54 protein-coding genes and 1 tRNA gene (1 of these 55 running past the window's edge) are annotated in these 56,629 nt (G+C 65.6%); 28 read left to right on the top strand and 27 right to left on the bottom strand.

Annotated elements, in window-relative coordinates; translation table 11 throughout:
* A protein-coding gene (gene cyoA / locus RTX79_RS05875) for a ubiquinol oxidase subunit II (protein WP_057509190.1) crosses the window boundary here: on the bottom strand, nt 1-1,005 show its 5' portion. 45 nt of this gene lie to the left of the window's left edge; 1,005 of the gene's 1,050 nt are visible here — the first part of the coding sequence; its start codon is at nt 1,003-1,005; its stop codon lies beyond the left edge, outside the window.
* A 365-nt stretch (nt 1,006-1,370) separates the two neighbouring features.
* On the opposite strand from cyoA, the gene RTX79_RS18285 reads away from it, so the two are divergent.
* Together RTX79_RS18285 and RTX79_RS05870 are read left to right on the top strand one after the other, a co-directional pair.
* The gene (locus RTX79_RS18285; protein WP_428695961.1) at nt 1,371-1,943 is read left to right on the top strand and encodes a DUF4160 domain-containing protein; all 573 of its coding nucleotides are present in this window, start codon (nt 1,371-1,373) and stop codon (nt 1,941-1,943) included.
* Nucleotides 1,940-2,416 (top strand): DUF2442 domain-containing protein, encoded by a 477-nt coding sequence (locus RTX79_RS05870; RefSeq protein ID WP_312682613.1) that lies wholly within the window; start codon nt 1,940-1,942, stop codon nt 2,414-2,416. Before RTX79_RS18285 ends, RTX79_RS05870 begins: the two co-directional genes overlap by 4 nt.
* Nucleotides 2,417-2,429: 13 nt before the next feature.
* On the opposite strand, the gene RTX79_RS05865 is transcribed toward RTX79_RS05870, so the two are convergent.
* Complete coding sequence (locus tag RTX79_RS05865; protein ID WP_312682611.1) at nt 2,430-4,052, bottom strand: L-lactate permease; 1,623 nt, start codon at nt 4,050-4,052, stop codon at nt 2,430-2,432.
* Nucleotides 4,053-4,112: 60 nt separating this feature from the next.
* On the bottom strand, nt 4,113-5,117 hold the full coding sequence (locus RTX79_RS05860; RefSeq protein WP_312682609.1) for a 2-hydroxyacid dehydrogenase: 1,005 nt from the start codon (nt 5,115-5,117) through the stop codon (nt 4,113-4,115).
* A 148-nt stretch (nt 5,118-5,265) separates the two neighbouring features.
* On the opposite strand from RTX79_RS05860, the gene RTX79_RS05855 reads away from it, so the two are divergent.
* The 5 genes from RTX79_RS05855 to RTX79_RS05835 all read left to right on the top strand — a co-directional run bounded on the left by RTX79_RS05855 (nt 5,266) and on the right by RTX79_RS05835 (nt 9,540).
* Nucleotides 5,266-5,613 (top strand): hypothetical protein, encoded by a 348-nt coding sequence (locus RTX79_RS05855; protein WP_312682608.1) that lies wholly within the window; start codon nt 5,266-5,268, stop codon nt 5,611-5,613.
* A gap of 326 nt (nt 5,614-5,939) precedes the next feature.
* The gene (locus RTX79_RS05850) at nt 5,940-6,356 is read left to right on the top strand and encodes a hypothetical protein (RefSeq protein WP_312682605.1); all 417 of its coding nucleotides are present in this window, start codon (nt 5,940-5,942) and stop codon (nt 6,354-6,356) included.
* Between the two features lie 194 nt (nt 6,357-6,550).
* Nucleotides 6,551-7,366, top strand: coding sequence for an alpha/beta fold hydrolase (locus tag RTX79_RS05845; RefSeq protein WP_312682603.1), 816 nt, complete (start codon nt 6,551-6,553; stop codon nt 7,364-7,366).
* Nucleotides 7,363-8,682: a GGDEF domain-containing protein gene (locus RTX79_RS05840; RefSeq protein WP_312682601.1), complete on the top strand. Its 1,320-nt coding sequence runs from the start codon at nt 7,363-7,365 to the stop codon at nt 8,680-8,682. Before RTX79_RS05845 ends, RTX79_RS05840 begins: the two co-directional genes overlap by 4 nt.
* Nucleotides 8,683-8,727: 45 nt before the next feature.
* A complete protein-coding gene (locus RTX79_RS05835) occupies nt 8,728-9,540 on the top strand; it encodes a hypothetical protein (RefSeq protein WP_312682599.1) in 813 nt (270 codons plus the stop codon).
* Nucleotides 9,541-9,781: 241 nt separating this feature from the next.
* Here the strand turns inward: RTX79_RS05835 and RTX79_RS05830 are convergent, their stop codons facing one another.
* The 8 genes from RTX79_RS05830 to RTX79_RS05795 form a co-directional block, all read right to left on the bottom strand.
* Nucleotides 9,782-10,612: a DUF1684 domain-containing protein gene (locus RTX79_RS05830; protein WP_312682597.1), complete on the bottom strand. Its 831-nt coding sequence runs from the start codon at nt 10,610-10,612 to the stop codon at nt 9,782-9,784.
* Between the two features lie 143 nt (nt 10,613-10,755).
* Complete coding sequence (locus tag RTX79_RS05825; protein WP_312682595.1) at nt 10,756-13,770, bottom strand: TonB-dependent receptor domain-containing protein; 3,015 nt, start codon at nt 13,768-13,770, stop codon at nt 10,756-10,758.
* Between the two features lie 54 nt (nt 13,771-13,824).
* Nucleotides 13,825-14,967 (bottom strand): OsmC family protein, encoded by a 1,143-nt coding sequence (locus RTX79_RS05820; protein ID WP_312682748.1) that lies wholly within the window; start codon nt 14,965-14,967, stop codon nt 13,825-13,827.
* A 446-nt stretch (nt 14,968-15,413) separates the two neighbouring features.
* Entirely contained in the window at nt 15,414-15,785 is a 372-nt protein-coding gene (locus RTX79_RS05815) for a DUF7668 domain-containing protein (RefSeq protein ID WP_312682593.1), read from the bottom strand.
* 68 nt (nt 15,786-15,853) lie between these two features.
* Nucleotides 15,854-16,219: a hypothetical protein gene (locus RTX79_RS05810; RefSeq protein WP_312682591.1), complete on the bottom strand. Its 366-nt coding sequence runs from the start codon at nt 16,217-16,219 to the stop codon at nt 15,854-15,856.
* 80 nt (nt 16,220-16,299) lie between these two features.
* Nucleotides 16,300-17,028: an RHS repeat-associated core domain-containing protein gene (locus RTX79_RS05805; protein WP_312682745.1), complete on the bottom strand. Its 729-nt coding sequence runs from the start codon at nt 17,026-17,028 to the stop codon at nt 16,300-16,302.
* A 429-nt stretch (nt 17,029-17,457) separates the two neighbouring features.
* Nucleotides 17,458-17,533, bottom strand: a tRNA-Thr gene (locus RTX79_RS05800).
* Between the two features lie 35 nt (nt 17,534-17,568).
* Nucleotides 17,569-18,471, bottom strand: coding sequence for a hypothetical protein (locus RTX79_RS05795; RefSeq protein ID WP_312682589.1), 903 nt, complete (start codon nt 18,469-18,471; stop codon nt 17,569-17,571).
* Between the two features lie 162 nt (nt 18,472-18,633).
* Here RTX79_RS05795 and RTX79_RS05790 point away from each other — a divergent pair, with 162 nt between their 5' ends.
* Nucleotides 18,634-19,641: a hypothetical protein gene (locus tag RTX79_RS05790; RefSeq protein WP_312682587.1), complete on the top strand. Its 1,008-nt coding sequence runs from the start codon at nt 18,634-18,636 to the stop codon at nt 19,639-19,641.
* A 78-nt stretch (nt 19,642-19,719) separates the two neighbouring features.
* Here RTX79_RS05790 and RTX79_RS05785 read toward each other — a convergent pair whose 3' ends face one another.
* Nucleotides 19,720-21,603, bottom strand: coding sequence for a M61 family metallopeptidase (locus RTX79_RS05785; RefSeq protein ID WP_312682585.1), 1,884 nt, complete (start codon nt 21,601-21,603; stop codon nt 19,720-19,722).
* A 294-nt stretch (nt 21,604-21,897) separates the two neighbouring features.
* Here RTX79_RS05785 and RTX79_RS05780 point away from each other — a divergent pair, with 294 nt between their 5' ends.
* On the top strand, nt 21,898-23,244 hold the full coding sequence (locus RTX79_RS05780; RefSeq protein WP_312682583.1) for a beta/gamma crystallin domain-containing protein: 1,347 nt from the start codon (nt 21,898-21,900) through the stop codon (nt 23,242-23,244).
* Nucleotides 23,245-23,402: 158 nt separating this feature from the next.
* Here the strand turns inward: RTX79_RS05780 and ispH are convergent, their stop codons facing one another.
* The 5 genes from ispH to murJ all read right to left on the bottom strand — a co-directional run bounded on the left by ispH (nt 23,403) and on the right by murJ (nt 30,350).
* Nucleotides 23,403-24,353, bottom strand: a complete 951-nt coding sequence (gene ispH / locus RTX79_RS05775; RefSeq protein ID WP_312682581.1) for a 4-hydroxy-3-methylbut-2-enyl diphosphate reductase — start codon at nt 24,351-24,353, stop codon at nt 23,403-23,405.
* Nucleotides 24,354-24,389: 36 nt separating this feature from the next.
* Entirely contained in the window at nt 24,390-24,908 is a 519-nt protein-coding gene (gene lspA / locus RTX79_RS05770; protein WP_312682579.1) for a signal peptidase II, read from the bottom strand.
* Complete coding sequence (gene ileS / locus RTX79_RS05765) at nt 24,908-27,739, bottom strand: isoleucine--tRNA ligase (RefSeq protein ID WP_312682578.1); 2,832 nt, start codon at nt 27,737-27,739, stop codon at nt 24,908-24,910. The genes lspA and ileS overlap by 1 nt, the downstream gene beginning before the upstream one ends.
* A complete protein-coding gene (locus RTX79_RS05760; RefSeq protein ID WP_057509278.1) occupies nt 27,736-28,683 on the bottom strand; it encodes a bifunctional riboflavin kinase/FAD synthetase in 948 nt (315 codons plus the stop codon). Before RTX79_RS05760 ends, ileS begins: the two co-directional genes overlap by 4 nt.
* A 74-nt stretch (nt 28,684-28,757) precedes the next feature.
* Nucleotides 28,758-30,350 carry a murein biosynthesis integral membrane protein MurJ gene (gene murJ / locus RTX79_RS05755; protein WP_312682744.1) on the bottom strand — a complete coding sequence of 531 codons (1,593 nt, stop codon included), beginning with the start codon at nt 30,348-30,350 and terminating at the stop codon, nt 28,758-28,760.
* A 116-nt stretch (nt 30,351-30,466) separates the two neighbouring features.
* On the opposite strand from murJ, the gene rpsT reads away from it, so the two are divergent.
* Nucleotides 30,467-30,736 (top strand): 30S ribosomal protein S20, encoded by a 270-nt coding sequence (gene rpsT / locus RTX79_RS05750; protein WP_042614258.1) that lies wholly within the window; start codon nt 30,467-30,469, stop codon nt 30,734-30,736.
* Nucleotides 30,737-31,410: 674 nt separating this feature from the next.
* Here the strand turns inward: rpsT and cgtA are convergent.
* The 3 genes from cgtA to rplU all read right to left on the bottom strand — a co-directional run bounded on the left by cgtA (nt 31,411) and on the right by rplU (nt 33,257).
* The gene (cgtA, locus tag RTX79_RS05745) at nt 31,411-32,466 is read right to left on the bottom strand and encodes an Obg family GTPase CgtA (RefSeq protein ID WP_057508871.1); all 1,056 of its coding nucleotides are present in this window, start codon (nt 32,464-32,466) and stop codon (nt 31,411-31,413) included.
* Between the two features lie 198 nt (nt 32,467-32,664).
* Nucleotides 32,665-32,928 (bottom strand): 50S ribosomal protein L27, encoded by a 264-nt coding sequence (gene rpmA, locus RTX79_RS05740; protein ID WP_042615145.1) that lies wholly within the window; start codon nt 32,926-32,928, stop codon nt 32,665-32,667.
* Between the two features lie 11 nt (nt 32,929-32,939).
* Nucleotides 32,940-33,257 (bottom strand): 50S ribosomal protein L21, encoded by a 318-nt coding sequence (gene rplU, locus RTX79_RS05735; RefSeq protein ID WP_042615146.1) that lies wholly within the window; start codon nt 33,255-33,257, stop codon nt 32,940-32,942.
* 292 nt (nt 33,258-33,549) lie between these two features.
* Here rplU and uvrA point away from each other — a divergent pair, with 292 nt between their 5' ends.
* Together uvrA and RTX79_RS05725 are read left to right on the top strand one after the other, a co-directional pair.
* Entirely contained in the window at nt 33,550-36,552 is a 3,003-nt protein-coding gene (gene uvrA, locus RTX79_RS05730) for an excinuclease ABC subunit UvrA (RefSeq protein ID WP_057508869.1), read from the top strand.
* Nucleotides 36,552-36,959, top strand: a complete 408-nt coding sequence (locus RTX79_RS05725) for an acyl-CoA thioesterase (RefSeq protein WP_042615149.1) — start codon at nt 36,552-36,554, stop codon at nt 36,957-36,959. The genes uvrA and RTX79_RS05725 overlap by 1 nt, the downstream gene beginning before the upstream one ends.
* A 221-nt stretch (nt 36,960-37,180) precedes the next feature.
* Here RTX79_RS05725 and RTX79_RS05720 read toward each other — a convergent pair whose 3' ends face one another.
* On the bottom strand, nt 37,181-37,633 hold the full coding sequence (locus RTX79_RS05720) for a copper chaperone PCu(A)C (protein WP_312682569.1): 453 nt from the start codon (nt 37,631-37,633) through the stop codon (nt 37,181-37,183).
* A 34-nt stretch (nt 37,634-37,667) separates the two neighbouring features.
* Here RTX79_RS05720 and RTX79_RS05715 point away from each other — a divergent pair, with 34 nt between their 5' ends.
* The 4 genes from RTX79_RS05715 to RTX79_RS05700 all read left to right on the top strand — a co-directional run bounded on the left by RTX79_RS05715 (nt 37,668) and on the right by RTX79_RS05700 (nt 41,417).
* Nucleotides 37,668-38,447, top strand: coding sequence for an enoyl-CoA hydratase/isomerase family protein (locus tag RTX79_RS05715; protein ID WP_309684153.1), 780 nt, complete (start codon nt 37,668-37,670; stop codon nt 38,445-38,447).
* A 90-nt stretch (nt 38,448-38,537) separates the two neighbouring features.
* Nucleotides 38,538-39,446, top strand: coding sequence for an acyl-CoA thioesterase II (gene tesB, locus RTX79_RS05710; RefSeq protein ID WP_123700422.1), 909 nt, complete (start codon nt 38,538-38,540; stop codon nt 39,444-39,446).
* Nucleotides 39,447-39,456: 10 nt separating this feature from the next.
* Complete coding sequence (locus tag RTX79_RS05705; RefSeq protein ID WP_123700423.1) at nt 39,457-39,966, top strand: pathogenicity-like protein; 510 nt, start codon at nt 39,457-39,459, stop codon at nt 39,964-39,966.
* 224 nt (nt 39,967-40,190) lie between these two features.
* Nucleotides 40,191-41,417, top strand: coding sequence for an RNA polymerase sigma factor (locus RTX79_RS05700; protein WP_312682566.1), 1,227 nt, complete (start codon nt 40,191-40,193; stop codon nt 41,415-41,417).
* Between the two features lie 150 nt (nt 41,418-41,567).
* Here RTX79_RS05700 and RTX79_RS05695 read toward each other — a convergent pair whose 3' ends face one another.
* Nucleotides 41,568-42,137 carry an EF-hand domain-containing protein gene (locus tag RTX79_RS05695; RefSeq protein WP_312682565.1) on the bottom strand — a complete coding sequence of 190 codons (570 nt, stop codon included), beginning with the start codon at nt 42,135-42,137 and terminating at the stop codon, nt 41,568-41,570.
* A 152-nt stretch (nt 42,138-42,289) separates the two neighbouring features.
* Between RTX79_RS05695 and RTX79_RS05690 the strand changes: the two genes are divergently transcribed.
* Nucleotides 42,290-43,045 (top strand): arginyltransferase, encoded by a 756-nt coding sequence (locus RTX79_RS05690; RefSeq protein WP_057508861.1) that lies wholly within the window; start codon nt 42,290-42,292, stop codon nt 43,043-43,045.
* Nucleotides 43,046-43,083: 38 nt separating this feature from the next.
* Nucleotides 43,084-44,301, top strand: coding sequence for an endonuclease/exonuclease/phosphatase family protein (locus RTX79_RS05685; RefSeq protein ID WP_309684146.1), 1,218 nt, complete (start codon nt 43,084-43,086; stop codon nt 44,299-44,301).
* 1 nt (nt 44,302) lies between these two features.
* On the opposite strand, the gene purT is transcribed toward RTX79_RS05685, so the two are convergent.
* A complete protein-coding gene (gene purT / locus RTX79_RS05680) occupies nt 44,303-45,490 on the bottom strand; it encodes a formate-dependent phosphoribosylglycinamide formyltransferase (RefSeq protein WP_312682564.1) in 1,188 nt (395 codons plus the stop codon).
* Between the two features lie 132 nt (nt 45,491-45,622).
* Between purT and RTX79_RS05675 the strand changes: the two genes are divergently transcribed.
* The 5 genes from RTX79_RS05675 to RTX79_RS05655 all read left to right on the top strand — a co-directional run bounded on the left by RTX79_RS05675 (nt 45,623) and on the right by RTX79_RS05655 (nt 49,452).
* Nucleotides 45,623-46,501 (top strand): SPFH domain-containing protein, encoded by an 879-nt coding sequence (locus RTX79_RS05675; RefSeq protein ID WP_312682563.1) that lies wholly within the window; start codon nt 45,623-45,625, stop codon nt 46,499-46,501.
* Nucleotides 46,502-46,562: 61 nt separating this feature from the next.
* Nucleotides 46,563-46,742 carry a hypothetical protein gene (locus tag RTX79_RS05670; RefSeq protein ID WP_057508857.1) on the top strand — a complete coding sequence of 60 codons (180 nt, stop codon included), beginning with the start codon at nt 46,563-46,565 and terminating at the stop codon, nt 46,740-46,742.
* Nucleotides 46,739-48,043, top strand: coding sequence for an alpha/beta hydrolase family protein (locus RTX79_RS05665; protein ID WP_312682561.1), 1,305 nt, complete (start codon nt 46,739-46,741; stop codon nt 48,041-48,043). Before RTX79_RS05670 ends, RTX79_RS05665 begins: the two co-directional genes overlap by 4 nt.
* Nucleotides 48,040-48,639: a hypothetical protein gene (locus RTX79_RS05660; protein ID WP_057508856.1), complete on the top strand. Its 600-nt coding sequence runs from the start codon at nt 48,040-48,042 to the stop codon at nt 48,637-48,639. The genes RTX79_RS05665 and RTX79_RS05660 overlap by 4 nt, the downstream gene beginning before the upstream one ends.
* 9 nt (nt 48,640-48,648) lie before the next feature.
* The gene (locus tag RTX79_RS05655; protein WP_312682559.1) at nt 48,649-49,452 is read left to right on the top strand and encodes a M15 family metallopeptidase; all 804 of its coding nucleotides are present in this window, start codon (nt 48,649-48,651) and stop codon (nt 49,450-49,452) included.
* 44 nt (nt 49,453-49,496) lie between these two features.
* Here RTX79_RS05655 and RTX79_RS05650 read toward each other — a convergent pair whose 3' ends face one another.
* The 4 genes from RTX79_RS05650 to RTX79_RS05635 all read right to left on the bottom strand — a co-directional run bounded on the left by RTX79_RS05650 (nt 49,497) and on the right by RTX79_RS05635 (nt 53,092).
* Nucleotides 49,497-49,868: a DUF423 domain-containing protein gene (locus RTX79_RS05650; protein WP_312682557.1), complete on the bottom strand. Its 372-nt coding sequence runs from the start codon at nt 49,866-49,868 to the stop codon at nt 49,497-49,499.
* 90 nt (nt 49,869-49,958) lie between these two features.
* Nucleotides 49,959-51,032 carry a polyketide cyclase gene (locus tag RTX79_RS05645; RefSeq protein WP_057508853.1) on the bottom strand — a complete coding sequence of 358 codons (1,074 nt, stop codon included), beginning with the start codon at nt 51,030-51,032 and terminating at the stop codon, nt 49,959-49,961.
* A gap of 228 nt (nt 51,033-51,260) precedes the next feature.
* Nucleotides 51,261-51,902 (bottom strand): response regulator, encoded by a 642-nt coding sequence (locus RTX79_RS05640; protein ID WP_057508852.1) that lies wholly within the window; start codon nt 51,900-51,902, stop codon nt 51,261-51,263.
* Nucleotides 51,902-53,092, bottom strand: coding sequence for a sensor histidine kinase (locus RTX79_RS05635; RefSeq protein WP_312682556.1), 1,191 nt, complete (start codon nt 53,090-53,092; stop codon nt 51,902-51,904). Before RTX79_RS05635 ends, RTX79_RS05640 begins: the two co-directional genes overlap by 1 nt.
* 140 nt (nt 53,093-53,232) lie before the next feature.
* On the opposite strand from RTX79_RS05635, the gene RTX79_RS05630 reads away from it, so the two are divergent.
* The 5 genes from RTX79_RS05630 to RTX79_RS05610 are packed head-to-tail and all read left to right on the top strand — an operon-like array spanning nt 53,233 to nt 56,266.
* Nucleotides 53,233-53,829: a GNAT family N-acetyltransferase gene (locus tag RTX79_RS05630; RefSeq protein WP_057508850.1), complete on the top strand. Its 597-nt coding sequence runs from the start codon at nt 53,233-53,235 to the stop codon at nt 53,827-53,829.
* A gap of 13 nt (nt 53,830-53,842) precedes the next feature.
* Nucleotides 53,843-54,622 (top strand): septum site-determining protein MinC, encoded by a 780-nt coding sequence (gene minC, locus RTX79_RS05625; protein ID WP_057508849.1) that lies wholly within the window; start codon nt 53,843-53,845, stop codon nt 54,620-54,622.
* Between the two features lie 42 nt (nt 54,623-54,664).
* Nucleotides 54,665-55,474, top strand: a complete 810-nt coding sequence (gene minD / locus RTX79_RS05620; protein WP_042615169.1) for a septum site-determining protein MinD — start codon at nt 54,665-54,667, stop codon at nt 55,472-55,474.
* 2 nt (nt 55,475-55,476) lie between these two features.
* Complete coding sequence (gene minE / locus RTX79_RS05615; RefSeq protein WP_042615170.1) at nt 55,477-55,737, top strand: cell division topological specificity factor MinE; 261 nt, start codon at nt 55,477-55,479, stop codon at nt 55,735-55,737.
* A gap of 49 nt (nt 55,738-55,786) precedes the next feature.
* On the top strand, nt 55,787-56,266 hold the full coding sequence (locus RTX79_RS05610; protein WP_312682549.1) for a hypothetical protein: 480 nt from the start codon (nt 55,787-55,789) through the stop codon (nt 56,264-56,266).
* Nucleotides 56,267-56,629: the final 363 nt, after the last annotated feature.

Raw genomic sequence — 56,629 nt, 5'->3', positions numbered from 1 at the left:
GTTGGGGGTTTCATCGGCATCCAGGTTCACGCCGGAAGCCTTGGACTCGTGGTCATCCATCGGGCCGTGGCCTTCGTGGCTTTCCATCGTGCCCGCGTCAGCCGCAGCGGCACCGGGGTGCTTGTGCTTCATGCCGTAGTGCTGGTTGTCACCCATGTGCTTGGCGATGACCCAGTCGAACAGGCCGTCTTCCACCTGGCCGTAGTAGGTCACCGGGTGCCAATCAGAGTTGCGGTCAGCGCCCAGCGCGTTGAACACGGTCTTGTCCAGGCGACTGCCCTGCTCGGCACGCACCTGGTCGACCCATGCGCGGTATTCCGGTTCGGTAACCGAATGGGCCGTGAAATGCATCTTGGCGAAGCCGGCACCGCTGTAGTGCGAGGACATGCCCGGGAATTCACCGGTCTCGTTGGCGATCAGGTGGAGTTTGGTCTCCATCGCGGCCATCGAGTAGATCATGCTGCCCAGATGCGGGATGAAGAACGCATTCATCACGGTATCGGAGGTGATCTTGAAGTTCAGCGGGGTGTTCACCGGGAACTTGATCTCGTTGACCACGGCGATCTTTTCTTCCGGATAGACGAACAGCCACTTCCAGTCGAGCGAGATGGCCTCGATCACGACCGGCTTGACGTCCGATTCAATCGGGCGATACGGGTCCAGCGCGTGGGAAGACCGCCAGGTCAGCACGGCCAGTACCAGCACGATCATGCAGGGGATCGACCAGACCACCACTTCGATCGCGGTGGAATGCGACCAGTTCGGCTCGTAGCGAGCCTTGGTGTTGGAAGCGCGGTACTTCCAGGCGAACGTCAGGGTCATGATGATGACCGGGACGACGACCAGCAGCATCAACACGACAGCCGTGATCAGCAGGGTCTTCTCATCCTGGCCGATCTGGCCCTTCGGATTCAGGATGGCCGTGTTGCAGCCGGTGAGAAACACCGCCAGTGCGAACAGCAGGCCCGGACGCAGCATGCGTCCAAGGGTTTTCAACGGAATCATCGGTCGATCCAATTGCGAGGGAATGCCACCCCGCCCTGCCCAGTCCGGCAAAAGCCGGCCCGACCTGCCAAGGATCGACGGGTTCGGAGAACGGGGGAAGAGTCAGCCTTTCAAGTTTAGGCCGTCACCGCCCATTTAAGAAAGCCATTGACATTGATCTGACGCAGTTTTCGACGTTTTCGGCCTGCGACACGTTGTCGCAGCCGCCTGTCGCAGGGCGCATGTGGCCCGAAAAGCGCACCCGGTGTGTGACGACCTGCCCCGGCCCCGGTGGGTGACGACCGTTGGTCGTCACAGTCCCACCCTACCCACCCACCCCTGCAAGGGCAACCCGCGGGAAAAATACGGCGGATGGGCATGACCCCATGCAGACGCCCCCCTGTGAGGACGAGGACGCCGCACTTCCGCCGTTGCCCAATGACAGGCTGAAACGGTGGCGACCCCGCGAGACGGAGCCGCCACCGGCCGGAGGAGCTGCTTCCAGCACGTTCATCGTGTGGCCTGACGCCAACGCCGTACATGAGAAAAGTTGTGAAATGCGTGCGCCGCGTGCTCGACCGGCGTTTCCCTATAAACCCAGGCAGCCTCGTCCTTCAGGCTCTGGGAAAGCCCGATGGACGCACTCCTGGCTGGTTGATGAAGCGCTGGACCGCCACCTCATACAGTGCAATAGTTGCACTATCCGGCAAGCCTGCCAGACCGTGCCGATGCCTGTAATCGCGCGCTTGGGCGGCTGCACCATCACCATGTATGCCGGTGACCACCCTCCACCGCATTTCCACGTTCGAACGCGGGATGGGCGCGAGGCACTGATAGTAATAGCTGGATTGGGCGTGCTCTCGGGCTGCCTGGCGAGGCGCGAACTGATCGAGGCGCTCAGATGGGCGCAAGCGAACATCCCACTGCTTGCATTCCGTTGGGGGGAACTGAATCCATGAGGCAGAAGCACTTCACTCTCACCGAAGTAAAAGCACGGGACGGCAGCGTTCTGCGCCTTCGTTTCGCTGATGGCTTCAGCGCTGATGTAAGCCTGGCCGAGGTCATCGAGCGCCACCCGACGTTGCACCCCCTGCGCGAGGCATCGGTTTTTCATCGCGTTCAATCCGATGAGTGGCGCCTGGGTGTCGTTTTCGGCGGCAACGACGACCTCAGCCTGGCCAGCGACACACTTCGTGCGATGGCCACGGAACAAGCCGGCGGATTTTCCCACCATCAGTTGATTACGTGGATGGCTCACCACGGCATGTCGCTCGATGCGGGAGCTGAAGCGCTCGGCATCAGCCGGCGCATGCTTGCCTACTATAGAAGTGGCCAGAAACAGATTCCCCGCCCCATCGGCTTGGCCATGGTGGGCTGGAATGTGGTGCAGGCACGCGGCACGCAGGCCGTACTCCACTACAACGCCGCTTGAAGCCCCGCCCGCCCTACCCCAGCAGCACCGACAACCCCCAGGTGCACAGGCATACATACGCCAGCAGGCCCAGGCTGATGCCCAGCGTGGTGCGCATGATCGCCGACTCCTGCCCCACCAGCTTGACCGCCGCGGCAGCGATCGCGATCGACTGCGGTGATACCAGCTTGGCCATCACCCCGCCGGCCGTGTTGGCGGCCACCAGCAGCGCTTCGGGCACTCCGATCTGGGCGGCGGTGACCGCCTGCAGATGGGCGAACAGGGTATTGCTGTTGACCACCGATCCGGTGATGAACACGCCCATCCAGCCGATCACCGGCGACAGCAGCGGGAACACACCGCCGGTCTGCGCCAGCGCCAGCCCGATGGTGGATGAGGCCCCGGAATAATTGGTGATGTAGGCCACCGCCATCACCAGCGACACCGTGGCCAACGGCTTCCACATCTCCCGGCCGGTCTGCGCCAGCTCCTCGCCGGCCATGCGCAGGTTGAGCCGGGGCGACAACACCACGGTCAGCACCGCGGCCACCAGGATGGCGGTACCTGAAGCATTCAACCAGCCGACATTCCACACCGCCGGCAGCGTATGCACGTTGGCCACCAGCGGCGGCAGTTCCTGCACGCGCCCATCCAGCAGGCCGATCGGCAGGTGCAGCACGGTGCTGGCCAGCGCCCCGCCGGCGGCGAACAGCGCCTTGAAGGCCGGCAGGCTCCACAGCAGGATGGCCCCGGTGAGGATGTAGAACGGCGACCACGCCAACAGCACCTTCTTCAGGGTGTAGCGCTGCGCCGGCCCGGGGGGTGTATCGGCTTCGCGGTAAATGCGCCGGGGCCGCCAGACCTGCATGAAGCCGGCCAGCGCGGCCATCGCCGCCAGCGGTCCGATGATGTCCACCAGTTCCGGCCCCAGCAGGTACAGCACCGCCGTCTGCACGCCGCTGAACACCCCGCCCACCGCCAGCAGCACCGGCCAGGTTTCACGCACACCGCGCCAGCCATCCAGCATCAGCACCAGGATGGCCGGCGACAACAGCGCGATCACCTGCACCAGTGCCATCAGCATCAGCGACATCGCCTCCAGGCTGACCCCGCCCTGCTGCGCGCCCACCAATACCGGAATACCGATGGCCCCGTACGCACCGGCCGCGCCATTGGCCAGCAGGCACAGCATGGCCGCCTTCAGCGGGCGGAAACCCAGCTCCACCAGCAATGCGGCGCAGATGGCGATCGGCACGCCGAAGCCGGCCGCGCCCTCCAGGAATCCACCAAAGCAGAACGCGATCAGCAGCACCTGGATGCGCTGGTCTTCGGAAATGGTCGCGATGCTGCCGCGGATCACGTCGAACTTGCCGCTGCGGATGGCGAGTTTGTACAGCCACACCGCCATCAGCACGATGAAACTGATCGGAAACACACCGTTGGCGATGCCCAGCAGTCCCGCGCCCGCGATGGTGCCGGCCGGCATGCCGAACACCAGCGCGGAAACCAGCACGGACACCACGACCGCCAGCAGCGCGGCGGTCAATCCTTTCAGCCGCAGCACGGTCAATGCCAGCAGGAATACCAGCACCGGCAACGCGGCCAGCAGCGCCGACAGGTTGGGGTTACCCAGCGGATCGTAATTCTGTTGCCACATGGCCAGCCTTCCTTCGGTGGCGCCGGGCATGCCCGGCAGGTACGCGTAGGGGAACCCTTGTCAGCCTCTGATTACCTTGTTGGGACATTCGGTACCGGCAGCAAAATGACCGAGATTCCCCAGCGTGGTCTCCGCGATCTCCTGCAGCGCCTCGGCGGTGAAAAACCCCTGGTGGCCGGTGACCAGCACATTGGGGAACGTCATCAGGCGCTGGAATACGTCGTCGTCGATGATCTGCCCGGAGCGGTCCTGGAAGAACAGCGCACTTTCCTGTTCGTAGACATCGATCGCCAGGTGGCCCAACTGCCGCGACTTCAGCGCGCGGATCACCGCATCGGTATCCACCAGTCCGCCACGCGAGGTATTGACCAGCATCGCGCCGGGCTTCATCAGGGCCAGCGAATCATCGTTGATCAGGTGCCGGGTCTGCGGGGTCAGCGGGCAGTGCAGCGAGACGATATCCGAACGCGCCAACAGGTCCTGCAGCGGCACGAACTCACCCAGCCCGGCGAAATCCGGCGAAGGATACGGATCGTGTCCGAGCACGGTGCAGCCCATGCCGTGCAGGATGCGCGCGGTCGCCAGGCCGATCTTGCCGGTGCCGACGATGCCCGCGGTCTTTCCGTGCAGGGTGCGACCGAGCAGGCCTTCGAGCATGAAGTTTCCTTCGCGCACCCGGTTGAATGCCCGATGGGTCTGGCGGTTGAGCGTCATGATCAACGCCAGCGTGTGTTCGGCGACGGCCTCGGGCGAATACGCCGGGACCCGCGCGACGAAGAAGCCCAACCGTTCGGCAGCGGCGAGGTCGACATTGTTGAAACCTGCGCAGCGCAGCAGCACCGCACGCACCCCCATACCGTGCAGCGCCTGCAGTACCGGGGCGTCCAGACGGTCGTTGACGAAAACACAGACCGCATCGCAGCCCTGCGCCAGGGCAGCCGTGTGGACGTCCAGGGTGGCGTCGTAATACAGGAACTCGACCCCGTGGGCCGCCCCTGACTGCTGATTGGCCTCGTCCAACGAACGGCTGTCGTAGGGGCGTGCGCTGAAAACGGCGACTTTCATACAGGACTTCCTTCCCCGTGACGTTTTGCGGACTGTAACAGGCGCAAGGGGACCAAAGGGGTCAGCACCCTTTTCCTGCGGGAAAGGACGCTGACCCCGGCGCAACCCCGGCGCTACACTACGGGCCACCGTGCAACCGGCCCACGCCATGTCGCCCCTGTCACGCATCCTCCGCTGGACGGCCTGCCCTGCGGGCAAGCGCACGCTGTTCCTGCTGACCACGGTGTTCGCGCTGCTGATGGCCTGTAGCCCGGAGCTGCTGCCGCTGCTGCCGGTGGTCGATGCGCTGGGCCTGGACGCGCTGGCGATGCTGTTGGGGGCGCAGATGCTGGCCACCCTGCCGTGGCTGCGCAGCCAGGCCGGACCGGCCACTGGCGTGGCACGACGCGCACTGCTGGGCATCGCGGCGGGCGCGATGGGCGGCTACCTGCGGCAGCTGGTGTTCGGAGTGGGCCGGCTGGGATGTGTTGCACTTTCCCCGGCACGCGCACGCTGAGAGCGGCGCAGCGGACGACGCACGCCGCCTGCTTTTGAAGATCCGCCCATGTACGGATCGGACGCCGGCTGGTGGTATGGCCGTGCTGATGACGAAGAGCATCAGTCGGGATTGCCATCCTGTTTGATTAATTACCAAGTTAGCTCTGTTTTGCCCCTTTGGGCACGGCGGAGAATGCACTGCATTGCCCGTGGACTCCATGGTGGGCGATGTGGGGGATCCCTGATCCGCCGGCTTTTTGGTAATTATTCACCGGTATGGCAACCCGCATCGCCTGCCACCTTGCGCCCCGCGCAGGTGGCCTCACGCCTTGCGAAGGACGACCGATGGATCCGAAGCATCCTCTCAGTGCCAAACGCCTCTACGCCCTGCTGGGCGAAAAAATGCACGATCTCCCGCCTTATTTCATCGAACGACTCGAGCAAAGGCTGGAGGAGTACGACGCCACGCGGGACCACAGCGAAAACGTGGTGCAGCTGCACATGGTTTCCGATACTACCGTCGATGTGCCGTGCGCCAGTCCCGACTGCCCGGCAGGCTCGGCATGCGGGGCGAGCGTGGCCGTGCCGATGCGCACCCTGCACGGCCTCGCCGTCCTGTTCGACCTGCTGCACGCGGCCCATCTTTCACGACTGGGCGCCACCGCGGAAGGCGGCATCAGCGAACAGCACGTCGGCGGACTGATCCTGACCGGCCAGGCACTGCTCAGCGCGACGACGCAGGCCAAATGGAGCGAGCGATGAACGCGACCGGCAAGGCAGGCACCGGTCCCGTGCCCGCCCGCACCGGCGATCTGGGAGCCTGATGCAACGCGCATGAAGCGGCCGTTCATCCAGAGCACCCGAGCGGGATGCAAGCGCGGAACCGCCAGGAACGATACCGACGTGTAATAGACCCTTGCGACCATCTGGCCTACTATCGCGAGTTGCGAAACGCCATGGGTACACCGTTCGTGGATAGTTTTGAAAGATTCAATGGCCGTCGCAGCGGCGCAGGCAAGCCCATCGCCGTGCTTGCCCACGGCTTCGGCACCGACCAGACCGCCTGGTCTGCGTTGCGTCCGTGGTTCGAACAACGGTTCGAGCTCATCTCGTTCGATCTTGCGGGCTGTGGTCCGCGCGGCGCGGAAACCTATGACTTCGACCGGCACGCGTCGCTGTTTGGTTATTCCGACGACCTGCTGGATATCCTCGACGAACTCGAGGTTGAACGCTGCACCTATATCGGTCATTCCATGAGTGCGATGATCGGAGCGCTGGCATCCATTGCGCGGCCGGAGCTGTTCGAGCGCATGGTGATGATCGGGGCATCGCCGCGTTACCTCGACGATGACGGATACACCGGCGGATTCAGACCCGAGGATCTGGAAAACCTGTTCGACAGCATGAGCGCGAACTACCAGGCGTGGGTGGCGGGCTTCGCTCCGATGGTGGTCGGCGTGGAGGACAGCGAGGTCATCGCCGATTTCTCCAATACCCTGTTCCAGATGCGCCCGGATATCGCCCTCAATACATCGCGGACCATTTTCAATTCCGACGTCCGCGCACTGGCTGCGCAGGTCTCCCGGCCGGTACATGTCATCCAGACCTCGGTCGATGTCGCCGTGCCGGTGGCCGTGGGTCACTGGCTGGCAGAGGCGATCGACGGGGCGACGCTCGACATCATCGATGCCTCCGGCCACCTGCCCCACATGACCGCCTCCGGTGAAGTGATCCGCATCCTGGACCAGCGCCTGCGCGGGCCGGCACGTTGAATACGCCAGACAGCAATGCCCTCGTCAGCCTGAGCCAGTTCGCCCATGGCGCCTCCGGTGCCGATCTGGTGATGGTGCTCGAGGCGGACCCGGACGGCCGCGTGACATGGTCGACCGGCTTCCCCAATGCCTCTTTTTCCGGCTTCAACCTGGCACGCAGCGGCGTGCTGGCCCACGCGTGGACGGGTCAGCCGGTCGAGGCGAACGCGTTCCGGCTGCCGACGGCGATCATCCAGGCATTGGGCGGCCCGGCCGCACGGTTGTTGTTCATCCCCGCCCCTTCCGAAGATGCGCCATCAAGCGGCATGTTGCTGCTGTGGAAACACGATGTCGGCGCCGGGCAGCCACCGCAGACGCTCGCGTTGCTGGCACCCAGCGTCGCCCAGTTGCTTTCGGCGCGACGCGGCGCGGTGCATGACATCGTGGTCCGCAACCAGTTCATCGACCTGGTGGAAAGCGTTCCGGCGGGCATCGTGCTGATCGACGGCGATGGACTGGGCACGGTGATCAACCAGCGCGCGGCCGAGCTGCTGGGACAGAAGCCCGGCAAGCACCGCGCCGCCGACCTTGTCGCCCCGATGCGGGCGTTGCGGCAACGCTGCGACAATCATGCCGAACTGGAGCAGGCCTACGCCGCCCAGGTGGGAAATCTCAATTTTGCGACGACGCTGCACTGGGTGATGGGGGAGCGCACCTTCGAGGTGGATACGCATCCGGTGCGCGGCGATGGCGAGCAGGGCCGCATCTGGCTGTTCACCGACATCACTGCGGACCTGCTGATGGCCGCCGAACTGCGGCGCCTGGCCTCGTCGGACCCGTTGACCGGCGTACCCAACCGACGACATTTCGAAGAGCGCTCCGCGCAGATCATCGCCGCCCGCGAGGCAACCGGTCGCTCGGTCGCGGTGCTGATGCTGGACGTCGACCATTTCAAGAAGATCAACGACACCCACGGCCACCCGATCGGCGATGAAGTATTGAAAGTGGTCGCCCGCCGCTGCCGCGAGGCCCTGCGTGATCGTGACCTGTTCGCGCGCTTTGGCGGGGAGGAGTTCATCGCGCTGCTGGCCGCGCCGACCGCCGACGAAGTGCCCGCCACCGCCGAACGCCTGCGCAACGCGATTTCCGGCGCACCGGTGAACGTGGGCGGCCTGCGCATCGATGTAACCGTCAGCGTGGGCGGCGCCATGGGCGAGGCACTGCCGGGCTGCGATGCGACGCTGCTGGAACAGCTGGTGGCGCGCGCGGATGAGGCGCTGTATGAGGCGAAGGCCGACGGGCGCAATCGGGTCCGGATGAGCGCTTCCAATCTTTAGACTACTTGGACGGAATACGCAGATAGCCAGTATGGGAGTCAGTTTTTGAACGTCTTTAATACTCCGAACAGCGAGCTAGTTGACCTGATCACGGCGGTGAGCACCGCCCTCGCCGTAGTTTTTGCCGCGCTCAGTGCTTGGACGTCCATGCAAAGTGCAAAAGCCGCGAGGGGTGCGGTAGAGGAAGCCCGTCTCGCTCGGCGTTCAGAGCTGGCTCCAAGACTTGTTCTCGAAAGAGATTTTGTCAACCTTCAATTTCACTGGCCGCACGCCGGAAGCCTAAACGGCGAGCCAGTATTCCTGTCAAAAAAACATTGGAAGGACAACTCACCAAGCCCCCCAATTTTTAACCTGCAGAACTTCGGCCAGAGCCCAGCCCTCGAAGTAACCATCATATGGGAGCTGACTGACCCTCACGGAGATCTAACCGTCCCGGACAAGTACGTGCAAGTCGGCATCACGCATGAAACCGACGGCTCAAATGAAAGTCAGCCGGTTCAGCTTATCTATTATGTGGCGCCGGATGGACGTGGCGCCGGCCTCCCCCTTTACACCAAGTTTACCGTTGATGTTACCAGTTGCTCCCCCGGACAGATCCGGACTATAGAGTTCCCAACGCCGCTGCTCAACCTCTTATTCCTCAGAGGATTGCAGTATGGCTCCTCCGTTAGCGAGAGCGAAGAAATAACAGTCTCGGCGCATGTTAGCTCTTACTCCGATGATGGGGAACGCTACGAGCGGACGTTCAAGTGGATTGCCACTCCGTTTTCATACGGCAGCATGAATCCTGTGGAGGCAAGCTGCCACTTCCGCGAGCTCGCTGTGCATCCGAAGCCAGCCGGACCCAGATTTGAGTAGAGCGACGCACGACTGGAATAGTGTCGTGGGCGCCTCAATTATCATTCCATCAGAAAAGTATAATTTCTGTTTTTAACTGAACTTGGCACTCGTCCTAAACCAACATCCGAGCTGCCAGCAACTCCCGTGCCTCAAGCTTCGTTGATAAGCCTGTCAGCCTGCCTTGGCTGAGATACGTAAGTGATATCGGCAGCGTAGCTGATCAACCCCATGTCGCCGACCATGGGTCGGCGCTACCGTATCAGTGCTGCGCCAGTGCGTATTTCTTTTCCCCTGCCACCACCGCCAGCCGCACGAGCTGGCGGTCGTCATCCTGCTGGGCCAAGCGGTTTTCCGGCGGTGGCAGCGGGCAGGTGGCGAAGTCCGTGTAGGCGCACGGCGGATTGTAGGCGCGATTGAAATCCAGCATGACCGTGCCGTCTGCCGCGACCGCGTCGGTGCGCAGGTAGCGACCGACCCCGTAGGTCTGGCGGCTGGTGGTCTGGTCCTGGAACATCAGATTCAAGCTTTTCGTCGGGTCCCCGAGGGCTTCCAGTCGCCACTCACGTCCTTCTTTTTCGAACACCACGTAACCCGGGTTCGGCGTATCGGCGACCTCGCCGAGCACGTTCACGATCGGCAGCGTCCTGCCGGCCGGGTGCGGCACGAAGCGCGCCTGCACGCGCCAGCTTTCTTCGGCCGGGAAGAAGTCCAGGCCACCGAAATGCAGGCGCGCCGGCGCATCGGCATGGCGCACCCGTAATGCCAGCCGCTGCCCGCGCTTGATCGCGGTGATCTGCCCCTTGCCCTCGTCATAGGACAGCTTGGTGCCACCGCCCTTCCCTTCTGGTTCCAGCCGCACCTCCCCCTGCACCGGCGTGCCATCGGCGCTGATCTGCGCCCCATCGACCGGCCTGAGGTACAGACCGTCGGCGCGCTGCTCCAGCTGGGCCAACCGGTCCGGTGCAATCGACAGGCGGATGGTATTGCCTTCAGCACCGCCCACGCTCTGCGGTCCGGCGTTGATCCAATGCAGCCCGATCAGGCTGGTCCAGCCATCGGGCTTGCCCAGGTCCGCGGCACGTTCGTGCACCCACTCAGCGTGTTGGCGCTTGAAATCCTGCGCTGCAGTCGCCGCTTTGGGGCTCTCCGGCGCAGGTTGCTCCTGCCGGCTGCACGCCCCCGCGAGCAAGGTGACAACCAGGACAGAGGCAAGCGTGTACGTCTTCATGCAGGTCACCAGTTTTTGGAAATACCGAGGTGGACGTAGCGTCCATAGGTTTCGTGCAGCGCGCTCAGGTAGCTGCCGGTGGCATTCAGCGGCGGCTCTTCGTTGAACAGGTTCCTGGCCCCCACTTCGACGGCCGTTCCCTTCAGGCGTCCTGTGTTGAACTCCTTCTTGACCGACAACGCCCAGCGCTGGGTGGAACCCACCACGAACGGCGTGCGATCGGAAAAGGCGCCGGCCGTCACGCTGTCGATGTAGTCGTCGCGCAGGCGCACGGTCCAGTCCTGCAGGTTCCAGATCAGCGTCGCGCTGGCCCGCCATTCCGGCTTGGCCCCATTGATGCCGACCTCGTTGGCCGCGCCCAGGTCGGGCGCGATGATGTTCAACTGGCCATTGGCAATCGCGGCAGCCACCTGCTGCACCTCGGCAGGCTTCTGCTGGGTGTATTCCTTGAGCTGGCTGACACTCAGCAGTAACGCGAAGTTGCCCCAGGCCGTTTCGCGCAGCCGCCAGGTGAAGTTGTAGTCCACGCCCGATGCGGTGAGTGGCCGGCGATTCTGGTAGCGGTTGTAGATGTGCGTCACCACGCCCGCAGGCGCCAGGCCGGAGCCTGCAAACAGCGCGGCATCCTCCGCCGTCACCGCCGCACGCACCACGTTCGGGTTGCTGCTGCCTTCCACCACGCGCAGATAAGCGTCGTACAGCAGCTCCTCTCCCAAGGTATTGATGGGGTTCTCCACCTGCACCCGCCAGGCATCCACGCTCAGGCTCATCGAGCCCAGCGAGTCCGGTAGGAACTGTGGCTCGAACACCGCGCCCCATGACGACTGCCGGGTGGTTTCCGGCTTCACGTCGTCGCCGTAGGAGGTCACCGCGCTCACCGACGGCTTGACCGCCGAGCCACTGCTGTAGGCATTCAAGCAGGCGCTGTAGTCGGGCTGCGCGCCCTTGCTGATCAGCGCGTGGCAGCGGATGGCATCGTTGTTGAAGCCAAACCCGTAGGTCGGCGGGGAGTTCACCAGTTCCAGCCCCGGTGCGCGGAAGCCGCCGCTGACCGAGCCGCGCAGCAACAAGTTGTCATTTACCTTCCACGCCGCGGCCAGCTTCGGCTTGGCCACCTTGCCGGCATCGCTGTAGTCCTCCCAGCGGCCGGCAAGCTGCAGGTCCAGCGACTGCACCAGCGGTATGCCCTGGGCGGGCGAGATCAGCGGTACGGCGAGTTCGATCAGCGCCGACTTTACGTTGCGGCTGCCGCGGACATCGGGCCGGGGGCTGTGGGTGAAGAAGTTGCTGGCCGCGACCGTGCCGGTATACCAGTCCGTGTAGGGGCGGCTGCCATCGATGTTTTCGTCGCGGTCATCCTCACGGCTCTCATACCGGTACTCAACGCCCGCTGCCAGGCCGATGTCACCGGCGTACCAGGTAAACAGGTCGGACCGGTTGATCTTGAAATCCCACAGCGCCAGCTCCGTGGTGCCTTCGCGGGTGGCCTCGCCAATGAACGCTGAGGTGTCATAGGGCGTGGCGTCGCCCAGCCGGATGCTGGCCGGATCGCCGCCACTGAAGGGGTTGTAGGCACCGGCATCGGTACGGTTCACCGCGGCGATGAAGGCATCAGTCAGCCCGCCCTGCTGTGTGTCGGTACTGCGTGCGCGCGAATACAGCAGCGCGGTTTCCCAGTTCCAGCCGCCGTCGGTCCAGCCGCGCACGCCGAGCAGCACGCGCGACTGATCGTTATCCACCTTGACCCGGCGGATACCCGAATCGGCGAACTGGTAGTTCAACAGCCGGATGGCATCGGCGCCGCGCAAGGCATCCGGTACCCAATAAGCGTCCGGTCGGATATGCAGCAGGAAGCCGTCACCGCCGAAGCCCGACTCGCTGCTCACCCAGGATTCGGACGTGGCCCGGTAATAGCCCAGCTCACCGAACACCTGCAGGTTGTCGGTGGCATCGAAGCGTCCACTGGCGAAGACATTTCCCTTGTTGATGGCAGGTGCCGAGGTGATGCCCGGCTCCGCCGCGGAATCATAGTGATAGCGCGTCGGTACCGCGCCGGACACCAGCGCACCGCTGGCCGGATCGACGTGCCAGCTGCCTGTGCGCCGGCTGCCGGCGTAGGTATCAAAATGACCCCAGGGCGTGCGCGTACTGAAGCCTGAGGTGCCGTTCGGATCCGGTACGCTGGTGCCATCGCCGAGAGGACGGCGACCATCGGTGGCGGTGAACCAGGCATCCGAATTGCGCTGCGCCGTGCGCTTGGAAACGCCATACAGCACCGAGATGTTGCCGCGGCCCTGCGCGAAATCACTGCCGAAGTAGCCGTCCAGCGAGATGTCTTCGCGATGGCCATCGGCCACCTTGCCGTAGTTCAGCTTGATGCCACCGCCATTGGGCAGGTTGCTCGGCGTCACCAGGTCGACCACGCCCGCCACGGCATCGGACCCGTAGATGGACGCCGCGCCATCCAGCAGCAGGTTGACCCGCTCCAGGCCGAAGGTAGGGATGGCATTGGCGTTGTAGGTCGTATCGTCGCCGCTGTTGCTGATCGGGTGCTGCACCGTGCGCCGGCCGTTGACCAGCAGCAGGGTGTACTTGGCGCCCAGGTTGCGCAGGTTGATGGAACCCACGTCACCGCGCGCGACATTGGAGTTTCGCCCTGCGTTGGTGGTGCCTTTCTCGGTGACGGCGACATCGCCGAACTGCGGCAGGCTGCGGAACAGCTCGTTGCCGTTGGTCGCTCCCGTGGCATCGATCTGTTCCCGGTCCACCGCGACCACCGGCAGCGCGGCCTGCGCGCCCCCTCCGGCGATCTGCGAACCCAGCACCGATACCTTGTCCAGCAGGCGGGCATTCGAACCCGGCGACTGCGTGGCATCGCCGCTGCTTTCCTCGGCCGCATACGCTGCCGGTGCAAGCAGGGTGCACAGAGCGAAGGCCAGCCGACCGCGACGAGGACGAGGGCCGTGCAGGGCATGACGCGGGCTTTTCGCGGTCGACTGCGAACGGAGGGTGCGACTCATTGAATATCCCCAGAGGATGGCTGATGGGCACTGCCGGATGCGTAGCGGCGTGCGTTATCGCGCTTGGTTCGTCGCTTCGGCGTAGGCGCCGCGGACGATGCTGCCTTCGAGCTTCTGCTCGTCCTTGACCAGGTTGTAGAGCGGGCACGTGGCCTCGACCGACTGGCGCAGCGCGTCGATCTCCTGCTCCGATGCCGGCGATTCAATCCGCACCTTGTAACGGATGTCGCTGTAGCGTGCCGGCGAGCGGACGTTGCTGCCGAAACGCGGGCTCAGCTGACCATCAACGGTGAGCTCCAGCGAATCCAACAGCACATTCCGCGCAGCTGCCTGCACCTCGAAGATGTGGGTCAGGCAGGTACCGGTCACGCCGAGCAGGTGCTCTTCCACCGTGGGGGCCAGCCCGTAGCCGAGCAGCCCGGGCGCGCTGTCGTGCAGTTGCTGGTGGTAACCGTCTTTGCCCAGGAACACCCGGCGCAGGCCGGTGCGAGGCTCGACATGGGCGCGCGCGACGAGGGTTTCCGGCTCGGCGGGCTTGCCCTTGCCCGAGCCCGGCTTGACCTGCCGGGCCAGCACCGCCGGACGCTTCTCCTCGGTGATGAAATCGCGCAGGCCGGGTGGCAGCTTCGGATCGCGGACCGCATCGCTGTGGATGTACTCCACCTCGGCATGGCTGACCTGCTGAGGCCGCGTTACCAGGTCGATGGCCGAGGATTTTTCGTGCACCGCGCGCTTCAGTGCCTGCAGCTGCGCCTCGCTGGCAGGCGAATCGATGTAGGCCACATAGGAGAGATTGTTCGGATACGCCAGGCTCTCGCTCTTGCGTTCGGGAATGCTGGTGAACACCACGTCCAGCGCATCCAGTGGAATATTCTGCTCGGCCGCCTGCACGATGTACTCATCGGCAACGGAGCTGGCCAGGGTACCGACCAGCGAATCCCACGAACCGGCGCCCAGGTTGTAACCGGCGTAGTTGCGGCCACTATCGCTGATGTACTGGAATTCGCCGCTGGGCCCGATGCGCAGGCGACGTACGCCGGAACGGCTTTCGGCCGTGACCTTCGCGTGGATCGCGGTGGGCGTGGCCGGCTGCGCCGACTGCGCCTGGATGGCCTCACGCTTGGCGGCCAGGTAAGTGCGCAGTGGTGAGCCGCTGTCCGCCGCTGAGGAAACCAGCGGCGCGGCCAGCAGAAGCATGGCAGACAAGGTTGTCGCGCCGAAAACCTTGAACGGCGACGCAGAACGGGCGGTGGACATGGGCGGGGGGACTCCGTGGGAATCGTGAACGGAGGCCCACTGTTTCACGTCGCGTCGCCACGTTTAAATAACCGTTGGCAATTCCCATATTCGCGTGGAGCTGTCGGTTGGTTTTGCCGGGAAATCTCATTGCTGAAGAACAAGCTGCCGCTGGATGCTATTTCTTGAGGCTGAGAAGAAAAGCAGGAATCGATAACCAGGGGCACACTAATTCCACCCGACAAGCAGGGCGGGGTCTGTAAGTGGCGATAAGGCCAACTCAGGACAGGATGCGAGGCGGTGTCTGGATGCTGATCGTCCGCAGTGGACGACCCCACCTCATGTAGCCGCCAGTTCAGTCACAACTTAAGCTGAAGACCGATGAAATTCGAATAGAACCACAGGCTCTACGGCACGTATACCAGAACCACCTCGTATCGATATTCATCGCCAACTTCGTACACGTGGGCCTGAAGCACAAGATCACTCCTTCCCTCCTCTTCTGTGTAAAGATCAACCAGAACATTCCAAAATTCTCCATACCAGATGCAGACGGAAGATTTCCAGGACTCGTCTGGCAGACTTTTCGAGTGTGCGCCGTACGCGCGAATACTCTCTTTCCCGCTTGCCCACACATCTGGGGCCTGAAGGGTTACGTGCGGTAGCGATGGTTCGCCGCTTTGGATCAGCGCATCAACGATGACTGCGAGCGTGGGCCGCCAAGCTTGCGGCACCGCAATCTCGTTCTCACCATCTTTAGCTATGGTCGTCTCATTCATTGATGACAAAGGGCGTCCTGATTACATGGTGCCGAAGGCAGGTGCCGAACCTACAACCTACGCATCGCTCATAGCAACGGGCCGTAGGCCAGCAGCATCGGCTCTACCAGGTCCAGGCCTTCCTCCAGCCGCCCTTCGTCCAAAGCTTCCATGGAAAGCAAAGCGATCTCCAGTCCGTCCTCATCTAGCGATCCGATTGAAAGCAGCGCCAGCAGATTCAACAGATCGGGTCGATCAACATGGCCATTCTCAAACAGCCATCTAACCAAGCTCAGGTGATGCTTTGGCATTTGCCCGGAAAGGACATGATTCTTTGCAATCCAGGTTGATGCACGTGCAAGAGCCTCGGAGTCGTTTTGTGAAAGGTACGAAGCGACGTCGGAATCGATAGCCAAAGGCACACTAATTTCACCCGACCAGTAGCGACCCAGCAAGCCAGGATCCAGATCGTGAGCAGAACCCAGAAGTCCTGTTCCCACGATTCCGGCCAGAAGAGCGCAGCTTTCACCGTCCACTAAAAGCGCCCGCCTTTGGCAGGTTCCGGAGGCAGGTTGACTGGCCTGTCTTTAGCGCTTGGCTCCTGCTTCCCCTCGCCCACCGTGGCACGACCTGTGAGGTCGTCCGAGAATCGCCGGACGCTACCATTTTGCCCGACATGATCTGTATGCCCATGCACAACCTCACCATCCTTTGACGTGACCGTATGCGTTTTTGATACCAGTCGCCCACTCGAATCGCGCTCCAACTCGTGCTGAGATGATGCTCCGTCAACTCCCTCTGAACGTCTTGGCTTGATGTCACTGGTGAACGGCCCGTTAGGGTCAGCATCTGCCGAGCCAACTCCATCAGAACTATCGGCCTCGCTCTTATGGAACAGTCCCTTGATTCCCTGTACCAGAGCATCTCCCGCTCGCTCCCGCTGCTGCGGGGTAGTCGTCGCGTAGTATCCTGTAGCAACAACCGTCGGTACCACGACTATAGGCACAAGGAGTGTGGCGTTTCGCCCATCCGTATCTGTGAACTTGTACGGATTTCCATTCGCATACCGGTACCGATTGAATTGATCAACAGGCTTCTGGTACGCCGTCACCGGGTCCACGGATAAAAACATCCCCAACTGCGGATCCATGTACCGTTGCTGCATGTAACTCAGACCGGTAGTGGCATCACTCACATGTCCGGTATAGCCAGGACCGTCAGTCGAATCCTCCCCGACAACATCGCCGTAAGGCTCGTAAGTCATCCGCTCTATAACGTTGCCATTGGCATCCGTCCTGGCTACGACCGATCCCAGTGCATCGGTATGCAGGTAGCGGACCGTTGTCTGTGCCGAAGCCGGCGCAAGCCAGGACAGTCCGGCTAGAAGGGCGCAGCTCCAGAGCGGTACCGAACCGCTCATGAGCCTATTGGTTGCAACCGCCGCAAGGTGTGCAAACGCACTGGCAACGCGTCTCCCAAACGCATTCATCTTTCCCATCCTTGAAAGAACCTTGAAGCAAGGCTTTGCCTTCATAGCACACGTCGCACGCGCTCCGGAAGGGAGGATGCCGGTGAGTGTCCGGGAAGCCGACTTACGTTGAAGAGGTGGGCAACTGACTGCCGCCGACCATGGGTCGGCGCTACCGGGGCACAAACAAAAAGCCCCGACCAAGGCCGGGGCTTTTCGCACAACTGGTGCCGGAAATAGGAATCGAACCTACGACCTACGCATTACGAATGCGCCGCTCTACCAACTGAGCTATTCCGGCTGAGCAGGCAATTCTAGGGGCTGGGGAACAGCCGGTCAATCACCGCTCCCCGGCAGCACGCAGCAGCGCCGGTAGATCGCCTCCGCCTGCTCGGCGGCCCTCCGCTGCTGGCTCGGGGACAGGGCCTGGCGGGACTGGGCCAGCAGCGCATCCGACCAGAACGAGGGGCTCAGCCGTTGCAGCACCTGCCCATAGGCGTAGGCGGCGACCGGGTCCTTGGCCGTCCGGTAACCATTTTCATGAACGCTCTGCAGGCCTGACAGCGCCTCCACGTTGCCACCGTCCGCCAGCGCATGCAGGTAGCGCAGGGAGGTCTCACGCCATGCAAGGACGTCCCCCTCGCGCGCAGCCAGTTCCGATGCCGACGACGCGCCCACAGCCGTCCGCACGTCGATGGCGTAGAGCAGCTGCGCCTCCACCGATCCCTGCTCGGCCGCGCGTGCCAGCCACGGTGCCTCGTAGAGCGTGGGGTCTTGGCTCAAGGCGACACACTCGCCCAGGCGCACCTCCAGCTTGCTCAGGAAGTCCGGGTCGGTCCGCATGCCTGCGCGCCGCATGGCCTGCCAGCTCGCTTCGGGCTCACCGGAAATCAAATTCCTGCAGTCACGCACCGCGAGCTCGATTTCATACGTGGCCAGACCGTCACCCGCGTCCGAGCGGGGCTTCAGCGCGAGCACCTGTTGCTTCGCGTCCCCGGCCGCTCGCCACGCCTTGGTGCGATGGATGCTGTAAGCCTTCGCACCCACCTGCTGCAGCATGGCTGGATCGTAGGCGGGAGATCCGGGGCGGCCTGAAGACTGCCGGGGCGTGAGCCGTGCGACGGGCGTCGCGCTGCCTGCGGCACCGTCGGCGCGGTCCGCTTCAACAGCCGGCACCGTCCCGGGCTGCGCATCGCCGCGCCAGAACCCGATCGCCGCGCCCACCGCCACGACAACCAAGATGCATCCTGCAATTACCGCTGTCCTTTTCATCGAACTCCGTGCTCCTGCTGTGTCGTCCTTGATAGTGCCCTCAAACGGACCTTTGCGGCGCGCCCATCCCGACAAGCCCCTGACACCCCTGTAGTACCCTGCCCTCCCCTGTACTCCCCTCACATGGCCGTGAAAAATCCACTCTGGTTCTGGGGCGCATTCCTGCTGTTCTTCGCGTTGATGTTCGCCGTCGGCGTGCCCGTGATGATGTACGCGCAGGCCAGCTACCCTGTGCCGCTGGATGGCCGCACTCCGCCCGGGTGGGCACACACCCTGCTGGCCGTCTCCGTGGGCCTGTGGCTGGGCCTGCTCTACGCCTACGTGGACACCCTCGTACTCGCCGGGCTGCGCTCGGTGCGGAGGATGCACGACATCCTGACCCGCGGTGAGCCGCGCAGCGCACGCATCGAAGAGGTGGTCAGCCTGCCGGGCAGCGTCGACGGCTTCCCGCAGCTGCGGCTGCGCCTGGCCTTCGACAATCTGTCAGGCACGCGTATCACCGATGAACTCGTGCTGGTGGACAGCAAGCCGCTGCAGCGGCGCTACGAAGTTGGCCGCACGCTGCCCGCCCGCTTGAGCCGCTCGCCCGGCCCCTACCCCAACATGTCCCTGGAAGGCGGCACGCCGGAGATCAACCGCAGCACGCTGTGGTGGCGCGCGTTGATCGGCGTGTTCCTGGTGGCAGTGGTTGCCAGTGCGTACGGCATGGCGTGGCAGCTGCAGAACGACGGATTGGGCTGGACGTTTCTCAGCCTGGGCCATCCATTGCTGATCTGTCCGCTGGTGCTGTGGGTGTTCGTCGTTGGCATACGACTGTTGATGCGCCGGCTGCAGGCGGATGCAGCGGGCAATGCACTGAAGTATCGCGGCGTGCGCACCGTCGCCATCATCGACGACGTGCGGCAGACCGGAGCGTTCTTCAACGAGCAGCCACAGGTGGAGTTCCAGCTGCGGTTCACCGATGTGGCCGGCCAGCCGCAGCGCGCGGTGATCCGGCGCTACGTGCCGTTGATTGATCTGGCGACGGTTCCCCGCGACACGCTGCAGATTCTTTATGATCCTGTGAGTCCACAGCGTGTGCAGATGGATCAGGATGCTGCCCGCCGAGCATGGCTCGGCGCTACCGAAGTACGCTGACCTGTACAGATGGATCAGGATGCTGCCCGCCGAGCAGGGCTCGGCGCTACCGGTGCTCGCTGACCTTCAAGGGTGAGGTCAGCGTGCCTTCCACAGCGCGGACAAGCCATCGCGCGTGCCGGCGATCCGTTCGAGCGCGGGGTACAGCGCGCCGCCGTGGTAGTCGATGCTGATCGGCATCACCCGGTCGAAATTCTTCACCAGCAGGGTGATCGGCGCCTTGCTGTCCCTGGAGCCGGCCACGACTTCCTTCAGCCGCTCGCTCTTGTACTCGCGCCCGTCCACGGCGATCACGGTCATGCCCGGTGCAAGACCGGCGTTGAAGGCCGGGCTGTCCCACACCACGTCACCCACCACCCCGGCATCGGTCACCGTGGCGCCGATGGAATAGGTCAGCAGCGCGGCCTTGGCGCGGGTTTCCTGCGCCTTGAACGCGTCGTTCGGGGTATCCCGGTAAACCAGCTTCCAGCCCGCCATTTCCAGCCCACCGATCAGCGACCCATGCCCGTCCAGGCGTTCGCGCAGGAAGCCTGCCCAGTCCGCCGGCGCGACGTTGTTCAACGTGGCCACCACATCATCGAAGGTGTACGGATTGACGTCCCACGCGCCGTTGTCCATGCCGAAGAAGGCCTTGGCGAAATCATCCAGGCCGCGCTTGCCACCGCTCAGCGCGCGCAGCTTGCCCTCTACTTCCAGCCACAGCATCTGCCCGCCGGAATAGTAGTCTTCGCTCATCTGGTAGTTGCGGTACGCCAAGCCACGGCGCTGGGCGATGGTCGGGTCGTTGGTGGTGTCCTGCAGTGGCCGCCAGGCCAGCCCGGGACGCCCGCGATCGAACGTCGCCGCCACGTTGGCAAGCATGTCGCGCGCCTGCTGATCGCTCCACAATCCGGAGCGCGCGGCCAGCACCTGGCCCCAGAACTGGGTCTGCCCTTCGTACACCCACAGCAGGCTGTCGCCCATCGGCACGTTGAAGTTCGCGGTCGCCAGGTCGGCGCCGCGGCGGTACTTGCCGTTCCACGAATGGTTGAACTCGTGCGGCAGCAGGTCGCGGCCAAGCCAGGTCTTGTCCCATTCGGTGAAATAGCCCACATCACCACTGTTTTCGCTGGAACGGTGGTGCTCCAGGCCGATGCCGCCCAGCTTGTCGGTCAGCGCCAGCAGGAAGTCGTAGTGGTCGAAGTGGCGTGCGCCGTACAGCTTGTCCATCTGCTGTACCAGCGCGCGGTGCGCCTTCAGCTGATCGCTGCTGGCCTTCAGCGATTTTGCATCGTCGGCGAACACATTCAGGTGCACTGGCTGCTTCGCGCCGGGATCCAGGTCAAAGCGCTGGAAGTGCTCGCCAGCGAACAATGGCGAATCCACCAGGTGCTCATAGCTGATCGGCTTGAACACCACGGTGTCGCCGTCGCGGCGCTCGGTTTCCAACGCGGTCGCATAGGACCAGCCGGCCGGCAGGGTCACGCTGGCCTGCGCCTGCAGCCCACCGGCATCCACCCCGCCGGGATACAGCGAACTGGCGTTCCACTGCAGGTTGAGCATTTCCGGGGTCATCACCACGCGGCCCTGGCTGCCGCCCTGCGAAGAAAGGTAATTGAAGCGCGCCACTACTTCGGTGGCACCCTGCGGCACGTCCACCTTGAAGGCGTACACGTTGAACTGGTCGCGCTCCCACTTCAGTGGCTTGCCATTGGCGGTGACCTGCAGCCCAGCCAGTTTGTCGATCGGGCCGCTGGGCGAATGGTTGCCCGGCAGCCACTGCGGGTACAGCAGGGTCAGCGGGCCCGGCTTGGCCGGCACGGTGGCGGTGACCTTGAAGATGCGGCGGTCCAGGTCGCGTGCGTCGACGTTGATGCGCAGCGTGCCGGGCCACGCACTGCCGGCCGGCGGCGGCGTCTGCGCGAGTGCCGGCGTAGTCGTCAACGAGAGCAGGACGGACAGCGCCAGGGCACGGGTTTTCATCGGCAGTTCCAGCAGGGGGAGAATCCTGATCCTAGTTGCCTCGACTCGTCATGCCCCATGGCCAAAGGTCACGGACAGGCAGGTCGCCTGATGATGCAAAGCGCGCTGCGTGAAGGGCGAGCACGTGCACCGTTCGAACGCACTGCGTGTCGCTGACAGGCGGCCACGCCATGTGCTGATGTTCGACGGGTACGTCAGCGGCCACCCTGCCGGTGTGGGTTCAACGTGCACTTGGGGCATTCGCCGCTCGACCCGCCAGAACCCTCACGGCGGGCGGCACAACGGGAGTGTGGCATGGATCATATTGAAGACGACGACGATGACACCCGGCTGGCCGACAGCGTCATGTTCTACCGCCAGCGCGACTTTGGCGGCCAAGGCGAGTCCTACAAGCTCGGCGACGACATCACCTTCTGGGACGGCGACAACTTCAACGACAAGTATCAATCACTCAAGGTGACCGGAAAAGTCAAGGTGTACTGCTACCAGCACTCCCAGGGAAATGGGATCCACCGGGTCTTCCCACCCGGGCAATACAACGACCTTTCGGGAATGGGCGGCCTGTCGAAATTCTGGGTCGGCGAGTACCGCGACCCGAACCCGCCGAAGCCGAAGCCCGAACCCCAGCCAGTGCCGGAGCCGGAACCGATACCCGAACCGGGTTCCGATCATGATTGGGCATTGGCGTTCCGCGTGGTTGACGATCTGCGCAACGATGCGAAAGAAAGCGAACGTTATGAGGGCCGTTTCGCGGTGGCGGGGCTTGGCACGAAAGAAGTGGCATCCGAGCCCGGCGCAGTACCCGACCCCCAGCAGCACTATGTCCAGTTGAATGGCAGGGGCAACATCGATCAGATCAACTGCGCGGTGCAGGTTTTCCACTGGGCTACCAATATCCTGGTTGCCACCGCCCAAGTGGTATTCAAGTACGACGCCAGGTATGGCGCGGTATCCATCGTCAAGAACGTACCGCAGGGGCTGCAGGCCGATATCAGCGTAGTGCAGCGTGACAACACCCGCTTCGATGTCACGCTGTCACTCAAGCCAGGCGTGGAGCCACCACAGGATCTGATGCGCATCGAGCGCGCCGTATGGAATGGCACACCGCAGCGGTTCGCGGTGGAGGGCAGCGGCACGGTCGGCGCCGGGATCGTGGCGCAGAAGAACGGAGCGAAGGAAAAGGCGATCGCGGTCGTCTCGCCAGGTGGCAGGTGGGCCTATGAAGGCAATCTACCGCAGGAAGGCCTGGTGGTGGGCCGGCATCCCGATGGCGGCAGACGATTCCGCTTCTTCGTGGAGCAGCGCAACTCTGGTGTCGCCCGCGCACGCAGCGACGTTCTGTACATGGCACCGGTCATTGAATCCCCCTTGGAGCTCTCGCAGGTCGGCCACCCCCTGCCCGCATTCTCCGGCACGGCCGAGTACCACCGGCAGTTCCAACCCTGGGTGATGCTGAGCACCGAAGACGGTGAGGAAATCGGCAGAGCCAAGGTGAATGAGGATGGCAGCTGGTCGATGCAGCCACAGGCGGATCTTCCCAGCGGCCTGCAGACACTGCACGTGCAATGCATCTTCCCGGATATCCCGGCGGTGGCTCGGCTCACGCCGGAGATCAGACCGTTCTTGCTGGATGTCAGCTGACAGCGCGGCAGGCAACCGCTTCGCTCGCCGACCCTGGGTCGGCGCTACCCCACCGGGTCGATCACGCCCCGGCCGATCACGCCCCTTGCCGGGCACGGACACGGTAGCGCCGAGCCATGCTCGGAGAGCGCGCAGCGCGGTGTTCAAAGCGCGGTCGGTCAGTCGACCAGACGCAGGCGCAGTTCCTTCGGCAGCGCAAACACCATCGATTCCGGTTCGCCGTCCAGTTCACCGATGCCGTCGGCACCGAGTTCGCGCAGGCGGGCCAGCACGCCATCCACCAGCACCTGCGGCGCCGATGCACCGGCGGTGACGCCGATATGCTGCTTGCCGATCACCCATGCGGGATCGATCTCGTGCGCGCCGTCGATCAGGTAGGACTCCACGCCCTCACGGCGTGCCAGTTCGCTCAGCCGGTTGGAATTGGAGCTGTTCGGCGAACCCACCACCAGCACCAGGTCGCAGCGCTTGGCCAGGTCGCGCACCGCGTCCTGGCGGTTCTGCGTGGCGTAGCAGATATCGTCGTTCTTCGGTCCCTGCATGGCCGGGAACTTGGCACGCAGCGCCTCGATGATGCCGCGCGTGTCATCCACCGACAGCGTGGTCTGGGTGGTGTAGGCGAAGTTTTCCGGCTGCTCGAGCACCAGCGAAGCCACCTGCTCCACGTCTTCCACCAGGTAGATTTTCCCGGTGCCGGCTTCCTGGTTCCACTGGCCCATGGTGCCTTCCACTTCGGGGTGGCCGGCATGGCCGATCAGCACCACGTCGCGGCCGGCGCGGCAATGGCGCGCCACTTCGAAATGCACCTTGGTCACCAGCGGACAGGTGGCGTCGAACACCTTCAGGCCACGGCGATCGGCTTCCTGGCGCACCGCCTGGGACACGCCGTGCGCACTGAAGATGACCGTGTTGTTGTCCGGCACTTCGTCCAGTTCCTCGACGAAGATGGCGCCACGCTGCTTCAGGTCGTCGACCACGAAACGGTTGTGCACCACTTCATGGCGCACGTAGATGGGTGCGCCGAGCGTTTCGATCGCGCGCTTCACGATCTCGATCGCACGATCGACACCAGCACAGAAACCACGCGGATTGGCGAGCAGGACATCCATCTATCAACGTCTCCCGGCGTCGGCCGGCTTGGGGGGTTACGGGGTCGTATTATCCGCTTTTTTGGACGACTTGCCCTCGAACAGGCCGAACACCGCGATACCGACGGCGCCCACCACGATCGCCGCATCGGCGATGTTGAAAGAGGGCCAGTAATGGTCACCCACGTACCACTGGATGAAATCCACCACATGGCCGTGCACCTGGCGGTCGATCACGTTGCCGATGGCCCCGCCGATCACCAGCGCGAACGGCAGCGCGCTGCGCCAGTTGCTGCGGGCGGTGCCGTACAGCCACCAGGCCATCAGGCCACTGATGCCGATCGCCAGCACGGTGAAGAAGTACTTCTGCCAGCCACCGGCATCACTGAGGAAGCTGAACGCCGCCCCGGTGTTGTAGGTGCGGAACCAGTTCCAGAAGCCTTCGATGACCGGCACCGGCTCGTATTCGGGCAGGCTGGACAGCACCCAGGCCTTGCTCCACTGGTCCAGGATGATGACCACCACCGACAGGAGCAGCCAGATCAGCGCGTTCGGACGCGGACGGACGGCGGTCATCAGAACCACCGCCGATCTTCGCCGGCACCGTCGATGTTGTCGGCACAGCGGCCGCAGATCTCCGGATGCTCGGCCACGCTGCCCACGTCGGCACGGAAGTGCCAGCAGCGCACGCACTTGGTCTTGCTGGTCGGCTGGGCGCTGACGAACACCTCGTCGGTGGTCGCCGGGCGCACCTGCACGTCACCGCTGATCAGCAGGAAGCGCAGCTCTTCGGCCAGCGGCTGCCAGCGCGCGGCCTGCTCTTCACTGGCGGCGACGGTAATTTCCGCTTCCAGCGCGGCACCGATGGCACCGTTGGCGCGCATCGGTTCCAGCACCTTGGACACCTGCTCGCGCAGGGCCAGCAGCTGGTCGAAATCGGCGGCGGACAGCTCGGCATCGGCCGGCAACGGCGCCAGGCCGTCATACCAGGTGTCGAACAGCACATGCGCGCTGCGCTCGCCCGGCAGGTAGCCCCACAGCTCGTCGGAGGTGAAGGTCAGGATCGGGGCGATCCAGCGGGTGAACGCTTCGGCGATGTGGTACATCGCGCTCTGCGCCGAACGCCGGCCACGCGAGTCCTCGCCCATGGTGTACAGGCGGTCCTTGGTCACGTCCAGGTACAGCGAGCCCAGGTCCACGCTGCAGAAGTTCAGCAGCAGCTGCACGATCTCGGCCATGTCGTAGCTTTCGTACGCCGCCTTGATCTTCTCCTGCAGCTCGAAGGCGCGATGCACGATCCAGCGGTCCAGCGCGACCATGTCGTTGAGCGGGCGCAGGTGCACGGCCGGATCGAAACCGTCCAGGTTGGCCAGCAGGAAACGGGCGGTGTTGCGCAGCCGGCGGTAGGCGTCGGCGTTGCGCTTGAGGATTTCCTGCGACAGCGACATTTCATTGCTGTAGTCGGCCGAGGCGATCCACAGGCGCAGGATGTCCGCGCCGAGGGTCTTCATGATGTCCTGCGGCTCGATGCCGTTGCCCAGCGACTTGGACATCTTGCGGCCGTGCTCGTCCACGGTGAAACCGTGGGTGAGGCACTGCTTGTAGGGCGCATGGCGGTCGATCGCCACGCCGGTCAGCAGCGAGGACTGGAACCAGCCGCGGTGCTGGTCGGAGCCTTCCAGGTAAAGATCGGCCGGCTTGCCGAAGCCACGCGCCAGCAGCACGCCTTCGTGGGTGACGCCGGAGTCGAACCAGACATCCAGGATATCGGTGACCTTCTCGTAGTCGGCCGCTTCCTCGCCCAGCAGTTCGGCGGCGTCCAGCGAGTACCAGACGTCGATCCCATCCACCTGCACGCGATCGGCCACGGCCTGCATCAGCTCCACGCTGCGCGGGTGCATTTCACCGGTGATGCGGTGGGTGAACAGGGCGATCGGAACGCCCCAGGTGCGCTGGCGGCTGATGCACCAGTCCGGCCGGCCATCGACCATGCTCTGGATGCGCGCCTTGCCCCAGGCCGGGAACCAGCCCACGTTGTCGATGGCGGTCAGCGCGTCTTCGCGCAGGTTGGCCTTCTCCATCGAGATGAACCACTGCGGGGTGGCACGGAACACCACCGGCTTCTTGTGGCGCCAGCAATGCGGGTAGCTGTGGGTGATCTCGGCGAAGGCGAGCAGCGCACCGGACGCGCGCAGCACTTCCACGATCAGCGGCTGCGCCTTCCACAGGTGCACGCCGGCCAGCACGACATCGCCGGCCGGCGGGGTCGATGGCAGGTACACGCCCGCACCGTCGATCGGATTGATTTCACCGGCGTGGTAACGCTCCAGCAGGCCGTACTGCTGGCTGACCGCGTAGTCCTCCTGGCCGTGGCCGGGCGCGGTATGCACCGCACCGGTACCGTCTTCGTCGGACACGTGGGCGCCATTGAGCAGCGGGATGTCGCGGCCGGCATAGAACGGATGGGCCAGCAGCAGGTTTTCCAGCGCCGCGCCATTGGCCTGGCCGTGGCTGACCACGTCCTGCACGCCGTAGCGCGCCAGCGAACGACCGGCCAGCGCGGTGGCCAGCACCAGCCAGCGACGGCCGCCGTTGTGCGCCGGGCCTTCCACCAGCGAGTACTCGATGGCCGCACCCAGCGATACCGCCAGCGACGCCGGCAGGGTCCACGGGGTGGTGGTCCAGATCGGCACCGCCACTTCCACGCCTGCGGGCAGGTCCACGCCGAACGCAGCGGCCAGCGCCTTCGAATCACGCGCCGTATAGGCCACGTCCACCGTCGGCGAGACCTTGTCCTGGTACTCGATTTCCGCTTCGGCCAGCGCCGAACCGCAGTCGAAGCACCAGTGCACCGGCTTGGCACCGCGCACCACGTGGCCATTGGCCACGATCTTGGACAGCGCGCGGATCTCGTTGGCTTCGAATTCGAAGCTCAGCGTCTTGTACGGGTTGTCCCAGTCGCCGGTCACGCCCAGGCGCTTGAAGTCGGCACGCTGGATCTCGATCTGCTCCTCGGCGAACTCACGGCACTTCTGCCGGAATTCGACCGCATCCAGCTTCACCCCGACCTTGCCCCACTTCTTCTCGACCGCGATCTCGATCGGCAGGCCGTGGCAGTCCCAGCCCGGCACGTAGGGCGCATCGAAGCCGGCCAGGTAGCGCGACTTGACGATGATGTCCTTGAGGATCTTGTTGACCGCGTGGCCCAGGTGGATGCGGCCGTTGGCGTAGGGCGGGCCGTCGTGCAGCACGAACAGCGGGCGGCCGGCGGCGTTCTCGCGCAGCTGCGCGTAGAGCCCCTGCTCTTCCCAGCGCGCCAGGATGCCCGGCTCGCGCTTGGGCAGGTCGCCGCGCATCGGGAATTCGGTGGCCGGCAGATGGAGGGTGGCTTTGTAGTCCTGGCTCACGCAGTGGCTCGCAATCTATGTTCGGAAAGGATGGCGCGCGCCTGTTCGGCATCGCGGTGCATCTGGTCGGTCAGGGCCGCCAGATCATGGAACTTTTCTTCGTCGCGCAGCTTGGCCACGAACTCGACGTCGATGTGTCGACCGTACAGGTCGCCCTGGAAATCGAAAAGGTGCGCTTCCAGCAGCGGCTCCACGCCGTCCACGGTGGGACGGGTGCCGAAGCTGGACACCGACGGCCACGGCTGTTCGAACACGCCGTGCACCAGGGTGGCATAGATGCCCGACAGCGCCGGCGTCTTCGGGAAGCGCAGGTTCGCAGTGGGGAAGCCCAACGTGCGGCCCAGCTGGCGCCCACGCACCACCCGCCCACTGATGGCGTAGGGACGCCCGAGCAGGTCGGCGGCGCGGTCGAAGTCACCGGCCAGCAGCAGCTGGCGGATGCGGGTGCTGGAGATGCGCTCGCCGTGCAGGTCCACCGCGGCGATCTCGTTGGCCTGGAAGCCGAGCTGGGCGCCCATCTGCTGCAGCAACGCCAGGTTGCCGCGGCGACGGTTGCCGAACTGGAACTCCGGGCCGATCCACACTTCACGCGCGCCCAGCCGCTGCACCAGCAGGCGCTGCACGAAGTCCTCGGCCTGCATGGCGGCCATGCGCGCATCGAACCGCAGCAGGCCGATGGCATCCACGCCGAGTTCGCGCAGCATCTCGACCTTGCCGCGCGCCAGGGTCAGCCGCGGCGGCGGCGTGCCCTGGGCGAAGAACTCGCGCGGCAACGGCTCGAAGGCCACCGCCACCGCCGGCACGCCCAGCGCGCGGGCACGGGCGACGGCGTGGCGCACCAGCGCCCGGTGGCCCAGGTGCAGGCCGTCGAAGGCACCAATGCAGACCACGCTTCCGTGCGGGACCAACGCCCCGCCCTCAACGCTTCGAAACAACCTGCTCATCAACTCCGCTCGCGGCCGGCATGGGCCGCTGGATCACTGTGGTAACCATGAAGTATAGCCGTGGTGGCCGTGGATCAATGCCCACGCAGGTCGCGCGGGCGCAGGCCCAGCGCCACCTGCACCAGCAGGTAGGTCGCCCCGCCTGCCCCGACCAGCAGCGACAGCGCGCCGATCCGCTGCCACAGGCCCATCGGCGAGAACGCCGGCAGCCAGTACAGCAGGGCCAGCAGCACGCCCACCATCGCCACGCAGGACACCACCAGGCGGACCAGGAAGCGCGTCCAGCCGGGGCGGCGTTCATACACGTCGGTCTTGCCCAGCCAGTACCAGAGCAGCCCGAGGTTCAGGTAGCTGGACAGCGCACTGGCGATGCCCAGCGCCAGGTGCAGGCCCGGCTGCTGGCCGAGCGCCTGCATGACGCCCTGCGCGCGCAGCTCCGCCGGCACCATCACGTGGTACAGCACCGCCAGCAGGGCGAAGTTGAACACCATGTTGGCCACCAGTGCGGCAATGCCGGCACGCACCGGGGTGCGGGTGTCCTGGCGGGCGTAGAAGGCCGGCAGCACTACTTTGAGCAGGGCGAAGGCCGGCAGGCCGAAGCTCAGGCCGTACACCGCCAGCGCGGTCATGCGGGTATCGAACGCGCTGAACTGGCCGTGCTGGAAGATCGTGGCGATCAGCGGTTCGGCCAGCAGCAGCAGGCCCAGCATGGCCGGGATGGAGATCAGCAGGGTCATCCGCAGGCCCCAGTCCAGTGCATTGGAGAAGCCGGCGCGGTCGGTGCCGACATGGTGGCGGGCCAGCGCCGGCAGGATCACCGTGCCCAGCGCCACCCCGAACACGCCCAGCGGCAGCTCCAGGAAGCGGTCGGCCAGCGACAGCCAGGACTGCGAGCCATCGGTCAGCTTGGCGGCGATGACGGTGTCCAGCAGCAGGTTGATCTGCGCCACCGACGAGCCGAACAGGGTCGGGATCATCAGCGTCATCACCTTGCGCACGCCGGGGTGGTTCCAGCCCCAGCGCGGCAGGGTGAGCAGGTTGATGCCCTTCAGCGAGGGCAGCTGGAACAGCAGCTGCAGCATGCCGGCCACCAGCACCGACCAGCCCAGCGCCAGGATCGGCACGTCCATGCGCGGGGCCAGCCACAGCGCACCGCCGATCATGCACAGGTTGAGGATGACCGGGGTCAGCGCCGGCATCGCGAACTTCTGGAAGCTGTTCAGCGCCCCGCCCGCCAGTGCGGTCAGCGAGACGAAGAACAGGAACGGGAAGGTCAGGCGGAACAGGTCGACCAGCAGGCCCTGCTTGGCCGGGTCGGTATCGGCACCACTGGCGAACAGGTTGGCCAGCTGTGGGGCGAAGATCAGCGCCAGTGCGGTCACCACCATCAGCACGCCGGCAAGCGTCCCGGCCACCCGCGCCATCAGGTCGCGCAGCTCTTCGTGGCTGCGGGTCTCCTTCACTTCGGTGAACACCGGCACGAAGGCGGTGGCGAACGAGCCCTCGGCGAACAACCGGCGCAGGAAATTAGGTACCCTGAAGGCGACCCAGAACGCGTCCGTCGTGGCGTTCGTACCAAAAGTCGTGGTGATGACGGTGTCCCGTACGAGCCCCAACACCCGCGAAACCATTGTCATGCTGCTGAACGACAGCAGGCCCCGCAGCATCCTGGGTGAACTCACTCAAACATCCTCTTGACAATCGACTTGACGTACATTTCTCGAGTCATCATACTAGCTAGCTTGCTGTTCCCATAACACCGATTTTTCAGGAAACCACCACCGTGGCCAATATCAAGTCCGCCAAGAAGCGCGCCAAGCAGACCGTCGTGCGCAACGCGCGCAACGTGGCTCAGCGCTCGATGCTGCGCACCGCTGTCAAGAAAGTGATCAAGGCTCTGGATAACAACGATGCAGCCGGCGCCGAAGCCGCTTTCACCGTTGCCCAGCCGATCCTCGATCGTTTCAGCGCGCGTGGTCTGATCCACAAGAACAAGGCTGCTCGCCACAAGAGCCGCCTGACCGCCCGCATCAAGGCCCTCAAGGCCGCCTGATCAGGCGAAGTCGCCAGCGCCCCCAGGGGGTTGGCTGCTACTTGAAACCCGGCTCCGGCCGGGTTTTTTGTTGCCTGCGAATTTGCAGCGAACGGCGAAGCCCCTCGTGGTGGGTCGCTGGAAGCAGTTTGATGGGTTGGGCCGGGCGGCGGGGCTGGGCGGGGGACGGCAACAACCGCTCCTGCGGGCCTCGTTTCGCGCCATCCATGGCGCTCAACGCCCCCGCCCAGCCCCACCGCCCGGCCCTGACAGTCCGCGCGCGCGTCCCGCCACGTTGAATAAGAGAACAAAGGCAGGGGTCAGGGTCCTTTCGCTACGCGAAAGGACCCTGACCCCGTCCCCGCCGCCGCTTCGCGGCCGCCCCTGACTCAGGGGCTCCCTCCACCTGTCAGCGCTACCGCTTTTCTTTTTTCATTACGTGGCAGGCCGCGCGCGGACTGACAGGGCCGGGCGGGAGGGGTTGGTGGGGGCGTTGAGTGCCATGGATGGCACGAAACGAGGCCCGCATGGACGCAGTTTTTGCCGTCCCCCACCAACCCCTCCCGCCCGGCCCAACCCAGAAATCCGGCTTTCCGCGCGACCCACCACGAGGGGCTTCGCCGTTCGCCGCCAACCACCAGCCCACAAAAAACCCGGCCGAAGCCGGGCTTTCCGCGCACAAAGGGAAGAACCGATTACTCGCCAGCCGCGTGACGCGCCTGCAGCTCGTCTTCCTTCTGACGATCAAAGAACGCCATGATCTTGCTCATGATCGGGAACGTCCCGTCGCGACCCAGCGCCGAGACCAGGAACCACGGCTCCTTCCAGCCCAGATCCGCAATGATCTGCTCGGCCGCCGCCTTGGCTTCGTCCTCGAACATCAGATCGGCCTTGTTCAGCACCAGCCAGCGCGGCTTCTGCAGCAGCTCCGGATCATGCCGCTCCAGCTCGCGCTCGATCGCACGCACCTGCTCCACCGGCGAGATTTCCACCCCGCCTTCCATCGGCGAGATGTCCACCAGGTGCAGCAGCAGGCGGGTGCGCTGCAGGTGGCGCAGGAACTGCGCGCCCAGGCCAGCGCCGTCGGCGGCACCTTCGATCAGGCCGGGAATATCAGCGATCACGAAGCTGCGGTAGTTTTCCACCTTCACCACGCCCAGGTTCGGGTACAGCGTGGTGAACGGGTAATCGGCGACCTTCGGCGTCGCCGCCGAGACCGCGCGGATCAGCGTGCTCTTGCCGGCATTCGGGAAGCCCAGCAGGCCGACGTCGGCCAGCAGCTTCAACTCCAGCTTCAGCGAGCGCTCTTCGCCCGGCTCGCCCGGCAGCGCCTGGCGCGGCGAGCGGTTGGTCGAGCTCTTGAAATGCATGTTGCCCAGGCCGCCGCGGCCGCCCTTGGCCACCAGCAGGCGATCGCCGTGCTGGGTCATGTCACCGATCACTTCATCGGTGGCCACGTTGGTCACCGTGGTGCCGACCGGCACGGTGATGACCAGGTCTTCGCCACCCTTGCCATAGGCCTGGCGGCCCATGCCGTTCTCGCCGCGCTGCGCCTTGAAGATGCGGTCATGGCGGAAGTCGACCAGGGTGTTGAGGTTTTCGTCGGCGCGGATCCACACGCTGCCACCGCCGCCGCCATCGCCACCATCGGGGCCACCGAGCGGGATGAACTTCTCGCGACGGAAGCCGATACAGCCATTGCCGCCGTTGCCGGCGAACACTTCAATTTCTGCTTCGTCTACCAGTTTCATTTTTCGATGCCTGCGATGGGCGCGGCAGCCTGCCGTCGCCTTGGGATTCTACTGCCCCGGCGTCGCCAGGGCTCGGCCACCTGCGCGGTGGACCGGATGTACGTCGAAACTACCTGCTGCATCCAACGAAAAACCCCGCCGAAGCGGGGCTCTTCTGCAGCGCACCCATGACTGGCATGGGCGCCAGCCGCGCCTGGATCAGGCTTCGGCCGAAACCACGCTGACGGTGCGACGCTTCTTCGCACCCTTCACCGAGAACTCCACCTTGCCGTCCACGAGGGCGAACAGGGTGTGGTCACGGCCGAGGCCAACGCCGGTACCCGGGTGGAACTGGGTGCCGCGCTGACGCACGATGATGTTGCCGGCGTCGATGGCCTGGCCACCGAAGATCTTCACGCCGAGGTACTTCGGGTTGGAGTCGCGACCGTTGCGCGAAGAGCCTACGCCTTTTTTATGTGCCATGACCTATCTCCTTACTTGCTGCCACCGGCAATGCCGGTGATCTCGATTTCGGTGTAGTACTGACGGTGACCCTGGCGCTTCATGTGGTGCTTGCGGCGACGGAACTTGATGATCCGGACCTTGTCGGCACGACCCTGGGACAGGACGGTGGCAGTGACCGCAGCGCCGCTCAGGGCGTCGCCGATCTTGATGCCATCGCTGTCGCCGAGCAGCAGGATGTTGTCGAACTTGATCTCGCTGCCGACTTCGACTTCGAGCTTTTCCACGCGGAGCTTTTCGCCCTGCGCGACGCGGTATTGCTTACCGCCGGTGACCAGTACTGCGTACATGACCAGACTTCCTTTGTAGTTATTGTGGTCTATTAACTGCCGCCATCGAGGGCAGACAGGAGCGGAATTGTACCGGCACGCCCGGCCCGGGTCAACCCTCCCCTACACCCCGCAAACCCAGGCGCGACAAGGTCTTCATCACCCTGTACGCCAATCTCATGTGCTGCGACTGGCGGCTGGCATTGTCGCCCATTGCCCCCATCTGGTCTGCTCGGTAGGCTGCTTGATTGCCGTCCCCGACGCCCTTCCTGCTGGCCGGGCCCCAGCCCAAGCCCCCAACACCGGATCCCCCATGGCGATGGATTTCATCCGCATCCGCGGCGCGCGGACGCACAACCTCAAGAACATCGATCTCGATCTGCCGCGTGACAAGCTGATCGTGATCACCGGCCTGTCCGGCTCGGGCAAGTCCTCGCTGGCGTTCGACACGATCTACGCCGAGGGCCAGCGCCGTTACGTGGAATCGCTGTCGGCCTACGCCCGCCAGTTCCTCAGCGTGATGGAAAAACCGGACCTGGACCACATCGAAGGCCTGTCCCCGGCCATTTCGATCGAACAGAAGTCGACCTCGCACAACCCGCGGTCGACCGTCGGCACCATCACCGAGATCTACGACTACCTGCGCCTGCTGTACGCACGCGTGGGCACTCCGCGCTGCCCCGACCACGGCTATCCGCTGGAAGCGCAGACGGTCAGCCAGATGGTCGACCACGTGCTGACCCTGGACCCGGAACAGCGCTACATGCTGCTGGCCCCGGTGATCCGCGACCGCAAGGGCGAACATGCCCAGGTGTTCGACCAGATGCGCGCGCAGGGTTATGTGCGCGTGCGCGTGGATGGAGTGCTGTATGAAATCGACGAGGTGCCGCCGCTGGCGCTGCGCCAGAAGCACACCATCGAGGCGGTCATCGACCGCTTCCGCCCGCGCGAGGACATCAAGCAGCGCCTGGCCGAAAGTTTCGAAACCGCGCTGAAGCTGGGCGACGGCATGGTCTCGGTGCAGTCGCTGGACAGCCCCGAAACCGCCCCGGCGCTGTTCTCTTCGAAGTATTCCTGCCCGGTCTGCGATTACTCGCTGCCGGAGCTGGAACCGCGCCTGTTCTCGTTCAACGCACCGATGGGCGCCTGCCCCGGCTGCGATGGCCTGGGCATGGCCGAGTTCTTCGATCCCTCGCGCGTGGTCGTGCACCCCGAACTGCCGCTGTCGGCCGGCGCGGTGCGCGGCTGGGACCGTCGCAATGCCTATTATTTCCAGCTGATCGCCTCGCTGGCCAAGCACTACAAGTTCGACGTGGACGCGGCCTGGAACACGCTGCCGGCCAACGTACAGAAGGCGGTGCTGTACGGCAGCGGCGATGAAACCATCAGCTTCACCTACTTCACCGAAGCCGGTGGGCGCACCCAGCGCAAGCACCGCTTCGAAGGCATCATTCCCAACCTGGAACGCCGCTACAAGGAAACCGAATCGGCGGCGGTGCAGGAAGAACTGGGCAAGTACATCAGCGAACAGAGTTGCCCGGAGTGCAAGGGCGCGCGCCTGAACCGTGCCGCGCGCAACGTGTTCGTGGCCGACCGTCCGCTGCCGGACCTGGTGGTGATGCCGATCGACGATGCACTGAAGTTCTTCAGCACGCTGAGCCTGCCCGGCTGGCGTGGCGAGATCGCCAGCAAGATCGTCAAGGAGATCGGCGAGCGGCTGGGCTTCCTGGTCGACGTCGGCCTGGATTACCTCAGCCTGGAGCGCAAGGCCGACACGCTGTCCGGCGGCGAAGCCCAGCGCATCCGCCTGGCCTCGCAGATCGGTGCCGGCCTGGTCGGCGTGATGTACGTGCTGGACGAGCCGTCCATCGGCCTGCACCAGCGCGACAACGAACGCCTGCTCGGCACCCTCACCCGCCTGCGCGACCTCGGCAATACGGTGATCGTGGTCGAGCATGACGAAGATGCGATCCGCCTGGCCGACTACGTGCTGGACATCGGTCCGGGCGCGGGCGTGCATGGCGGCGAGATCGTCGGCCAGGGCAGCCTGCAGGACATCCTGGACGCACCGCGTTCGCTGACCGGCCAGTACCTGTCGGGCAAGCGTGCGATCGAAATCCCGGCGCGCCGGCACAAGCCGAACCCGAAGATGACCCTGCATCTGCGCGGGGCCAGCGGCAACAACCTGAAGAACGTCGACCTGGCCATTCCGTCGGGCCTGATGACCTGCATCACCGGTGTGTCCGGATCGGGCAAGTCGACGCTGATCAACGACACGCTGTTCTCGCTGGCCGCCAACGAGATCAACGGCGCCTCGCACGATATCGCTCCGTACAAGGAAATCGACGGGCTGGACCTGTTCGACAAGGTGGTGGACATCGACCAGTCGCCGATCGGTCGCACCCCGCGCTCGAACCCGGCGACCTACACCGGCCTGTTCACGCCCCTGCGCGAGCTGTACGCCCAGGTGCCCGAAGCCCGTGCGCGCGGCTACTCGCCGGGCCGCTTCAGCTTCAACGTGCGCGGCGGCCGCTGCGAAGCCTGCCAGGGCGATGGCCTGATCAAGGTGGAGATGCACTTCCTGCCGGACGTGTACGTGCCCTGCGATGTCTGCCACGGCAAGCGTTACAACCGCGAAACGCTGGAGATCCTGTACAAGGGATACAACATCAACGACGTCCTGCAGATGACCGTCGAAGATGCGCTGAAGCTGTTCGAGCCGGTGCCGAGCATCGCGCGCAAGCTGGAAACGCTGGTCGACGTGGGCCTGAGCTACATCAAGCTGGGCCAGAGCGCGACCACGCTGTCCGGCGGTGAAGCGCAGCGCGTGAAGCTGTCCAAGGAACTGTCGCGCCGCGATACCGGGCGCACGCTGTACATCCTGGACGAACCGACCACCGGCCTGCATTTCCATGACATCGAAGCGCTGCTTGGCGTGCTGCACAAGCTGCGCGACGAAGGCAACACGGTGGTGGTGATCGAGCACAACCTGGACGTCATCAAGACCGCCGACTGGATCGTCGACCTGGGTCCGGAAGGCGGCCATCGCGGTGGCACCATCCTGGTCACCGGCACCCCGGAAGACGTGGCGGCCTGCCCGACCTCGTATACCGGCCAGTTCCTGGCCAAGATGCTGCCCTCGGTCAGCGCGCGCCCGGACAAGCCGGCGGCGGTGGCCAACAAGCCCGATGCGCGCCCGCCGCGCAAGGTGAAGCCGGAGCCGAAGAAGAAGGCAGCCGCGGCCAAGAGCACCGGCACCCCCAGCAAGTCCGCGACGACCAAGACCACCGCTACGCGCAAGAAGAAGGACGCCTGATGAGCACCGAGCACAAGATCCTCGCCCGCATCCCGATCAGCGTGCGCTGGCGCGACATGGACAGCATGGGCCACGTCAACAACGCCAAGTACATCTCCTACCTGGAAGAGGCGCGCGTGCGCTGGATGCTGGGCGTGGAAGGCGTGGCGATGACCGACCGCATCGCGCCGGTGGTGGCCGCCACCAACGTCAACTACCGGCTGCCGATCGTGTGGCCCAACGACATCCTGGTGGAATTGTTCGTGGAGCGGCTGGGCAACAGCAGCGTGACCATCGGCCACCGCATCGTCGACCAGCAGGACGAATCACGCCTGTATTCGGACGGCAACGTGGTGGTGGTATGGATGGACACCCAGACCGGCAAGAGCGCCCCGCTGCCCGACGCCGTACGCAACGCCTCCACCTGAGGTAGTTACGGCCGTCCCCTTGGTGGGTGACGACCGTTGGTCATCATGCGCGTAACCGCGCACACCTGAGGTAGTGCCGGCCGCTGGCCGTCATGGGCCTGCCCCACCGCCTGCCGCTGCGTTCGCCGAGCGTAGCTATGCCGGCCGTCCTGGCCGGCACCCTCCGGGCCGTCGCAGGCGACGTTGGCAGCGGCGCCTGCCGCTGCCTTCGGCGCTACCGGTCAGCGGCCGGCCGCGCGCACCTGCAGCGTCGCCGCCGCTTCGCCGCCACCTTCCAGCTGCAGCACCAGCGGCAGCGCCTGCCCGTCCTTCAGCGCGGCCTTGGCCTGCATCAGCATCAGGTGCTTGCCCCCCGGCTTGAGTTCGACCATCGCACCGGCCGGCAGCACCAGATGGCGCAGGTGCTGCATGCGGCTGACATCGCCCTGCAGCGTGGTTTCATGCAGCGACACCTCGCCGAAGGCCGCACTGCGTGCGCCGATGATCGTCACCGCGCTGCCGCAGCGGTTGTGGATCGTGCCGTAGCCGGCCGTCATCGCCATCGCCGCGCCAGGCGGCAACCGCGCCCATCCGTCTTTCAACTGCAGGCACGCCACCGGCGCGGCGGCGGCCGCTCCCGATGCTGCGAATGCACACAACGCGAACAATACGCCAACGCATGGTTTGGTTATCATCGGACCACGTTCCCTCCCGGCAAGAGATCGCAGCATGACCACGCTCATCGAGGTGTACAACCATGGACCGATCCGCGAACTGCGCCTGGCGCGGCCGCCGGTCAATGCACTGGACACCGACCTCTGCCGGCAGTTGATCCACGCTGTAGAACAGGCCATGGCCGAAGACGTGCATGGACTGGTGTTGTCGGGCAACGAACGGGTATTCACCGGCGGCATGGACGTGCCCCACCTGCTGTCGCATGGCGACGACCAGCACGCCCTGCTGGACAGCTGGAACGCCTTCTTCGGCGCGGTGCGCACGCTGGCCGAAAGCCGCATCCCGGTCGTGGCCGCGCTGACCGGGCACGCCCCGGCCGGTGGCTGCGTGCTGGCCTTGTGCTGCGACTACCGGGTGATGGCGCGCAGCACCGACCCCGCGCAGCCGTTCGCGATCGGCTTGAATGAAGTACAGGTGGGCCTGGTGGCACCGGAAGGCATCCAGCGCCTGCTGCGCCGCGCCGTGGGCGTGCACCGGGCCGGGATCCTGCTGACCACCGCCGCGATGGTGCCGGCCGAACAGGCCCTGCAGATCGGCCTGGTGGATGAGCTGGCCGACGGCGACCTGGTCGTGGCGCGCGCCGTGGCCTGGCTGCAGCGGCTGCTGAAGATGCCGCGCCAGCCGATGCTGTTGACCCGCGCGATTGCGCGCCAGGACCTGCATGACGCCCTGCACCCGGACCTGATCCGCCTGGATCGCTTCGTCGAAGCCTGGTATGCGCCGGATGCGCAGCAGGCACTGCAGGCGCTGGCGGCCCGGCTCGGCAAGGGCTGAGCACCGGGCAACCGCGGGCAGCGCCGGCCGGGGGCTGCTGCACGGCCGCCCGGCTATAATCACGGCCTGTTCCGACACCGGCTGTCCCCCTTGAACGACACGCACGAACCCGTCGTCTCCGAGTTGATCGACCTGCTCACCCTGGAGCGGCTGGAAGACAACCTGTTCCGTGGCCAGAGCCGCGACATCGGCACCAAGTACGTGTTCGGCGGGCAGGTGCTCGGCCAGGCGCTGGCCGCTGCCCAGGCCACGGTGGACAACGGGCGCCACGTGCATTCGCTGCACGCGTATTTCCTGCGTGCGGGCAACATCGACCACCCGATCGTGTACGACGTGGACCGCACCCGCGATGGCGGCAGCTTCTCGGTACGCCGGGTGACTGCGATCCAGCACGGCAAGGTGATCTTCTTCTGCGCGGCCTCTTTCCAGCAGGAAGAAAGCGGTGCCGAGCACCAGCACAAGATGCCCGAAGTGCCGCAGCCGGAAGACCTGGAACCCAACCGTCCGCTGCCGCAGGACGTGCTGGACCGGTTGCCGATCAAGGTGCAGCGCTGGCTGTCGCGGGGTGGCCCGTTCGAATTCCGCCACGTCTACCCGCGCGATGAGCTCAACCCGCCCAAGCGCCCGCCCTACCACCAGGTCTGGTTCCGCCTGACCGAACCGGTTGGCGATGCACCGGAACTGCACCAGGCGCTGTTGGCCTACGCCTCGGATTTCCATCTGCTGGGCACGGCGACCTTCCCGCACGGCATCAGTTACTACCAGCCGCACGTGCAGATGGCATCGCTGGACCACGCCATCTGGTTCCACCGCCCGTTCCGCGCCGACGACTGGCTGCTGTATTCGCTGGACAGCCCGAGCGCACAGGATTCGCGCGGGCTGGCGCGCGGGCAGTTCTTCGACCGCCACGGTCGCCTGGTGGCGAGCACCGCGCAGGAAGGCCTGATCCGCGTGGTACCTGACAGCGCTGCCGCCGCTGCCGTGCCGGCCAAGGACTGAGGAACGCGCCATGAGACAGATTTTCAGCAGCCAGCGCGTGGAAACCGTGGAGGGCGTGGCCGAACTGCTGCGCAGCCACGACATCGAAGTGCGCGTGACCGATGGGCGCACGTACCACAGCAAACGCCGCGGCCAGTTCAGCTATCTCGACCAGAGCAAGAACATCCGCCACCCCACGGTATGGGTGGTGCGTGCGGACGACCAGCCGCGCGCGCGCGAGATCCTGCGCGACGCGCGCCTGCTCGACACCACCCGCCGTGACCACCCGACCGCCGAGTTCGCCTTCCGCGAAACCGAAGCGCCGTCGAGCGGACGCGGCTGGGCCTGGCGCATCCGCATCGCCCTGTTGGTGGTGATCGCCGGCGTGGCCTTGTTCATCGCCATGGGCCATCGCGGCGCACAGCAGCCGGCCGCCCCGGCGCCCGCCCCTGCCCCGCAGCAGCAGCCCGCCGCGCCGGCCGCCCCGGCCGAGGAAGAAGAAGTCCGGGTGCGCATCCAGCCGTCCACGCCGCAACCCTGAGGCGGTAGTGACGGCCGCTGGCGGCGGTCCCATGCCCGGTAGTGACGGCCGCTGGCCGTCATGCTCCACCAGCTGACGGCCAGCGGCCGTCACTACCCTCGATCGCATTCCGGGCTGACGGCCAGCGGCCGTCACTACCGTCGATCGCATTCCGGCGTGGCGACCGCGGTCACATCCTGCGCGGTGCTCCGTCTTGGGACACAATCCCCGCAGGAGCGCCGCCCATGACCGCAGTAGCCGCAAGCATCGATGACACCCTGCACCGCGAGCTGCCTGCCGCGGCCGATGGCTGCCAGCATGCCTACGGGCGCATCGTGCTGGCCTGCCAGAACACGGTGACCGCCATCGCGCTGGCCATCACCCGCGACCGCCACGCCAGCGAAGACATCGCCCAGGAAGCGTTCGTGCGCGGCTGGCAGCAGCTTCGCCAGCTGCGCAATCCGTCCAGCTTCATGCCATGGCTGCGCCAGATCACCCGCAACCTGGCCCGTGACTGGCTGCGCAGCCAGCGCGGCCGACCGCTGTCGGGCGAAGCAGCGGAGCTGGCGATCAGCATGGCCGCCGATCCCGCCCCCGGCGCGGCCGACCGCCTGCTGCGCATCGAAGAAGAAGTCGCCGCCGAGGACATCATTTCCTCGCTGCCGGAAGAAAGCCGCGAAGTGCTGTTGCTGTATTACCGCGAAGGCCAGCGCTCGCAACACGTCGCCAGCCTGCTCGGGCTCAGCGACGCCGCCGTGCGCAAGCGCCTGTCGCGTGCCCGCGGCATGGTGCGCGAGGGACTGCTGCAGCGCTTCGGTGAGTTCGCGCGCAGCAGCGCGCCCAGCGCCGCGTTCGCCACCACGGTGGTGTCGATGCTGATGGTGGCCGCGCCGGGCACCGCCAGCGCAGCCATCGTCGCGCTGGGTACCGGCGTAGGCGTGGGCGGCAGCAAGCTTGGCCTGGGCGGTGCCAGTGCATCGGCCGGTACCGCGCTCGGTTCGTTGACCGCGGCGGCCGGGCAGTTTCCAGTTTTCAGCGATCACCTCAGCGTAGGCGCGATGATCGGCGCAGCGGTCGGCGGCACCGCCTTCAGCTATCTGGGCGGTCGCTACCTGATGTCGTTCGCCGAATCGCCGCAGGAACGCGCGCAGATCCGGCGCTTCGTGCACCTCAACACCTTCACCGCGATGGTGGTCTGCGTGACGGTACTGGTGTTGTCACTGCTGGCCCTGCCGGTATGGGTGGACCTGTCCGCGCTGGTCGCGGGCCTGTCGCTGGTCTGCTGGCAATGCCTGGTGCCGCTGCGGCGGATCATGCAGCCATTGATCGACCGCGATGCCGAACGGCGGGGACTGCAGGGCCAGAAGAACTGGACCTACGAAGCGCTGTACGGCAAGCACGGCATGATCGGCGCAGGCATCGGCGCATTGATCGTGGTCGGCGCATTGCTGTGGAGAAACGGCGCGCTGTAAGCCAAAGCGGTGACGACCACAGGCCGTCACCGCACTTCACCCCGGTAGTGACGGCCGCTGGCCGTCAACTTTCCATGGGCCGCTGGCCGTCAATTTTCCATGGGCCGCTGGCCGTCAATTTTCCAAACGCCGCTGGCCGTCAGCCACGCCTCAGCGTGCCGCTGGACGCGCCGGACCCTTCGGCCCATGGCCCTCGTGGCGCGGGCCACGCATCGGGCCCTTGGCCGCATCGAACTCGGCCTTGCTCAGCTGGCCGTCCTTGTTGGTGTCAGCCGCGGTGAACCAGGCATCACGATGCTGCTTCATCCGCAGCTCGCGATCCGCCCTGTCCAGGACGCCATCCTTGTTGATGTCCATCTGGTCGAAGCGCCCGGCCAGGCGCGGATCAGCGGCCGCCTCCTGGCGGCTGATGCGGCCGTCCTTGTTGGTATCCAGACGGGCCAGCTGCTCGGCATGGCCACGCCCCGGGCCGCGATGCCCGTGCTTGCCGCGCGGCCGCTCTTCGCGCGACAGCTTGCCGTCCTTGTTGGTGTCCAGCTGGTCGAAACGTTCGGCCAGGCGCGGCGCAGCAGCAGCTTCGCTGCGATCGATGAAACCGTCGTTGTTGGTGTCCAGCTTGACCGGGCGCTGCGGCGCCGGCGGCGCATCGGCGGCCAGGGCGATACCGGTGGCGGAGGTGCTCAGCAGCAGGGCCAGCAGCAGGGGGGTACGCAGGGTCATGGGGTCACTCCAGTAGAAGGGGACGGGGTGTTTTTCAATCACCCTCGGAGGACAACAACGCCTGGACGCAGCCGCGGTTGACGTCGGCCCTGGACGCGTTCATTTGGCAGACAGTCGCGGCCACTGCGACAGCCGGACGGTATGCTGTGGGCATGGCGATACACGGCGACCGAGACGACGAACTGAGGCTGTTCCAGACCGGCGAGCACCCCTGCGGCTACTGGCCGGAGCGGACCGCGCGCGACCTGGTGCTGGACCCGCATGACCGGCGCCTGGGCGGCCTGTACCCGATGGCGCTCAGCTGGGGCTTCCGCCGCAGCGGCGACCTGGTCTATCGCCCGCACTGCGCCCAGTGCCATGCCTGCGTGGCGGTGCGCATTCCCGTACAGCGCTTCGCCCCGGACCGCAGCCAGCGCCGCTGCGTAGCGCGCAATGCCGACCTGGAAGTGCGCATCACCGCTGCCGCCCCGCGCGAGGAACTGTTCGCGCTGTACCACCGTTACCTGGCCCATCGGCATGCCAACGGCGGCATGGATACCCACGGCCCACACGAATTCGAACAGTTCCTGATCGGCAGCTGGTCGCGTACGCGCTTCCTGGAAATCCGCCTGCCACCGCCGCAGGGCGGGCCGGGGGAACTGATCGGCGTGGCCGTCACCGACGTCACCGATCAGGGCCTGTCGGCGGTCTACACCTTCTTCGACCCGGACCACGCGCAGCGCGGGCTGGGCACCTTCGCCATCCTGCAGCAGGTGGCCTGGGCACAACGCGAATCGCTGCCCCACCTGTACCTGGGGTACTGGATCCGCGACCACATGAAGATGGATTACAAGCGCCGGTTCCGCCCATTGGAAGCCTACGACGGCCGGCGCTGGAACGAATTCGATGGCGAACTGGCCGGACGCTGACAAGCCGCTGACACAGGCGCCGGTGCACAATACCGCCCATGAAAATTCCTGCCTTCAGCCTCCCCGCCCTGACCGTCGCCGTGGCCCTGCTGTGCAGCGCCTGCGCCCAGACCCCCGAGCGTGCCGCCGCGATGCCTGATGCCTCCACTCCGTTGCGCCTGGCCACCTACAACACCTCGCTGTACTCCGACCAGACCGGCGGGCTGATCGCCGAACTGGAAGGCGACAGTGCGCACGCGCGCAAGATCGCCGCGGTGCTGCAGCAGGTGCGCCCGGACCTAGTGCTGCTCAACGAATTCGACTACGACGATGCGCACCGCGCCGCCGATCTGTTCCAGCAGCGTTACCTGGCCGTGGCCCAGCCCGGTGGCGGTGAGCCGCTGAACTTTGCTTACCGCTATCTGGCCCCGGTCAACACCGGCGTGCAGAGCGGGCTGGACCTGGACAACAACGGCGAAGTGGGCGGCGAAGGCCGTGCCCGTGGCAACGACGCGTGGGGCTACGGCCTGCACCCGGGCCAGTACGGCATGCTGGTGCTGTCGCGCTATCCGATCGACGAAGCCAAGGTGCGCAGCTTCCAGCTGCTGAAGTGGAACACCCTGCCCGGCGCGATCCGCCCGGTCGACCCGCGCACCGGCAAGAGCTTCTATTCCGATGCGGTGTGGTCGCAGTTGCGGCTGTCGTCCAAATCGCACTGGGACGTGCCGGTGCGCACGCCGTCCGGCGTCGTGCACGCGCTGGTCTCCCACCCTACCCCGCCGGTGTTCGATGGCCCGGAGAAGCGCAACGCCGCGCGCAACCATGACGAGCTGAAGCTGTGGCAGGAATACCTGTCCGCTGGTGACAAGCCGTGGCTGTGCGACGACCAGCAGCGCTGTGGCGGGCTGGCGCAGGACGCGCGCTTCGTGATCCTGGGCGACCTCAACAATGACCCGGTGGACGGCGATGGCCGCCACGAAGGCATCCTGGAACTGATCGAGCATCCGCGCGTTCTGCGCCATGCCACGCCGTCCAGCATCGGCGGCGAGCAGACCAGCCTGGCCTACGCCGCCAAGGGCATCGCGCGTCGCGGCGCCCCGCAGCACGCCACCGGCGATTTCGGCCCGAAGTCCGGCACGATGCGGCTGGACTACGTGCTGCCCTCGGTGGGCTTCGCCTATGTCGGTGGCGGCGTGTTCTGGCCAGCCGAAGGCACCGACGAAGCGAAGATCGCCGACGGCAGCGACCACCACCTCGTCTGGGCCGACGTAAAGTAAGTCAGGGCTTCAGGGTGACGCCGATGGCGGCGGCGGCCTCGCGGGCGATCGCGCGGGCCGCGTCGGTGCTGTCGGCGCGCGCCAAGGTCACCCCGACGCGGCGGTGGCCGTGCACGCTCGGCTTGCCGAACAGGCGCACCGCGGTGTCCGGCACCTGCAGCGCGGCGGCGACATCGGTGAAGTACGGCACGCCTTCGCCATGGGCGAGCAGCGCGCAGGATGCGCTCGGTCCGCCCTGGCGGATCACCGGGATCGGCAGGCCGAGGATCGCGCGCGCGTGCAGGGCGAACTCGCTCAGTTCCTGCGAAACCAGGGTGACCAGGCCGGTGTCATGCGGGCGCGGCGACACTTCGCTGAACCACACCTCGTCGCCCTTCACGAACAGCTCCACGCCGAACAGTCCCCAGCCGCCGAGGTCATCGGTGATCGCCCGGGAGATCTCCTCGGCGCGCGCCAGCGCGGCGGCGGACATGGCCTGTGGCTGCCAGCTTTCGCGGTAGTCGCCGTCCTTCTGCAGGTGGCCGATCGGCGCGCAGAACGAGGTACCGCCGGCATGCCGCACGGTCAGCAGGGTGATTTCGTAATCGAAATCGATGAAGCCCTCGACGATGCAGCGGCCGGCACCGGCGCGGCCGCCGGTCTGCGCATAGGCCCAGGCCGGGGCGATGTCTGCTTCGCTGCGCAGCGTGCTCTGGCCCTTGCCCGAAGAGGACATCACCGGCTTGACCACGCACGGCAGGCCGATCGCCTGCACGGCGGCGGTGTACTCCGCTTCGGTGTCCACGAACCGATACGGCGAGGTCGGCAGGCCCAGCGTTTCCGCCGCCAGCCGGCGGATGCCTTCGCGGTCCATGGTCAGTCGCGCCGCGCGCGCGGTCGGCACCACGCGCAGGCCCTGTTCCTGCTCCAGCTGGACCAGCGTCTCGGTGTGGATCGCCTCGATTTCCGGCACCACCAGGTGCGGCTTTTCCAGCGCGATCAGCTCGCGCAGCGCCATCGCATCCAGCATGTCGATCACATGCGCGCGGTGCGCGACCTGCATCGCCGGGGCATCGGCGTAACGGTCGGCAGCGATCACTTCCACGCCCAGGCGCTGCAGCTCGATGGCCACTTCCTTGCCAAGTTCGCCCGATCCCAGCAGCAGGACGCGGGTGGCGGAGGGGGACAACGGGGTTCCGAATGCGGACATGGCGGCGTTCCAGCGTGCAGGTGTAGGCGGGTGGGCATTCTAGCCGGTCGCCCCCTGCCTGCCGACGGACGGCACTTGCAGGCTGATATCAATTTGATATCTTTCTATCCAGACCCTCAAGGAAGTCCCGTCATGAAAGAGAAGTCGATCCGCTCCCTCAACGGCTTGGCCGTGCTGGCCGCCGTTGTGCTCATCGCCGGCCTTGCCGGCCTGGTGTTCCTGCTCGGCGCCGCGGGCGCGAACGGAATGCGCCCTGCCCCGATGCTGCTGTTGGGCAGCGTTCTGGTGATGCTCCTGGCCCTGCTGTCCTTGGCCGGCCTGTACACCGTGCAGCCCAACCAGGCGGCGGTACTGAGCCTGTTCGGCAAGTACGTCGGCACGGTCAAGGACAACGGCCTGCGCTGGAACAACCCGTTCTTCGCCAAGCGCCGCGTCAGCCAGCGCGTGCGCAATTTCGAAAGCGGCAAGCTGAAGGTCAACGAGCTGGACGGCAGCCCGATCGAGATCGCCGCGGTGATCGTCTGGCAGGTGGTGGATGCGTCCGAGGCGGTCTACAACGTCGACGACTACGAAAGCTTCGTGCATATCCAGTCCGAGTCGGCGCTGCGGGCAATGGCCACCAGCTACCCGTATGACCAGCACGAGGAAGGCCAGCTGGCCCTGCGCAGCCACGCCAGCGAGATTTCGCTGCACCTGAAGAACGAACTGGCCGAGCGCCTGGCCGATGCCGGCGTGCAGATCATCGATGCGCGCATCAGCCACCTGGCCTATGCCGCGGAAATCGCCCAGGCCATGCTGCAGCGCCAGCAGGCCAACGCGGTGATCGCCGCCCGCACGCGCATCGTGGCCGGTGCGGTAGGCATGGTGGAAATGGCGCTGGCCGAACTGCAGAAGAACGGCGTGGTGCAGCTGGACGAAGAGCGCAAGGCGCACATGGTGAGCAACCTGCTGACCGTGCTGTGTTCCGATCGCGGCACGCAGCCGGTGGTCAATGCCGGTTCGTTGTACTGAGCCGTGTTGACGGTGCCCTGCGGGCCATTGGCCGGCATCCATCGTTGAGCCAGGAGTATCCATGAGCGAGAAGAAAGCCTATCCACTGCGCATCAACGCCGATGTCCTGGCGGCGACGCAGCGCTGGGCCGACGACGAGCTGCGCAGCCTCAACGCCCAGATCGAATACATGCTGCGCGATGCATTGCGCAAGGCCGGACGGCTGCCGAAACCCACCCCTTCGCAGGAGAGCAAGGAATGAGCAGGAACCTTGGCAGGCGCGCGCCGCGCATGATGGCCGCCACCACGCTTTCGCTGCTGGCCGGGATCGCCAGCGCCGCCGAACCGGCGCAGGTGGCCACGCAGTTGCTGGACCACCTGCAGGCCGGCCGCGTGCAGGACACCGCCGCCATGCTGACCCCGGCGATGGCCGCTGCCGCCCCGGCTGATCGCCTGCAGGTGCTGTGGAATTCGCTGGGCGAACTGCAGCAGCGGGGGCAGCCGACGGTGAGCGAGCAGCAGGGCATGCATCTGGTGGAAGTGCCGTTGCGCTTCGCCGGTGCGGCGGTCAACGCACAGGTCGCGGTGGATCCGCAGGACCGGATCGCCGGCCTGCTGCTGCGCCCGGCAGCGGCCGAAAAGGCCGCTCCGCCACCGGCCGATGCGACCTATCGCGAGCTGGATTTCAGCGTGCCGCAGGCGCGCGGTGCGCTGCCGGGCACGCTGGCCCTGCCCAGCGGCAAGGGACCGTTCCCGGCCGTGGTGCTGGTGCACGGATCCGGCCCGCAGGATCGCGATGAAACCATCGGCGCGAACCGGCCCTTCCTGGACGTCGCGCGCGGCCTGGCCGCCCATGGCATTGCCGTGCTGCGTTATGACAAGCGCAGCAAGGCGCGGCCGCAGGATTTCCAGCAGCCGTTCGATGTCGACGACGAAACCACCGACGATGCGATCGCTGCGTTGACTGCACTGGCTGCGGACCCGCGCATCGATGGCCAGCGTGTGTTCGTGCTCGGCCACAGCCAGGGCGGCATGCTCGCTCCCCGCATCGCCACGCGCTGGCCGCAGGCACGCGGGGCCATCCTGTGGGCCGCACCCGCGCGCACCCTGCTGGACCTGCTGCCCGAGCAGAACCGTTACCTGTTGAACCTGGATGGCAGCATCAGCGAGGCGGAACAAGCCTTCCTGGACACACTCGATACGCAGATCGCCGCGGCGCGCAGCGCCACGCCGGCCGCCGCCAGCGCGCTGCCGCTGGGCGTGCCGCAGGCGTTCTGGAAGAGCATCGAAGCGGTGGACGCGCGCGCCGACGCCACGGCCCTGCGCAAGCCGCTGCTGATGCTGCACGGCGGCCGCGATTTCCAGGTGCCCGACACCGACTGGACGCTCTGGCAGGCGGCGCTGCAAGGGCGCAGCGATGCGCAGTGGAAACGCTACCCGGCGTTGAACCATCTCGGCATCGCCGGCAGCGGCCCAGGCTCGTTGAAGGAGTACACCCAGCCCGGCCATGTCGATCCGCAGCTGATCGACGATGCCGCACGCTGGATCGAGGCGCAGCGATGAGCGGCGGCAGTGATCCGCGCCGCTTCGCGGTGAGTGATGGCTCGCCACTGCGCCTGCTGTGGATCATCTCGCCGCTGCTGCTGTTCGTCGGGCTGAGCCTGTATCACCTGCGCCAGCCCGCCGAAGCCGGCGCGATGCCGTTCGCGATCACCCTGACCCCGCCCTACTTCACCCTGCACGGCAGCGCGGCGTGGAGCCTGGCCATCGCCGCGCTGCTGACCGTGCTGCTGTGCGGGCTGTTCTTCCGGCGCCGGGTGCAGCTGGATGGCAACGTGCTGAGCGTCCATTCAACGTTCTACCGGAAGCACACCCCGGTGGAGCAGATGGACCTGCCGAACGCGGCCGTGGTCGACCTGAAGCAGGATCGGCGACACGGCCTGCGGCACAAGACCAACGCCTACAGCATGCCGGGCTTCCACTCCGGCCACTATCGCCTGCAGGATGGCGGCAAGGGCTTTGCGCTGGTGACCGATGTGCACCGCGTACTGGTGATTCCGGTGCGCGACGGCCCCACGCTGTTGCTGAGCATGGCCGAACCCCAGTCACTGCTGGATGCCCTGCGCCGCGCCGCCACGCCTGCGCGCCGTCCGCGCTAAGCTGGGCGCATGTCCAGATCCCCGCCCCTGCTGCTCAATACCGATGCCATCGAAGCCTGGCCCGCCGCGCTGCTGCGCGCCCATGGCAACGCCGATGCGCGCCTGCTGGCCCGTGCCCGCTGGGTGCTGCGGCGCAAGCGGGATGGCCGTTATCTGGCCGCCATCTTCGACCACGGCGTGCACTCGCTGATCCCGCACCTGCCGCAGGAACCCGGTGCCGCCGAGGCCCTGGACGCGCTGTCCTGGCTGAATCCGCAGCGCGGCAGCGGGCCGCTGGAACAGCGCCTGCTTTCACCCCACGGCCTGCACGAACGCCTGCAGCAGCTGGGGCTGGATGCCGATGCCTACGCCGCCGACACGGGGCTGGCACTGGAAGCCGAGCCGGTGCTGCTGCATTCCGCCGGGCGCGACCGCTTCGGACGGCCGCTGTGGCTGCGACGCGGGGCTGCACAGGCCTGGCGACGGATGCGCCTGCAGGCGGCACGCGAAGGCATCGCGCTGGACGCGATTTCCGGTTACCGCAGCCACGCTTACCAGCTGGGGATTTTCGAGCGCAAGCTGGCCCGCGGGCAGCGCGTGGCGGAGATCCTGAAGGTCAATGCCGCGCCGGGATTCAGCGAACACCACAGCGGGATGGCGCTGGATATCGGCACGCCGGGGGATCCGCCGGCCGAGGCGTCGTTCGAAGAGACGGCGGCGTTCGCGTGGCTGCAGGACCACGCAGCGGAGCATGGGTTCGGAATGAGTTATCCGCGCGGCAATCCGCACGGGATCGTGCATGAGCCCTGGCATTGGCGCTGGAGCGGGCGCTGAAGGGGCTGACGACCAGCGGTCGTCACTACCGGAAAGGGGGCCGCTCAGCGCTTCAGCGCATCGATGGCCACCAGCACCCAGCCCAGCATCAGCGTGCTGCCGCCGATCGGCGCCAGCCGCGTGGGCCACTGCCATAGCGCGTTGCCGGCCAGGCTGCCGGCGAACAACAGCGTGCCGAGCAGGATCACATACAGCGCCAGCCGGCCGAACGTGGCCGTGGCACGCGGCCCCAACGCCGTCAGCACCGCGCCGTGGGCGAAGGCATACAGCGCGGCCATGTTGAGGTGCTGCTGGGCCAGCGGTTCGCTGACCCCGTGCGAGGCATACGCAGACAGGCCGATGGAGGCCGCCGCCAGCAGCGCACCGAGGCAGGCCAACAATGAAGGCCTGCGCGCACGTCGATCGATCGCAAACATAGCTCCACTCCCTTTGCAGTCGCGCCCAAAAAAAACGCGCCGCAATATGCGGCGCGTCTTTGTTTTCTACGTTACATCAGGCGTCCAGGCTTACTTGACGGCCCAGTAGATGTCATACGTGCCTTCCGGAGTGAAGGACTTCTGCACGCCACCATTCCAGGTTTCGTACGGACGGTCGATCACTTCGTTGCCGCCGGTCACCGACCAGGCGCGCAGTGCGTTGCGGGCAATGTCCAGGCCAGCTACGTGACCGGTGTAGGTCGCATGGGCCGAACGGTGCGGAGCAACACGGACGTACTTCACCGGGGCGCCGCCATCGATCTTGACCGCCAGCTCTTCAGCCGGCACGCCTTCGGTACCCTTCTTCTTCACCGGCTGGGCGACGTCGAAGGCGTACTTCTCGGCACCGAAATCGGTGGTGATGATGCGGAACGGACCGACGGCTTCGAGGTTGTTGGCCTCCATCACGCGCTTGATCCATTCCTGGTTGTCAGCGATGGACTTGGTGATGGTGGCTTCGCCACGATCCACGTTGCCCGCGGTGACCACCAGCAGGTCTTCGGCCGGGACATCGACGATGGCCAGGTCGTTCAGCGGTGCTTCGGCGGTGCGGTAGTCCACGTTCGGCACGGTGGCCAGCATGTTCGCCATGCGCGACAGACCCAGCTTCAGGTCGTCACCGATATGGCGGCTGACGTACAGGCCGGCGTAGCGACCGAACAGGTCGAAGCCGTACTTGACGCTGTATTCCTGGGTGATCTTGACGTTGCGACCATCCTTGCCGGTCGGCTCCAGCAGGAAGGCAGTCGTCTTGTCGTGACCCTTGGTGGCGTCTTCGATGGCGATGGCGACGCGCTTGTTCTGCTCGCTCTCGGTGATCTTCCAGGTGCCGTTGCCCAGGTCCTTGGACGTGTAGTCCAGGGTGGCGCCGACGCCAGCGGCCGGGCCGGAGAACTTCAGGTCGGTAGCGGGATCACGCAGCAGGAGTGGGTTCCAATCCTTGAAGCGACGCAGGCTGTTGACCGTGTCGTACACGATCGTCATCTTGCGGTTGGTCTCGATGCTTTCCGAAATGTGGCGCTCGCCCGGGAGGACCACGCCAATGATGACGAACAGGCCAGCCACGATCCCCAAGGCGATCAGGAACTCGATAATACGGGTCATTCAGAAGTCTCCGGGGCCGATCCCACGGCCGGGTTGATTGAAGCGAAGCGCCAATCCTAGCAGCTTCGTTGGCTTTGTTGATCTGGTTTGGACCACCGGTTTCCGTGTCGACAACCGATTTGTACAGACAAGGGGCCGAAGGGTAGCGCACATGGGCCACCCACCAGTAGGGGGGCGACCGAGCTTACCGGTTCATATTATCGGCAAACCCCCGTCATTCAACGGTTTTCAGACCAATTGCAGCTCGAATGCCTTGAGCACGGCACGGGTCCGGTCGCGCACGCCCAGCTTGGACAGGATATTGGACACATGATTCTTGATCGTGCCCTCGGCCACGCCCAGCGAATTGGCGATTTCCTTGTTGGAGAAACCACTGGCCATCAACCGCAGGATCTCGGTTTCGCGGTCGGTCAGCGGGTCCGGGCGGTCCAGGCTGACGAACTCGTTGCGCATGTGCTCCAGTCCGGACAGCAGGCGCTGGGTCACCGCCGGCTGCACCAGCGATCCGCCTTCGGACACGGTGCGGATGGCCCCCACCAGCTGGTCCAGGGTCACGTCCTTGAGCAGGTAGCCCTTGGCGCCGGCCTTCAGCCCGGCCAGCACCAGCTGGTCGTCGTCGAAGGTGGTCAGGATGATGGTCGGTGGCAGCTGCTCCAGCTTGGACAGCATCTGCAGGGCCTCCAGCCCGGACATCGCGGGCATCCGCATGTCCATCAGCACCACGTCCGGCTTGACCTGCGGAATGATCTCCACGGCCTGGCGCCCATCGGACGCCTCGGCGATGACTTCGATGCCATCGTCCAGCGCCAGCAGTGAGCGGATCCCCTGCCGCACCAGGGTTTGGTCGTCGACCAGGCAGACGCGAATCATCAACGAACTCCTTCAGGTGCGGTGCTCAGCGCCAGCGCTGGTACACCGGGAACCGAGGCACGCAGGCGGAAGCCTTGTCCCCGGTGGGTTTCAATCTGCAGTTCTCCACCACATTGTTGCAGGCGCTCGCGCATTCCGCGCAGGCCGTTGCCCACCATGATGCCATCAGCGCCGTCCCCATCGTCACGCGCCTCCAGGCTGACCCCGCCGGCCTCGCGCCGGACGGTGATCCACAGGTTGCGCGCGCCGGCATGGCGCACCGCGTTGGTGATGATTTCCTGGGTGCAGCGCAGCAGTACGTGGGCCCGCTCGGGGTCTTCCACGTTCAGCGGACTGGGCACGTCCAGGTGGATGTCCAGCGAGGGCACCCGCTGGGTCAGCGGACGCAGCGCCGCGGCCAGGTCGATGGCCCCGCTGTCGCGCAGCTGGCTGACCGCCTCGCGCACGTCGGTGAGCAGCAGCTTGGCCAGGGTATGCGCCTGGTGCACGTGTTCCTGTGCCCGGCCCTCGGTGATGTGGCCGGCCACTTCCAGGTTCAGGCTGAGCGCGGTCAGGTGGTGGCCCAGCAGGTCGTGCAGTTCGCGGGAAATGCGCGTGCGCTCGTTGACCCGCGCACTTTCAGCCAGCAGCACGCGGGTGGCGCGCAGTTCGGTATTGAGCTGGCGCTGCTCCTCGCGGGCATCGGTCTGCTGCCGCGCGACCAGGCTGGTCACGAAGATGAACATGGAGAAGCCGCCGTACAGCAGCGACTGCATGACCGCCTCGAACAGCGGGAACCGCAGCAGCACGTAATAGACCGGGGCAACCGCCAACTGGCTGACCAGCAGCCACAGCACCCCATAGCGGGCCGGCAGCATCCACGGAATGACCCCGGCCGCCACCATCATCAGGATGCTGCCCAGCCCGGACCCGCTGAGGAAGCTCACCCCCAGCGCGGAAATGGTCAGCAGCACCAGCATGCCGCGATCGAGCCAGCTCGCATGGCCGCCGCTGCGCAGGTCGCGGGTCAGCCGGAAGTAGGCGCCGCCGAATACCAGGTAGGCGGCAAACAGCAGCACCGCACCGCCGTTGTCACCGGCCGGCCGACGCAGGTTCTCGATCTGCGAGTAAACCAGGGGAAGACCGACCATGACCCAGGTAAACAGGCCGGCCAGGCGGAGGACACGGGTATGACTGAGGGCTCCCAACATCCCTGCATCTTAGGCTGAACCTGCCCTGCGTCACTCCCACGGAAGTCATGCCCCGGTTTCCCCCGGCAGCGTCCCCCCCATGCAATAATCAGTGGGAAGGGCCCGGCAACGGGCAACACGCACCACCCCACGGAGTCACAATGTCGATTGTCATCCGCGACGTGCGCGAGCATGAGCTCGATTCCGTCCTGGCCTTGAACAACAACGCCGGTCTGGCGATCCTGCCGTTGGACGCGCACCGGCTGCACCTGTTCTATGAAACCGCCGAGTATTTCCGCGTCGCCGAGCGCGACGGCAACCTGGCCGGGTTCCTGATCGGGTTCGGCAGTGAAAGCCAGCACGACAGCAGCAACTTCGCCTGGTTCAAGCAGCAGCTCGCCAGCAGCTTCTTCTATATCGACCGCATCGTGGTGGCCAGCCGCCGCCGTGGCGGTGGCGTGGGCCGTGCGTTCTACGCCGATGCCCAGAGCTACGCCGAACTTCGCTACCCGCAGATGACCTGCGAAGTTTTCCAGGACCATGGCGCCGATGCGGCGCTGCTCTTCCACGGCAGCTTCGGCTTCCGCGAACTGGGCCAGAACACCATGCCGCACGTGGATGTCCGCGCCAGCATGCTGGCCAAGGAACTGTGCAGCTACGCCTGGGTGAGCGATACCTACGGTGGCAAGCTGCCGGACGTGGCGTGGGCACGTGGCCGGCAACGGCCAGCCCCCGCCCTGCAGCCGGCGGGAACTTGAGGTGGCAGTGAACATGGATTACGAACAGGCCGGTGAACTGAAGATCGGCCAGGTGGGCATCGCGAACCTGCGCATCCGCACGATGGATGTGGAGCGCCTGGTGCAGGAAATGAACGAGCGGGTCAACCGCGCGCCCAAGCTGTTCGGACGCGCTGCGGTGATTCTGGATTTCGGCGGGCTGAGCCGCACCCCGGACGTGGCCAGCGCCAAGGCGCTGCTGGACGGGCTGCGTGGCGCCGGCGTGCTGCCGGTGGCGCTGGCCTACGGCACATCCGAGATCGAACTGCTGTCCCAGCAGCTGGGCCTGCCGCTGCTGGCCAAGTTCCGCGCGCAGTACGAACGTGCCGATGCCGAGCCGGCCCCGCCCCGTGCCGCGCCCGCTGCGGCCCCTGCGCGTGAGCCGCGCCGCGCCGCGCCGGCTGCCGCCGCACTGGCCGCCGCACCGGCGCCGGGTGAAGCCCCCAAGCCGGGCCGCATGCAGTTGGCCAACGTGCGTTCGGGCCAGCAGCTGTACGCTGAAAACTGCGACCTCACGGTGATGGGCACGGTCGGCGCTGGCGCCGAAGTGATCGCCGATGGCAGCATCCACATTTACGGCACCCTGCGCGGACGCGCGCTGGCCGGTGCCCAGGGCAATACCGCGGCGCGTATTTTCTGCCGCGATTTCCATGCCGAACTGGTAGCCATTGCCGGCCACTACAAGGTATTGGACGATGTACCGGACAACCTGCGCGGCAAGGCCGTGCAGGTCTGGCTGGAACAGGACCAGATCAAGATCGCTGCGCTGGATTGACTTTGTCGCAGCCCCAACCAGAACAAGAGCAGGAGAAGTCCTTTGGCTGAAATCATCGTAGTCACCTCCGGCAAGGGCGGCGTCGGCAAGACCACCACCAGCGCAAGCCTTGCCTGCGGCCTGGCACGTCGTGGCAAGAAGGTGGCGGTGATCGACTTCGACGTCGGCCTGCGCAACCTCGACCTCATCATGGGCTGCGAGCGCCGCGTGGTGTACGACTTCGTCAACGTCGTGCACGGCGAAGCCACCCTCAAGCAGGCCCTGATCAAGGACAAGCGCTTTGACAACCTGTACGTGCTGGCTGCCTCGCAGACCCGCGACAAGGATGCGCTGACCCAGGAAGGCGTGGGCAAGGTGCTCAAGGATCTGGCCGCCGATGGCTTTGAATATGTCATCTGCGATTCGCCGGCCGGCATTGAAAAGGGCGCGTTCCTGGCCATGTACTTCGCCGACCGCGCCGTGGTGGTGGTGAACCCGGAAGTGTCCTCGGTGCGCGACTCCGACCGCATCATCGGCCTGCTGGACTCCAAGACCCACAAGGCCGAGAACGGCCATGACGTGCCGGCCTTCCTGCTGCTGACCCGCTACACCCCGGTGCGCGTGGAAGCCGGCGAGATGCTGAGCATCACCGACGTGGAAGAAGTGCTGGGCCTGAAGGCCATCGGCGTGATCCCCGAATCCGGTGACGTGCTCAATGCCTCCAACAAGGGCGAGCCGGTCATCCTGGACGGCGAATCACCGGCCGGCCAGGCCTATGACGATGCCGTCGCGCGCATCATGGGCGAAGACCGCCCGATGCGCTTCACCGCCGTGGAGAAGAAGGGCTTCTTCAGCAAGCTGTTCGGAGGGTAAGCATGGGCCTGTTCGATTTCCTGAAAGCCAAGAAGACCACCGCCGAGACAGCGAAGAACCGCCTGCAGATCATCATCGCGCAGGAACGCAGCCACCGCGGCGGTCCCGATTACCTGCCGCTGATGCAGCGCGAGCTGCTGGAAGTGATCCGCAAGTACGTCAACATCGATGTCGATGCGGTCAAGGTCGACCTGGTCAAGGACGGACAGCACGACGTGCTGGATATCTCCGTTGCCTTGCCGGAAGGGCCTGAAAAGCCCTGACTCCCTGCCCTGCCCGCGCCAGCCGCGGGCGGGGCATCTGCTTGATGCCATGAACGAACCCGCTCCCGAACCGTCGGTCACCCGCGTCGGCGACATCGCCTTCGACGATGCCGTGCGCCTGCTGTCCGCGCATGGCCTGCAGCTGCACCACGTGGCGGCCGGCGCGCCGATTCCCGGCAGCTACTGGGGCGAGCCCGAAGCCGGGATCATCGCCAGCGATGTCTACGTCCGCGATGACACCCCGGTGCATTCGATGCTGCACGAAGCCTGCCACCTGATCGTGCTGCCGCCGGAGCGGCGTGCGCTGGTGCATACCGATGCCACCGATTCGGTGCCCGAAGAAGACGCGACCTGTTACCTGCAGATCGTGCTGGCCGGGCAGCTGCCGGGGGTGGGCAGCGCGCAGCTGATGGCGGACATGGATGCATGGGGGTACACCTACCGCCTGGGCTCCACGCGGGCGTGGTTCGAGCACGACGCGGAAGACGCACGGGCGTGGTTGGTCGAACGGGGTTTGTTGGTCGGCTGAGCTGTTTTGAGGGGATCAGTGGGCTGCGAGGGCGCGGGCGAGGCAGGCTGCACGGGACACGCCGCAAGTACGTCCATGTAGGCTACTGTTCGGCTCCTGCCTCACAGTGTCCCGTGCCGTCTGGCCCACCCTCAGCTGCCAGCTCAGCGCGACCGGTGGGGAAGAAGAAGAGCAGAAGCGGTAGCGCCGAAGGTAGCGGCAGGAGCCGCTGCCAACGTCGCTTGCGACGGCCCGTAGGGGGCCGGTCAGGATGACCGGCATAGCCATGCTCGGCGGCTGTTTGTTGACGATCGCGGACGGATTCCGCCGAGCACGGCTCGGCGCTACCTGCTTCTGCCTTTTTCTTTTCCCCTCCCCCGGCGC

Source organism: Stenotrophomonas chelatiphaga, from assembly GCF_032054965.1.
Taxonomy (GTDB): Bacteria; Pseudomonadota; Gammaproteobacteria; order Xanthomonadales; family Xanthomonadaceae; genus Stenotrophomonas; species Stenotrophomonas chelatiphaga.
The sequence above is the reverse complement of the archived record's forward strand: the minus strand, read 5'-3'. Positions and strand labels throughout refer to the sequence as shown.

Coding starts and splice junctions, on each gene's coding strand:
- RTX79_RS18285 (WP_428695961.1), top strand. CDS start 1,371: ATGCAGACGCCCCCCTGTGAGGACGAGGACGCCGCACTTCCGCCGTTG.
- RTX79_RS05870 (WP_312682613.1), top strand. CDS start 1,940: ATGAGGCAGAAGCACTTCACTCTCACCGAAGTAAAAGCACGGGACGGC.
- RTX79_RS05865 (WP_312682611.1), bottom strand. CDS start 4,052: ATGTGGCAACAGAATTACGATCCGCTGGGTAACCCCAACCTGTCGGCG.
- RTX79_RS05860 (WP_312682609.1), bottom strand. CDS start 5,117: ATGAAAGTCGCCGTTTTCAGCGCACGCCCCTACGACAGCCGTTCGTTG.
- RTX79_RS05855 (WP_312682608.1), top strand. CDS start 5,266: ATGTCGCCCCTGTCACGCATCCTCCGCTGGACGGCCTGCCCTGCGGGC.
- RTX79_RS05850 (WP_312682605.1), top strand. CDS start 5,940: ATGGATCCGAAGCATCCTCTCAGTGCCAAACGCCTCTACGCCCTGCTG.
- RTX79_RS05845 (WP_312682603.1), top strand. CDS start 6,551: ATGGGTACACCGTTCGTGGATAGTTTTGAAAGATTCAATGGCCGTCGC.
- RTX79_RS05825 (WP_312682595.1), bottom strand. CDS start 13,770: ATGAGTCGCACCCTCCGTTCGCAGTCGACCGCGAAAAGCCCGCGTCAT.
- RTX79_RS05820 (WP_312682748.1), bottom strand. CDS start 14,967: ATGCTTCTGCTGGCCGCGCCGCTGGTTTCCTCAGCGGCGGACAGCGGC.
- RTX79_RS05815 (WP_312682593.1), bottom strand. CDS start 15,785: ATGAATGAGACGACCATAGCTAAAGATGGTGAGAACGAGATTGCGGTG.
- RTX79_RS05805 (WP_312682745.1), bottom strand. CDS start 17,028: ATGACTTACGAGCCTTACGGCGATGTTGTCGGGGAGGATTCGACTGAC.
- RTX79_RS05785 (WP_312682585.1), bottom strand. CDS start 21,603: ATGAAAACCCGTGCCCTGGCGCTGTCCGTCCTGCTCTCGTTGACGACT.
- RTX79_RS05780 (WP_312682583.1), top strand. CDS start 21,898: ATGGATCATATTGAAGACGACGACGATGACACCCGGCTGGCCGACAGC.
- ispH (WP_312682581.1), bottom strand. CDS start 24,353: ATGGATGTCCTGCTCGCCAATCCGCGTGGTTTCTGTGCTGGTGTCGAT.
- lspA (WP_312682579.1), bottom strand. CDS start 24,908: ATGACCGCCGTCCGTCCGCGTCCGAACGCGCTGATCTGGCTGCTCCTG.
- RTX79_RS05760 (WP_057509278.1), bottom strand. CDS start 28,683: ATGAGCAGGTTGTTTCGAAGCGTTGAGGGCGGGGCGTTGGTCCCGCAC.
- murJ (WP_312682744.1), bottom strand. CDS start 30,350: ATGCTGCGGGGCCTGCTGTCGTTCAGCAGCATGACAATGGTTTCGCGG.
- cgtA (WP_057508871.1), bottom strand. CDS start 32,466: ATGAAACTGGTAGACGAAGCAGAAATTGAAGTGTTCGCCGGCAACGGC.
- rpmA (WP_042615145.1), bottom strand. CDS start 32,928: ATGGCACATAAAAAAGGCGTAGGCTCTTCGCGCAACGGTCGCGACTCC.
- rplU (WP_042615146.1), bottom strand. CDS start 33,257: ATGTACGCAGTACTGGTCACCGGCGGTAAGCAATACCGCGTCGCGCAG.
- uvrA (WP_057508869.1), top strand. CDS start 33,550: ATGGCGATGGATTTCATCCGCATCCGCGGCGCGCGGACGCACAACCTC.
- RTX79_RS05725 (WP_042615149.1), top strand. CDS start 36,552: ATGAGCACCGAGCACAAGATCCTCGCCCGCATCCCGATCAGCGTGCGC.
- RTX79_RS05720 (WP_312682569.1), bottom strand. CDS start 37,633: ATGATAACCAAACCATGCGTTGGCGTATTGTTCGCGTTGTGTGCATTC.
- RTX79_RS05715 (WP_309684153.1), top strand. CDS start 37,668: ATGACCACGCTCATCGAGGTGTACAACCATGGACCGATCCGCGAACTG.
- RTX79_RS05705 (WP_123700423.1), top strand. CDS start 39,457: ATGAGACAGATTTTCAGCAGCCAGCGCGTGGAAACCGTGGAGGGCGTG.
- RTX79_RS05700 (WP_312682566.1), top strand. CDS start 40,191: ATGACCGCAGTAGCCGCAAGCATCGATGACACCCTGCACCGCGAGCTG.
- RTX79_RS05695 (WP_312682565.1), bottom strand. CDS start 42,137: ATGACCCTGCGTACCCCCCTGCTGCTGGCCCTGCTGCTGAGCACCTCC.
- RTX79_RS05690 (WP_057508861.1), top strand. CDS start 42,290: ATGGCGATACACGGCGACCGAGACGACGAACTGAGGCTGTTCCAGACC.
- RTX79_RS05685 (WP_309684146.1), top strand. CDS start 43,084: ATGAAAATTCCTGCCTTCAGCCTCCCCGCCCTGACCGTCGCCGTGGCC.
- purT (WP_312682564.1), bottom strand. CDS start 45,490: ATGTCCGCATTCGGAACCCCGTTGTCCCCCTCCGCCACCCGCGTCCTG.
- RTX79_RS05675 (WP_312682563.1), top strand. CDS start 45,623: ATGAAAGAGAAGTCGATCCGCTCCCTCAACGGCTTGGCCGTGCTGGCC.
- RTX79_RS05670 (WP_057508857.1), top strand. CDS start 46,563: ATGAGCGAGAAGAAAGCCTATCCACTGCGCATCAACGCCGATGTCCTG.
- RTX79_RS05665 (WP_312682561.1), top strand. CDS start 46,739: ATGAGCAGGAACCTTGGCAGGCGCGCGCCGCGCATGATGGCCGCCACC.
- RTX79_RS05660 (WP_057508856.1), top strand. CDS start 48,040: ATGAGCGGCGGCAGTGATCCGCGCCGCTTCGCGGTGAGTGATGGCTCG.
- RTX79_RS05655 (WP_312682559.1), top strand. CDS start 48,649: ATGTCCAGATCCCCGCCCCTGCTGCTCAATACCGATGCCATCGAAGCC.
- RTX79_RS05650 (WP_312682557.1), bottom strand. CDS start 49,868: ATGTTTGCGATCGATCGACGTGCGCGCAGGCCTTCATTGTTGGCCTGC.
- RTX79_RS05645 (WP_057508853.1), bottom strand. CDS start 51,032: ATGACCCGTATTATCGAGTTCCTGATCGCCTTGGGGATCGTGGCTGGC.
- RTX79_RS05640 (WP_057508852.1), bottom strand. CDS start 51,902: ATGATTCGCGTCTGCCTGGTCGACGACCAAACCCTGGTGCGGCAGGGG.
- RTX79_RS05635 (WP_312682556.1), bottom strand. CDS start 53,092: ATGTTGGGAGCCCTCAGTCATACCCGTGTCCTCCGCCTGGCCGGCCTG.
- RTX79_RS05630 (WP_057508850.1), top strand. CDS start 53,233: ATGTCGATTGTCATCCGCGACGTGCGCGAGCATGAGCTCGATTCCGTC.
- minC (WP_057508849.1), top strand. CDS start 53,843: ATGGATTACGAACAGGCCGGTGAACTGAAGATCGGCCAGGTGGGCATC.
- minE (WP_042615170.1), top strand. CDS start 55,477: ATGGGCCTGTTCGATTTCCTGAAAGCCAAGAAGACCACCGCCGAGACA.
- RTX79_RS05610 (WP_312682549.1), top strand. CDS start 55,787: ATGAACGAACCCGCTCCCGAACCGTCGGTCACCCGCGTCGGCGACATC.